Here is a 52,804-nt window from a genome sequence, read left to right as displayed (position 1 = left end):
GCTGCTGACGGGGATGGTGATCCTCAAACTGTCCTGATAGCCGGCAATAAAAAACCGCAGGCGTTGCCGTCTGCGGTTTTTTTTCGTCTGCGCTCAGGCTTACAGCGCGGCGATGATTTTGATTTCCACCTTGTACTTCGGATTCATCAGCTGCGCCTGCACCGTGCAGCGCACCGGCGCGCTGCCGGCGACCACCCAGGCGTCCCAGGCGGCGTTCATCGCGGCGAAGTCGGCGGTGTTGGCCAGGAAGATGGTGGCATCCAGAATACGGCTTTTATCCGAACCGACGCGCGCCAGCAGCACGTCGATGGCGGCGAGGGCGTTGGCGGTCTGCGCGGTCGCGTCGTCGTCCAGGTTTTCCGGCACGCTGGTGTAGTAAACGGTCTCGTTGTGCACTACGGCCTCGGACCAGCGCTGATCGGGATCAATTCTTTCGATATTCATTTGCTTATCTCCATATCATAGTCGTGCTAAGGGTAGCACAGCCGGTCATGAAAATGCGCGGCGATAAAGTGGGTGGTAGCCGGGCGGCAGGCTTGGCATAATCACCGCTGAATGACACCGGCAGAGAGACAGCGTGACAGACGATTTTGCAACAGACGGCGCCTTGGCGCAGGCTATCAAGGGATTCAAACCGCGTGAGCCGCAGCGGCAGATGGCGCAAGCCGTTACCGAGGCGATCAATTTCAAGCAGGAGCTGGTGGTGGAAGCCGGCACCGGTACCGGCAAGACCTTCGCTTATTTGGCGCCGGCGCTGCGCGCCGATCGTAAAGTGATCATCTCGACCGGTTCGAAAGCGTTGCAGGATCAGCTGTATGCGCGCGATCTGCCTACCGTCGCCAAGGCGTTGAAGTACAAAGGCAAGCTGGCGCTGCTGAAGGGGCGCTCCAACTACCTGTGTTTGGAACGGCTGGAGCAGCAGTCGATGGCCGGCGGCGAACTGGCGGGGCAGACGCTGATCGATCTGGTGCAGCTGCGCAAGTGGTCGTCGCAGACCAAAGAGGGCGACATCAGCACCTGCAGCGAAGTGGCGGAAGACAGCTTCGTCTGGCCATTGGTGACCAGCACCAATGACAACTGCCTGGGCAGCGACTGCCCGCTGTATCAGGATTGCTTCGTGGTCAAGGCGCGTCGCCGCGCGATGGATGCGGATGTGGTGGTGGTGAACCATCACCTGTTCCTGGCGGATATGGTGGTGAAAGAGGGCGGTTTCGCCGAGCTGATCCCGGAAGCCGAGGTGATGATTTTCGACGAGGCGCACCAAATCCCCGACATCGCCAGCCAGTATTTCGGCCAGCAGCTCACCAGCCGCCAACTGTTGGATCTGGCGAAGGACATCACCATCGCCTACCGCACCGAGGTACGCGACGCCGCTCAACTGCAAAAAAGCGCCGACCGTCTCAGCCTGAGCACGCAAGATTTTCGTCTGAATCTGGGCGAGCCGGGTTTTCGCGGCAATCTGCGCGACGTGCTCGGCGAACCCAACGTGCAGCGCGCCCTGTTGCTGCTCGATGATGCGCTGGAGCTGTGTTATGACGTGATGAAGCTATCGCTGGGGCGTTCGGCGCTGCTGGACGCCGCCTTTGAACGCGCCACGCTGTACCGCGCGCGGCTCAAGCGGCTGAAGGCGGTGACGGAACCGGGCTACAGCTATTGGTATGAATGCAACTCGCGCCACTTCGTGCTGGCGCTGACGCCGCTGACGGTGGCCGATCGGTTCCGCGAAATGCTGGACGACAAGCCGGGCAGTTGGATCTTTACCTCGGCCACGCTGTCGGTCAATGACCAGCTGGGTCATTTCACCGAACGGCTGGGGCTGACCAAGGCCAAAACGCTGCTGTTGCCGAGCCCGTTCGACTATGCCAAACAGGCGTTGCTGTGCGTGCCGCGCTTTTTGCCTTCGCCGAATCAGCCCGGCGGGGCCCGCCAGCTGGCGCGCATGCTGCGGCCATTAATCGAAGCCAACAACGGCCGCTGCTTCTTCTTATGCACCTCGCACCAGATGATGCGCGAGTTGGCGGAAGAGTTCCGCGCCACCATGACGCTGCCGGTGCTGTTGCAAGGGGAAACCAGCAAAGGGCAGCTGCTGGCGCAGTTCGTCGCCGCCGGTAACGCGCTGTTGGTGGCGACCAGCAGCTTCTGGGAAGGGGTGGACGTGCGCGGCGATGCGCTGTCCTGCGTCATCATCGATAAACTGCCGTTTACGTCACCGGACGATCCGCTGCTGAAGGCGCGCATTGAAGATTGCCGCCTGCGCGGCGGTGACCCGTTCAATGACGTGCAGTTGCCGGATGCGGTCATCACCCTGAAACAGGGCGTCGGCCGCTTGATCCGCGACACCGACGACCGCGGCGTGCTGGTGATTTGCGATAACCGTTTAGTGATGAGACCTTATGGCGAGGTGTTTCTCAACAGCCTGCCGCCCACGCCGCGCACCCGCGATCTGAAGCAGGCTATCGCCTTCCTGCAGGCCGCCGATGCGTCGGCCACGTGAAAGATGAAGGGCTTACGGGGCTGTGCTACAATGCGCGCCCTGTATGAAAAACCCAGTTTTATTCCCGCCAGAGGTTGGCATGTCCACGCGAATTTTAGCGATCGATACCGCGACGGAAGCCTGTTCCGTCGCCGTCTGGAATCAAGGCGAAATCCACGCCCTGTTTGAGCTGTGCCCACGCGAGCATACGCAACGAATTTTACCTATGGTGCAACAGGTGCTGGCGGAATCCGGTCTGGCGCTCAACCAGCTCGATGCGCTGGCCTTCGGTCGCGGCCCCGGCAGCTTTACCGGGGTGCGCATCGGCATCGGCATCGCTCAGGGCCTGGCGCTGGGTGCCGATCTGCCGATGATTGGCGTTTCTACGCTGCAAACCATGGCGCAGGGCGCCTGGCGCGTCAGCGGCGCGGAGCGCGTGCTGGCGGCGATCGATGCGCGTATGGGTGAAGTCTACTGGGGGCAGTTCGAACGCCAGGTGGACGGCAGCTGGTTGGAAAGCGAAGGCGAGGCCGTGCTGTCGCCGGCGCAGGCGCTGGAGCGTGCGCAGCGCCTGCAGGGCGAATGGGCCCACGTCGGCACCGGCTGGCAAACCTATCCCGACCTGGCCAACGGTTCAACCCTGAGCGTACGCGACGGCCAAATGCTGTTGCCGCAGGCGCAAGACATGCTGCCGCTGGCGCTATACGCCTGGCAACAGGGGTTGGCGGTGGCGGTGGAAAACGCCGAGCCCACCTATCTGCGCAATGAAGTGACCTGGAAAAAACTGCCGGGCCGCGAGTAATCGCGGCGTATTGTGCTGTTGTTGATGCCGGGCGACGAAAGCCTGCAACTTGAACGATGAAACGCGGTCAAAGTTACAGGCATTTCAGGAGATTGCGACCATGTTAATCCGCACTGCAAGTAAAAAGCTGTCGCTGCTGGCCGTCGCCTGCGGCGCGCTGGTTCTGACCGGGTGCGTCACCGTACCGGATGCGATCAAAGGCTCCAGCCCTTCGCCGGTGACTCAGCTTTCCTCGGTACAAAATGCACCGAACCTGTTTACCGGCGCGGAAGCCCGCTTCGGCGGCACCGTGGTCAACGTCGCCAACGAGCAAGGGCGCACGGTGCTGGAGATTGCGGCGGTGCCGCTCGACAGCGGTGCGCGGCCGATACTGGGCGAACCGTCGCGCGGCCGCTTGCTGGCCACGGTAAACGGCTTCCTCGAACCGGTTGATTTCAAAGGCCAGTTGGTGACCGTCGTCGGCCCTATTACCGGGCTGAAAGAGGGGCGGATCGGCATGACGCCGTATCGCTTCGTGACGATGAACGTGACCGGTTTCAAACGCTGGCATCTGGTGCAGCAGGTGGTGATGCCGCCGGCGCCGATGGGCCCCTGGGGCTGGCGTGGTGGCCCGTGGGGACCCGGTTGGGGGGCAGGCTATGGCTGGTATAACCCTGGCCCGGCACAGGTGCAAACCATCGTAACCGAGTAGCATACGCTTGATGTGAACAAATTTGACAGGGCGGCTCAGGCCGCCTTTTTGTTTTTTGGGATAAGGAATATCCGACAATTAGTGACGTACATCGCAACCTGAATAATGTTTAAAACCCGAACTGGTCTGCTGAGTTAAAATATTGTTATGGTTAGGCTGCGAGTTTGAGGGCTGCGATGATAATTAGTAATGATTTCAGGAGTAATACCTTGGATAAGGTCTGGTTAAAACGGTATCCGGCAGATGTGCCCGCAGAGATTGATGCCGATCGCTATTCGTCGTTGATCGAAATGTTTGAGCATGCCGTGCAGCGCTATGCCGATCAGCCCGCCTTTATCAACATGGGCGAGGTGATGACCTTCCGCAAACTGGAAGAACGCAGCCGGGCTTTCGCGGCTTACCTGCAAAATGAACTGGGCCTGAAGAAGGGCGACCGCGTCGCGCTGATGATGCCAAACCTGTTGCAATACCCCATCGCGCTGTTCGGCATTCTGCGCGCCGGCATGGTGGTGGTCAACGTCAACCCGCTGTATACCCCGCGCGAGCTGGAGCACCAGTTGAACGACAGCGGTGCCAGCGCCATCGTCATCGTCTCCAACTTTGCCCATACGCTGGAAAAAGTGGTGTTCAACACCCAGGTCAAACACGTGATCCTGACGCGCATGGGCGATCAGCTTTCGGCCGCCAAAGGCACGCTGGTCAACTTCGTGGTCAAGTACGTTAAGCGCCTGGTACCGAAATACAACCTGCCGGACGCCATTTCATTCCGCAGCGCGCTGCAGCGCGGCCGGCGTCTGCAATATGTGAAACCGGACATCATTAATGCCGATCTGGCCTTCCTGCAATACACCGGCGGCACCACCGGGGTGGCAAAGGGCGCGATGCTGACGCACCGCAACATGCAGGCCAACCTCGAGCAGGCCAAAGCCGCCTATTCGCCGCTGTTCCGTGAAGGGCAGGAACTGGTGGTGACGGCGTTGCCGCTCTATCATATTTTCGCGCTGACGGTGAACTGCCTGCTGTTTATCGACCTGGGCGGGCGCAATTTGCTGATCACCAACCCGCGCGATATTCCGGGGCTGGTGAAAGAACTCGGCAAATATCCGTTCACCGCCATGAGCGGGGTCAATACCTTGTTCAACGCGTTGCTGAACAACGAAGATTTCCACAAGCTCGATTTCTCTACGCTGCGTTTCTCGGTCGGCGGCGGCATGTCGGTCCAAAAAGCGGTGGCCGAGAAGTGGGAGAAAACCACCGGCAAACACCTGCTGGAAGGCTATGGCCTGACGGAGTGCGCGCCGCTGGTGGCCGGTAACCCTTACGATCTGAAACACTACAGCGGCAGTATCGGTTTGCCGGTGCCGTCGACGGATATTCGGCTGGTGGACGACAACGGTCACGATGTGCCGCCGGGCGAACCCGGCGAACTGTGGGTCAAAGGGCCGCAAGTTATGTTAGGCTATTGGCAGCGCCCGGAAGCCACCGACGAAGTGCTGAAAGACGGCTGGCTGGCGACCGGTGATGTGGTGACCGTAGACGAACAAGGATTTGTGCGCATCGTCGATCGTAAGAAAGACATGATCCTGGTCTCCGGTTTCAACGTTTACCCGAATGAAATCGAGGACGTGGTCAGCCAGCATCCGAAGGTGCTGGAATGTGCGGCGATTGGCGTGCCCAGCGAAGTCTCCGGCGAAACGGTGAAGATCTGCGTGGTGAAGAAAGACGCTTCGCTGACCAAGGAAGAGCTGTTGACCCATTGCCGTCGCCACCTGACCGGGTATAAAGTGCCTAAAATTGTTGAGTTCCGCGATGAACTGCCGAAGTCGAACGTCGGCAAGATTTTGCGGCGAGAACTGCGCGATGAGCAAAAAACACCGAAGCCGGCCGATGCCGCCTAGGTGTCGCTCTCGCGTCTGACTATCAACAACGCCGGTGAATGCCGGCGTTGTTGTGTTTGAATCCTACAAGAGAATGATGTTTTGAATTATCAGTTGATCACTACCGATGCCGGATTGCAGCAGGTCTGCGAGCAGGCGAGAAAGCATGCCCAGATTGCGCTGGACACCGAGTTTGTCAGAACGCGCACCTACTATCCGCAGCTGGGCCTGATCCAGCTCTACGACGGTGAACAACTCTCCCTCATCGATCCTCTGCCGATCAAGCAATGGCAGCCGTTTGTCGACCTGCTGGCCGACACCGCCGTGGTGAAGTTCCTGCATGCCGGCAGTGAAGATCTCGAAGTGTTTCTCAACGCCTTTAAAACGCTGCCGACGTCGATGGTCGATACCCAGATCCTGGCGGCCTTTACCGGCCGGCCGCTCTCCTGTGGCTTCGCGACGCTGGTGGCGGAGTACATGAAGGTTGAGCTGGACAAGAGCGAGTCGCGCACCGACTGGCTGGCGCGTCCGCTGACTGAAAGGCAGTGCGTGTACGCGGCTGCCGACGTGTTCTATCTGCTGCCGATGGCCAAACAGCTGGTGCAGGAGACGGAAGAGGCCGGTTGGACCGCGGCGGCCAATAACGAGTGTCTGCTGCTGTGCCAGCGCCGTAGCGAGACGCTGGCGCCGGCATTGGCCTACCGCGAAATCAGCAACGCCTGGCAGCTGCGCCCGCGTCAGCTCGGTTGTCTGCAGAAGTTGGCGGAATGGCGGCTGCGCCAGGCACGCGAGCGCGATCTGGCAGTGAACTTCGTGGTGCGTGAGGAAAACCTGTGGCAGGTGGCGCGCTATATGCCGTCTTCGCTGGGAGAACTGGATTCGCTGGGCCTGAGCGGGCCGGAGATCCGTTATCACGGTAAAACGCTGCTGGCGCTGGTGGCGGAAGCCGAAGCGCTGGAAGAATCCGAGTTGCCGGCGCCGTTGGCTAACCTTATCGATCAGCCGGGCTACAAGAAGGTGTTCAAAGACATCAAGGCGGCGATCGCTGCCGTCAGCGAGCAAAGCGGGTTGAGCAGCGAACTGCTGGCATCCCGTCGCCAAATTAACCAATTGCTGAACTGGCATTGGAAACTGAAGGACGTCGAAAGTCGCCCTGAATTAATCAGCGGCTGGCGCGGCGATCTATTAATGGCACCGCTGCAGGACATCCTGAAAGATTATTAATCGCTGATTATCACCAGGGCAGGGTAGGGAAACTCTGCTCGGGTGAATATAGGCAGGAAATAATGCGTTGAAGGTAAATCTCGCCAGAATTTACTTTAAACGAGGCGGCGGCAAAGTTAATTGGGAATTGTCCCAAAGGAAAAAATCACTTTTTTGATGCCGATAAAGCTTAATGACTGGATGCACATACAGTTACCCCCTGCATAAAATATACAGGGGGTAATTAATGCGTCGCAATCATTTAGCTGCTTCTTCCGATTCCGGTAATGTCACGTTAAGTTCAAGTACCGAAATGTCGTCCCCTTTCTGCTCGAATTGCACGTGCAGCATTTCAGGATCGATCTGAATGTATTTGCAAATAACCGCCAGAATATCGCGTTTCAGATCAGGCAGATACGGGGGCTCACTGTCCCCGCGACGACGCTCTGCGACGATAATCTGCAGCCGTTCCTTGGCTATATTGGCTGTCTGTTTTTTGCGGGACAGAAAGAAGTCTAATAAGGCCATGGTTTATCCCCCAAAAAGGCGTTTCAGGAAACCCTTCTTCTCTTCTTCAATGAAGCGGAATGGGCGTTCTTCCCCCAACAAGCGGCAAACGGTATCGTCGTACGCCTTACCGGCGTCTGACTCGGCATCCAGAATGACAGGCTCACCCTGGTTGGAAGCGCGCAGCACGGACTGGTCTTCCGGAATCACACCCACCAGTGGAATGCGCAGGATTTCCAGCACGTCTTCCATGCTCAGCATGTCGCCACGGCTGACGCGGCCCGGGTTGTAACGGGTCAGCAGCAGGTGTTCCTTGATTGGCGATTCGCCTTTCTCGGCGCGGCGTGACTTGGAAGAGAGGATGCCCAGGATACGGTCGGAGTCGCGTACCGAAGACACTTCCGGGTTGGTGGTGATGATAGCTTCGTCGGCGAAGTACAGCGCCATCAGCGCACCGGTTTCGATACCGGCCGGTGAATCGCACACCACGAAGTCAAAATCCATCTCGCCGAGATCGTTGAGAATTTTTTCAACGCCTTCGCGGGTCAACGCGTCTTTGTCGCGCGTCTGCGAAGCAGGCAGGATATAGAGGTTTTCAGTGCGTTTGTCTTTGATCAACGCCTGATTCAGCGTGGCATCGCCCTGAATCACGTTCACGAAATCATACACTACCCGACGTTCGCAGCCCATGATCAGGTCAAGATTACGCAGGCCGATATCGAAATCGATCACGACGGTTTTCTTGCCTTTCTGGGCCAGGCCGGTAGCGATGGCCGCGCTCGAAGTGGTCTTGCCAACGCCCCCTTTACCCGATGTAACAACAATAATGCGTGCCATGAAATGGATTCCTTGTCAAAAGGGCTTAGTTTAAAGGTTGTATGGTTAAAGCGTTATCCAACAGGCTGAGTCGTACGGCCTGCCCGACGTAATCGGACGGGATTTGGTCGCTCAACCAGTACTGCCCTGCGATAGAGACTAGCTCAGCCGCCAGGTGGGTGCAAAAAATCTGACATTGCGTGTCGCCTGACGCGCCTGCCAGTGCGCGACCGCGCATCATGCCGTAGACATGAATGTTGCCGTCGGCAATCAATTCGGCGCCGGCGCTGACGCTGTTGGTCACGATAAGATCGCAGTTGCGGGCGTAAATCTGTTGGCCGGAACGGACTGGCGTGCTGATGATACGCGTTTTAGCGGGGGCGTTATCCGCCGCTACGGGCGCAGGCGCAGGCTCCGGCGCCGCCATCTTCTGGCCTTTGCCTTCGCTCAGCAGCGGCAGCCCGGCACGGGCTATCGCGCGCTTTTGACGCTCATCTCTGCAACCGCTGATACCCACAACGCGCAGACCTGCTGCCGCGACAGCCTGTTGAAGTTCTTTCCAGTTCGCATCGCCATCCAGCGTTGCGACGTTGATAACAACAGGGGCGTTTTTCAGAAAAGCGGGCGCTTGCTCAACTTTTTCCTGTAACGCCTGACGTATTACCTCAGGCTGCGAATTATGCAAATGAACAACCGATAGGGTAAAACTGCTGCCTTTTAGCTCAATTGGCGATTGTGACATCTATCCTGACTCAGTCTCAGCAACTTTAAATCCCCGGAATACCACTCGGGGTGCGATATTCCGATGTACTATAAGCATGTTATAGTCAGAGTTATATCCAGGCAAGACGCTCCCTCAATTAAATAGAGTTAAAAAAATGCTTTGTGTGATCTATAGAAGCCCGAAACGCGATCAAACTTATCTTTATGTCGAAAAAAAAGACGATTTCTCTCGTGTGCCGGAAGAGCTGATGAAAAGTTTCGGCGTGCCGCAATTCGCCATGATGCTTTCGCTTGATGAGCGCAAGAAATTGGCCTCGGCGGATATCGAAAAGGTGAAGCAGGCGTTGAAAGACGAAGGCTATTACCTGCAGTTCCCGCCGCCGGTAGAAAACCTGCTCAATCAGCATCTGGCGGGCGACAAGGCCTGAGACGGCGGCCACGGCCAGGGGAGGCGCGATGACACGTTCGGCGAGAAGAACCGTATTGGCCGCCTGGCTGGCGCTGGGCGGTGTGATGATACCGGGCGCACCGCAGGCGGCACAGGAGGCGACGCTGGCGGCGAGCGGCCGGGATCCGGCGCAGTTTCCGGCGTATGTCGAGCAACTCAAGCGCCAGGCGCGGGAGCAGGGCATCAGCGAGAGCACCCTTGACCGTGCTTTTGCGCAAATACATTTCGTCGATCGGGTGATCAAGGCCGATCGCAATCAGCCGGAGCAGAAGGTCACCCTGGATGACTACCTGCGGCGTGTAATGTCGCCCGCCAAGGTGCGCCAGGGGCGCGAACTGTACCGGCAGCGCCAGGCGCAATGGACGCGCGCCAGCGAGCGCTATCGGGTGCCGGGGCGCTATATCATCGCGCTGTGGGGCATGGAAAGCGCCTACGGTAAGATTCAGGGGCGGGAAGACGTGGTGTCTGCGCTGGCGACGCTGGCGTTTGAAGGGCGCCGCGAGGCCTTTTTCAGCCAGGAGCTGATGGCGGCGTTGCAGATAGTCGAGCAGGAGCACGTCGGCGATACGCCCCTGAAAGGCTCCTGGGCCGGCGCAATGGGGCAATGCCAGTTTATGCCGAGCTCTTTCTTGCGCTACGCGGCGGACGGCGACGGTGACGGGCGCATCGATATCTGGAACAACATTGATGATGTCTTCGCGTCTACGGCCAGTTATTTGTCCAAAGAAGGCTGGCAGGCCGGCATCGGCTGGGGGCGCGAGGTCAAATTGCCCGCCGGTTTCAATCGGGCCGAGCTGGGGTTGAAAGACGCGCAGGCGCGCAGCGTCAACGCCTGGCAACAACGCGGGGTGCGTCGTGCGGATGGCAGTGCCTTGCCGCACGCTGTTCAGCGCGGTTGGATCATCGCGCCGGATGATCTGCAGGGGCGGACGTTCCTGGTCTATGATAATTTTCGCACCCTCATGCACTGGAATCGCTCTTACTATTTCGCCCTCGCCGTGGGTATGATGGCGGACGCGATCGGGCATTGATCCGGCACACCAATAATCGGCTTGGCGCGCCAAGCCTCTACAGTTTGGGAGAAGCGGTATGTATCAACATAGAGACTGGCAGGGTTCGCTGCTCGATTTCCCGGTGAACAAGGTGGTCTGCGTCGGCAGTAACTACGCCGATCACATCAAGGAAATGGGCAGCGCGGTTTCCGTCGAGCCGGTGGTGTTCATCAAACCGGAAACGGCGCTGTGCGACATTCGCCAGCCGGTGGCCATCCCCAAAGAGTTCGGTGCGGTGCATCATGAGGTGGAGCTGGCGGTACTGATCGGCACGCCGTTGAAACAGGCCAACGAAGACCGCGTTGCGCGGGCGATCGCCGGCTACGGTGTGGCGCTCGATCTGACGCTGCGCGATCTGCAGGCGGGCTTTAAAAAAGCCGGTCAGCCTTGGGAAAAGGCCAAGGCCTTCGACGGTTCTTGCCCGATGTCGGGGTTTATCCCGGTGGCGGAATTCGGCGATCCGCAAAATGCCGAGCTGTCGCTGACCGTTAACGATCAACTGCGCCAGCAGGGTAATACGCGTGACATGATCACGCCGATCCTGCCGCTTATCAGCTACATGAGCCGTTTCTTCACGCTGCGCGCCGGCGACATCATTCTGACCGGCACGCCGCAGGGCGTGGGCCCGATGGCCTCCGGCGACATGCTGAAAATCAGCCTGAACGGCAAAACGCTCAGCACCCGCGTGATCTGATCTCTCTTGCCGCCGGCGCCGTCGGCGGCAAAGCTTGCATCTTGTGGCTAAAATGTCTATATAGTCCCCCCTCGAACCTGTGCGCAGGTGACTTATCCATTTACCGAAACCGGACGCTAACATGTCACAACTCGCTTTTTGGCAACAGAAAACGCTGGCGGAAATGTCAGAACAAGAGTGGGAATCGCTGTGCGACGGGTGCGGGCAATGCTGTTTGAATAAGCTGATCGACGAAGATACCGACGAGATTTATTTTACCAACGTAGCCTGCAACCAGCTCAACATCAAATCCTGCCAATGCCGTAACTATGAGCGGCGCTTCGAGCTGGAAGAGGACTGCATCAAACTGACGCGCGAGAACCTTACGACCTTCGATTGGTTGCCGCCGACCTGCGCCTATCGCCTGATCGGTGAAGGCAAACCGCTGTTCCCTTGGCACCCGCTGCTGAGTGGCTCCAAGGCGGCGATGCACGGCGAGCGCATCACGGTGCGGCATATCGCGGTGCGCGAGAGCGAAGTCGTGGACTGGCAGGATCATATCCTCAACAAGCCGGACTGGGCCAGGTAGGTGTTTGAATTAGAAGGGTAATTATGTCACTTAAAAGATGCTTGGGGCATCTGTGGGGCATTGCTCTTAAAGTTTGCGTTTAAAATGCTCAACTGATCCTGGTTGTTATCGCTCATCCACTTGCCATACACCGTGTAAAGCATCTGTGCTGACGAGTGTCCCATTTGCGACGCGATGAAGTTTGGATTCACCCCGGCGCTCAATGCCCAGCATGCGTATGTGTGTCTCGACTCATACGCTTTGCGATGCCTTATCCCTGCTCGTTTTAAAATGAAGTTCCAGGTAGAACCAAAAGAGCCTGGCCCATACCAATCTCCTCCTTTACCATTCCTCGCCGTCAGTCTTGGCACAAACACAAAAGTGCATTCATCAACACGGGTTCTGCCAAACTCGCGTAGATGGACACTAACCTTGTGCTGCTTTCCAAGCCTGGTGTATTCCATTTGGCTTTTGAGTGCTTGTATCGCTGCATCAGTAAGGTTTATTGTCCTGATACTGCTGTCGGTTTTTGGCGGAGTGAAATGGCCTTTCATCGCGATGTTGCGGCTTATAGTGATTGTCCAGTTTTTTGTGTCGATATCCTCCCATGCAAGCGCGCTAATCTCACCATGCCTCATCCCTGTATTAACGGCGAGCACCCACAAATTTCTTATCTGCTCTGATGGAACAGCCTCGAGCAGCCTACGGTACTCATCGCGTGTAAGCGGATCTGGCTCAGACTTGCTTTTGCGCAGCGGTTCTACCCCAGCAAATGGCGACTTTTCAACATAACCGTTTCTGGCTGCAAACTCGAAGAGACCGGAAAGACATGCCATATAAACGTTTACCGTCCTAACCGTCCGTCCCTTCTTCACACATCGTGTTTTCTGGTATTTTCCGCAGAGTTGATAGCCAGTGAGCAACTCCTTCCTTGTCGTTAAAATGTCCTCGTGTGTTATTGCCGAAATAAGCCGATCTGACCCTAATATCTCAGTGGCAACCTTAATATTTGAGGTATAGCGATTGATAGCATTTAAGCTGATCTCCATGCGCTTCAGCTCCAGCCACCGCTTAGCAACCTCGCCAAGAGTTATGCCAGTAGTGACAAAACCAAATTTAGCGAGGTTGTTTGACTGCGGGAATTGTGCGGCATAGTTAAAGGTGCCAGTCTTTATTGCATAGCAGACTGAGGAGCGAAGCTCACCGGCTAGCTTTCTGTTCTTTGCTGTGTCAGGGACGCCGAGGTTTTCTCTTACCCGCCTCCCTCGATAGATGAACCACAAACGCAGAGAGCCTCCGTGGCTCTCTACTCCAGTTGGATAGGTTGACATAGCGACTCCTTGTTAGTTGATAGGGATGGGCATTTAAGCAGAAATTCTTCGTCGTTTCGCGGGGCTCTGTCTTTCTACCCAATTATCAACCTCGATTCGGTTGTACATGATTGTGCTGTTCGGTGCCGGATTCATGTCTGCTGATACATGCCTATATTCGCGGCCCTCCATCCAAGATGTACGCCTGGCATGTTGGATCATGTGCGTTGTCATGCCGGTAAGCGTTATCAATATATCTTCAGAAACCCACTTGTTGGGCGTAAGGTTGATCACTTCGCTCATAGTCATCTCTCTGTAAAACGCCCATTCAGCATGCCGATCGTGTAGTTGAACCTCGGCAAAGAAATGCCGAGCAGTTCAACCTGCGCGAAATGCTTCATGATGATAGGGCGGGATAGGGTATCGAAAGGGGTTTTAGGGTGTTGCTTTATCGCGGCGTGGAGTTCGTCGTTACAGCGTTTTGCTACTGACCGGAGAGCGTTTTGCTGAACACTGCCGGCTGAAGGTGCAGGCTGTTTACTGGGCATTGATTCCCCCAATGATCCCAGCCTGGCGCATCGCCACGGCTGAATAGTTCGATTCGTGACACGTCGCCGTATAGCTGTTCCAATCGGTGACGAACCTCCCATGGCTTCTGGCTATGCTCTCCCAAGCAGCTGTAGACCACCTGTTTGATATTCTTCTTCACGCGTTCGAGCCCTGCACCTCGCACAGCGAAAAGTACGTCCTCAGTATTAGCCCGAGTGTAGTTTCCGCCATTCATGCGGCTTTGCTGGTTCAGAATCTCAATCAGGTCATAGAAGTCGGTAATATCGCCTTCGCAAAGCGCCTTGTTGAAATGTTTTTCACTTAGTTCGTTGAACTTCACCCAAGTAAAACCCTTGATGGTGCGAACACTAAACCCCCAGGCTTTTGCTAGTGCTAAGGCTTCCTTGAAGTGTGTCCCGGTATACCACATGGCAAGTACGGCATCATCGGCAGCTAATTCCCATACTGGCAGGCGCATGATGTCTTCGATTTTCATAGTTGGGTAATGATTAGTGGCAGCACCGTTACTCGCCTTGTTTTTATAGTCCCACGGCGGATCTGCATAGATGAGTTGATATGTCATTGAGCATTACCCCAGCAGCGTGCGGCCGCGTTGACGCAAAACTCTATGCGGACGTTAACCCAGACAACATCCACCGCCCGCGCTGCATTGATCGCTTGGCGCCACAGCTCTGCAGCATCTGCAAAATGCGCGCGACGCTCTGCCTCGGCCGCCTGATGGGCCAAAGATTTGTATTTGAATGACATGGTTATCTCCGGGTTCAGTAGGCGCGCTGGTGGGTAACAGGGGTGATCAGTTGGTTGGATTGCTGGACAAGAAGAATCATTCTCACTACTTCCGGCGGTTCACTGCGGATGTAGCTATCGGTGATTTTCCCTGGCGTGGTCGGCGGTCTTGCCCTGGCGTAAGTGATGTAACTTGGATCGATGGAGATAACCTTAAAAGCCTTTTTCCCTTCTGCAAATTTGCTTTTGGAAACGACCAGAGGGGAGCGCTGGATAGCACTACGCAATGACTTTATGTGATTCTCGGTAATTTCTGGGAACTGGGATTTCAGCAAATCGAAATGGCCTACTGCTGTGTAATAACCCCCGTCATCAATGAGGAATTGCAGCATCTCATAATTGGTCATGTCAGATCCTTATCTGGTTGTTGTAGCGCTCATGGCTCATAACTTCCCATGAGTTTCCGTTGTCTTTAGACAGCAATCGCCAGCAGCGGGCTACTGGCAGCGTTAAATGCTTGTGTTGGTATGTTCGGTTGGGTTTCTTTTTGCCCTCCCTGTAGGCGCATAGAACCCCCTCAGCTTTGGCGCTGATTCGTTGCGGAATTCGTGGTTTCATTTTTACCGGTGGGTTATTTGGTGATTGGCGCCCAGCATATGGATCGGATGCCAGGGCGGCGGACTTTCTCAACGGCGTTTTCTTTTTCCAGCTTGACCAAGCGCTGGCGGATAGCTTTACCGGTCATGCCGTTGTAGCCAGCACAGCGGAGGAGGCTTGCGACAGAATCCGGCGTGGATCCGGCAATGCTGAGCCGCGAGATGATTTCGTTATCGTCGGGTATCGTGATCATTCCCACCCTCCGGCGCTGCTGCCAGCGCAGCTTCGTAGATGCATAGAGCAATACCGCCGCAGCAACGCGCTTCCATAGCGATGGCTTCGCCGATTTCGTCGGTCATTTCCAGCGGCATGAGTTTGAAGCCATCCGGCACTGCTGGCGCTGGCGGTGCATCGTACAACACACGAAACTCGTAATCGTTGTCCGTCGCGTGCTGTACGCTCATCTCTGCGTGCTGTTCTGCGGTGATGCGCTCCCATTCGTGCCACATGTTGTAGCCGCTGTTCCAGTAGCGCATTTCCCATGCCACCGGGCGAGTGCTGGCTGGCGCTGGCGGGGCGGTGTAGAGCTTAACGTTCGCATAGCCCTGACTTATTGCGTGACTGTTATCAGACTCTGGAGTTGACTTTAACCAATTTCCGAATTCCCCAGATTTGGTATGATATAGACCCCAGCCAGCAAACTTACCCATTGCCACAGGCTGCGCCTCCCGGTTAGCCGCCAACTCATCAAAAGCGTCGGCGTTCTGCAGCATGTCCTGCGCGATGCTCACCGATTCCCATTTCGCTTCTACCGCTTTTTCGCGCCAAAATTTAGCGCGCGCTCTCAACTGCTCAGTCGTTAGTGTCATGCACCCCCCTTAACCTGCTGTAGAGTGAACGGCGGCCGGGAATGTTAGCTCCCCGAAACCAGCATCAAGATCGTTAACTACCAGGCCGAAATCCCTACAGCCCCTATCCTGTATTTCATCTATCTGCTTATCCAGGCGCTTGTCATACACAAAAACATCCTTATCGCCGATGGTGTAAAAACCCAGGCGATCGGACGGGCAGCGGTTCAGCACTTCTTGCAGCTCTTCCAGCCATGCTTGCTCTTTTTTGTTAAGCTTTGCCATCCTACTCATCCCCCTCTACAGTGACTGAAAACCCGCTGGCACGGATTACATCGGCTGTCGTTCCTTCCAGCAGCCAGCGATTGCCTGCTTTGTCCACCCACGGCGACTGCAACCGCACCGGCGTAGCCAGCTTGGCTTCCAGCTCGGCGATGCGCTTCTCTGCGTCCTCGGCGCGCTTCTTCCATCCGGCAGACTCTCCAATCCAATATTGAGCCACCTTATCCAGGGCGGAGACGTACTCTTGCGAGTAGAGGGGAGCACCGTTTTGCTTACTGCATTCGCACCATTCTTTTTCGCCAGTCTCTTCATCTTGCCACTCGATGAAATATCCAATCGGCTTGCTCAGTTCGCTCAGCTTATTGTCCATCACTCGCCATCCTCATCATCGCGTTTAACGATATAGAACTCTTTGCAGCCACAGCGTGGACAGGTTGAATCCTTAACGGGTACGCCGCCGATCGGCTTACCTTCAACCATGACGCGCTCGGAGTGCAGGTGAACCAGCTTGCATTTCTTTCTGCAGCATTCGTATGTGTCGTTTGCCATGCTCATTGTGCTTTCTCCTGGGCTACATGCATTCCGAATAGATAACTCCGCAGAACCCTTCTGCGCGCTTTCGTTCTGTGCGCCGCTGGTGGCGCGATGATTTCGTTTTTACTGGCGAATACCCAAAACTAAACAGTGCCGCAGCCCTTCGATTGCTTAGCCGGCAATCCATTTCCAGTGCTATCCGCGCAGCTCTGTTGCTCTTACGCTTAGCCATGCTGAATCCCTCGAACCTGCCCCATATAGCGAATCATCTCCGCTCCAACCCACATGCCCACCTGAACGCTTACCCCGTTACCGATCTGCTTGTAAGCGGCGGTATCAGATACAGGGAAGTTGAACCAATCAGGAACGCCCTGCAGGCGCGCATACTCTCGTTTCGAGTATGGGCGCACACCCAAAGGGAAGCGCTTATCGACTACGAGGCGGGTGCTCTTGTCTTTCGCGTAGTGGGCGACGCATGTCGGTGCCAGATCACCCGCTGCAGGGTCACTGATAATTGGCAGGTCACGGTAGGCGCCGTTCATGCGCTTGGCGATAGCCGATGGCAACGTGACTTGCGGGTCATCTTCCAGAATCGCTGACAGCGAGATGCGCGCTGAATTCTCCGGCGGGCGCACGGCGAATGTGCGGCGGGTGCCGATGATGATCAGGCGGCTTCGCTTCTGTGGTAACCACGTCTCCGACTTGATCGGGCAGAACACCTGAATGAAGTAGTCAGGCATACGGGTCATGGCTTCCATCACGACAGGAAACGCGCGCATTCCTGGTACGTTCTCGATCACGTAAAACTCAGGCTTTGCCAATGCGAAATGACGAAGAGCATGCAGGAACAAATCATCGCCGGTGCGCACGCCGTGGATATCGCCGATCGTCGAGTATTTCGTGCATGGGTACGTGAAAACCATTCCGTCGCAGGTATCCTGTTCGAATACCAATTCCTGGCTGATATCGCACTGCTTAACGTGGTCGCCGAGGTTGTGCCGGTAGGTTTTGCAGGCGTCGGCGTCCAGTTCAAACGCCTGGTTAACCTTGATACCGGCATCCATTAGGCCGATATCCATCAGGCCGGCGCCGCAGAAGTATGAATTGACGGTTACGTTCATTGCTCCACCTCCCTAGCGCTGCCAATAGGCCATGTAGCGAACTCGCCCTGCGGCAGTTCATCGGTTACATCCCGCTCAGCCCACGCCAGAAACTTCTCGCGACTTACTGACGGAAAATGTCGCCCGAACGAAACGGATGGGCTGTCGTATTGCACGGTGGTAGCGCCGATATGCAGGATCGTTCTGTCGTTAACCAAACCCATCGCGTTGCGTGGGCGCTTTCCGCGATAGGTTCTTCCGCTTTGGAGCTTCAGTTAATTTGCTGGCATCACTGGGCGCTCTTTCATTTGGCCTCCCGCAGCTGCTTGGCATGGGATTTCAGTGCGTTGCAAAGTTCCATCGCCCCGCTTGATCGTAATTCTGCATCGGCATAACTGATCCCAATCCTGTCCATTACACAGTCTGTATCGAGATACTCAGAGCATGAATCCAACGCCGCTGTAATTGACCGCGCTTCGATAGCTGCAAGTGCTGCGTCAGTGGCTGGGGGTTCGATTTTCGGCAGCAGCGCATAGTCACAAACCGTCTCAATGGCCGGGTCGCAACCATCATCCTCGGTACGCGGCCGCTCGTTAACCCTGGTTGATTCCTGAATGATGATCCCCCAGGACACCTGAGCAACCTCGTCAGGCCAGCCATCGCATGCCTCACCGCGGTAGTAGTCAATGTAGGATTCAGCTGCTGCAATGGCTTCATCCTTGGTTTTGAACTCCTCAAAGCCATTGTCTGGGTCGTATGCGAAAAATCCGCACCCACTCTTCAGCGCCGCATTCTCCACAGCCAGAGCATCGGCTCGTTTCTGCTGAGCATCGCGCTCAGCCTTCAACGCGCTCACTACCTGCTGGTGGGCATCGAACCGAACTAATTCACCGTGCTCAGCTTCACGTGCGAAAGCCTCAAAACGAACTGCGTGCATTTTGTAGTCAGGGGTAAAGCGCTTGATGGTTGTCATGCTTCGTCTCCCAGCACCCAGCGGAGCGCCTGAGCATAATCACCGCTCGCACCCTCCAGGGCTTTCGTTATTTCTTTTCGGGACTTCATGCGGGGTTTGGCATCGCCAATCACCTGGCGCTGGCGCCGTGCCTTTTCGTGGCCTTTGGTGCCGGCGGTAGCCGCTTCAACCTCTTTCACTTTTTCGCGTTGTTCGTCGGGTGAGAGGTTCGCCAACTGGCGCGCCTGGGTAACGGTAACTGCGCCTGCTTCAACCGCATCTTTAACGGCCTGAGTGGCATCGAGCAGGGCGAGTGTGGCGCGGATCGTCTGCACGCCAACGCCAAACATCAGTGACAAATCGTCTTCATCGTGGCCCCGCGTAAGCGCATCAGCCATTTTCTTGGCTCGGCCCAGCGGCGTGTCTGCCTGAAAGATTTCATTGGCACTAATCATCACCTCAGCAACGCTAAACGGCGATCCGCGTCTGACGACTGCCGGCACAAGAAGAGGCTTTTTACCTTCTTCCCGCAGGCGTTTATTTGCTTCAAGAGTGTTTTTAACCCGCTGACGACCTTCAACTACGCAGGATCTGCCTGTCTCTGGGTCTTTCCAGATAACGATCGGCTCAATCACCCCCAACTTCATGATGCTAAGCACCGTTGGTTCATGGAGAGGCAGATGGATTCGTTCGTCGTAAAGCGGGTGCGTTTTATCGGATACCAGGTGCAGATTTTCCGGCTCGAACATCAGCACGTTGGTTTTACCGCTGGCGCCGTAGGCTTCCTTTGAGTTTTTAGCCATGCATCAACTCCAGACCGCGCCAGCAGTGAGCAGGCACAGGGTAAAAATGAGAAGGTAGAAGAGGTGTTTGCCGTGGTGGCGCTTAGGGGCGAAATCGCCCCCGGTCAGGTCATACTTGTGCTGTATGCGGGCGTTGAGGCTTACCATGTTGGCCTCCGCTGCTGAGTGTGCAGGCGGCGCTGCAGTGTTCTGATGTTCTGGCGGACGACGTACACCGGCGCGCAGGTATCGGCGCAGACGAGCATTCTCACGGCCTTATATCTGCCGTCTTCATAGCGCTGAATGCTCACGGCCTGTTTTGCTACGTCGCGCGTCTGGCCGCAGTGTTCACAGCGTTGGGTGGTGGTTTGCATAACATGTCCTCTCAATGAAATTCACATGGGCAAAGGCGCTGCCTGAGTTGATGCACGCGCTCGGTTTCCCTACGGTTCCAGCACACTGGAGCAGGGCAGCGCCTTTGCTGATGTGAAAAAAAGAGCCCCGGCGAGCGGGGCAAAGGATGTGACAAGGGAAGTGGTACTGAGCAGGCTTGTGATTTCTCACGCACCTGGTGGCGCATCGAACCGGGGCTTTATACTGTGTAGGTTAAAAGGTGAGCCGGAACGATACGCCACCAGATAGGTGAGGTATTGGGCTGACCACTCATGAGGTAGGATCCTTCACCGATTCCAGAATTTAAGGAATCGGGCGAGTGGTTAGCCTAATACGCCGGAATTAACCGGCGATGATAAAACCGATTGCTGACCAGCAGGCGGCGCATAAGACAAACACGCCAAGCCAAACTTTTTGATTGAACGTCATGGATGCCTCCATTTTCTTTGGTGTAAATACATATAGATATGTAAACTAAGGCGATAAACCTCAGGGGGACGCATGGGTATCATTGGAAAAATTCAGTCATTAATCGGATCAGATAGCGAAGCTCAGAAAGTGGCAAAAAAACTTCCCGCTGCTTACATCGCATCTATCGGTCAAAAATTCATGGATATCGAAGATCCAGATAGCGATGGTGATTGGCTGGGGCTTGGTGATCCATTGCCTACGGCTGAAGTAACTGAGTTCAATTCAGAAACAGGAAGCTTCGCTTTTCGTCACATCGTCTTAAAAGAAGGCGATGAGATTGAGCGATACTCGACAAGCATGAATATTGATGCGGTATCCGGCGGCTATGTATTCCGAGCCGGTAACGAATCCGTTACTGTGCCTGTAAATCCTGATGAAGCCTCACTGTTACCTGTTATAAAGATGGCTGTGAGCCAAGCTGTTAGGGTTTCATAATTTGCATACCACGGCGCCCCGTATGGCGCGGTGGGGGTTATTTGGTTGCGGCCAATTTTCTGGCATAACCCAGGAATCGCCGTGATTGTTCAGGCGTTATACCTTTCTCCGGCCATGCTGCTGCCTTAGCGTTGTTGCGCAGTGACCGACGTATCCTGCGGTAGTCAAATTTGCCAGATGGGCGACGCAGGCCGGAAAGGCGTTTTTCTGATTGCTGTAATTTCATCGTGTAACCCTCTGCTGTAGTGGTCTTGCCGAAGCCCTCGCTCACAAGGGCAGCGGTAAAATCACTTAGCTGCTCAGCCACTCGTCGTAGGTTTTCAGCGGCTTCCCGGTCATGAATTCATTACCTTTACCGTCGTCAGCGCAGGCAAGGTAAATTTGATATTCGCTGTCGTTGTCGCCGCGTGCTTTTGTCTGCCAATTCGCGTTTTGTTCGAGTTGCATCGTTAACCCTCTGCTGTTAGTCGGCCATCTGACGAGCAAACCAGCGTTGCGCGCCTGCTGCGGTTTTAAAACCCCGGCTCTTGGTGAATGTCATCGCCGTAAACGTGCCATCGCCATTTGGAAAAACGCCGGTCTTTACTGTTTCGTTGTTGCCCATATCGTGAGTAGTGTTCATCGCTAATCCTCGGATTTACCCCGGCGAACCGGGGTAGCTGTTAGATACTGATCACGCCAGCATCAAATAGGCGCTTTAGCGAGTTGCTGATATCAGCTTTAAAACATTCAATTGCTTTCTGGCGCTCTTCGTTTCTGGAAGGACGAGAACGAGGGTTTGCTATTTTTTCCTCAAGCTGTGCGATTTCATCCTTGCGGTGAGCAATGGTGTTTTTTGCGAATAAAATCTGTTGTTCGTTCATCGATCTAATCCTCAGTGGTTTTATGCCTGTCCGCCGGATGCTCTCGACGGCAGGGTAAATCCACTCTTTCCCTAAAGAACGTATCCGGTCGATCCCTCTCGGGGCCGGGGAGTGATTGCATCGCTCACCCCTGGGCGTCTTACCTGTGTGGCTTCCTGCCGGTGACGTTGTTGCTGTCGATGGATTAAAATGTACAGGCAAAACTGTATTTAGTAAACAGGAAAAACTGTATATATTACAGGTCATGATGTAATCCAATGATTTGGAAAAGATTAAAGTTTGAAATTTAGGCGAAAAAAAACCTCGCCGGAGCGAGGTCTTGAAGTTGAGAGGGATTAACTTATTGTGACGCCATACCAGAACACCGCACCAACTACCCTGATTTTGTTGCTATCGTCACCCATATATATTTCATCGGGGTACTCATCAGTGTTGAATGATCGTAGACGCACTCCGCCAGGTAGGCGATACAAAATCTTCACCCGAGCCATACCGTCATGATCCAATGCATAGATCTTTCCGTCTTTTATCTCCCTGTTACCAGTATTGATGGCGACTGTAGCTCCATCAGGAAGAACGGGCTCCATGCTATTACCCCAGACCGACATACAAGCCGCTTCTTCGGGCTTTACTCCTAGTTTTTTTAAGCTACGGAGTGAGAACTTTAGCTTTCTTCCCTCGCAGTCAAGCTCTACCACTCTACCATTCCCCGCAGCTAACTGAGCCTCTTTGAAGAAAGGCAGGTAGACATCATCTTCATCTTCTTCTTCATCGTCTGTCCAGAGTGAAATACCGTCCAAAGGCGTCGCATTCGACTCCTGGACACCGGTTTTTAGCCACTGCATTGAGCACTTAAGAGCTTGAGACAGTTCAAATATTTTTCTCGGGTTTTTTGTCTCACCATTTTCAATGCTTGCAATTGACTGTTGCCGAATACCAACCAGATCAGCAAGTTCTGTTTGAGTAATACCAAGCGCCTCGCGCCTAGTTCGTACCCTTTCTGCAAGGCTCATAACCCCTCTCCGCCATTAATGAACAGCGCAAATCTTCACAGTAAATACTGTATTTGACAAACAGGCTTGCCTGTAGAACAATACAGATAAAACTGTAGGAGAGCGCAATGAATACAGGTAACACACTTTCGCATCGGGCAAAGGCTCGACGGATCGAGCTTGGTCTTACACAAGCCGAAGTTGCAGAGCTAGCTGGGATTACTCAGCAGTCATACCAGCAACTCGAGGCTGGGGAAACGAAGAGGCCCAGAAACTTACTGGAGATCTCTTCAGCCCTTAAATGCACAGCCCATTGGCTGATGTATGGAAAACGCAAACTTTCTTCGTGAAAGCAACCTTTCAACATAACGGAAATTGTAAATGGAATCAGTCGCAACAACACGCAACGAAGCTCAGGCGATCCAGAGCGACATCATGAGCCGCATTGCAGCTATCGGGGTGACAAGCCTGGCCGGCGCGATCGGCGTTGATAAATCGCAGGTGAGCCGCTGGCAGAGCAAAGGGGGGCTGGTGGAGAAAGCGAGCTTGCTTCTCGCCGCTACCGGCTTCAAGCGTTCGGAAACCATGTTGACGTTCAGGGGCGAGGAAACCGCCGAACTGGCGCGCGGGTTAATGGCAATGCTGGAGCACATCCGGGAACCAAAGACGGAATAGGGGGCTTTATGGCCTGGGACACGTTTGTTTACGACAACATCAAGAAGCAGCTGGTGAAAGAGGGATTCAGCGAAGCGCTGGCTCAGGGGGGGGCATCACACGGAGCCGACCTTTACCGGCGGAAGTCGCAGGCGAGCAGGAAGGGGATGATTTATGACGACTGTCTCACGCTTGCGCGCCAGTACGTACTTGCGAGCTGCACCAAGGAAGAGAAGCCGGAATCAGGGAAGAAGAAAAGCCGAACAGCTGCAACTGCTCGGCCATCACTTTTCTAGAACCTAACCTGAGAGGTCGATTCATTATGGCAAACGTAGCGATCAGTGGCAACAGCCCGAAAATGACGAGCCGTGAAATTGCCGAGCTGACTGGCAAGCAACACGGCCACGTCATGCGCGACATAGAAATCATGCTGGAACAGCTGGGCGAAGGCCTGGATGGGTATATCCAGATTTGGAGACACCCCCAGAACGACCAGCAATACCGGGAATACGCGCTCGACAGAGAACATACCGAATGTTTGGTGACCGGATACAGCGCCAGCCTGCGCATGAGGGTGATCAAGCGCCTGCACGAACTGGAGGAGCAAAACTCCCCAGTACCGCAGACGTTGCCTGAAGCGCTGCGCCTGGCTGCTGATATGGCTGAACAGAAGGCAATGCTGGAGCAGAAGGTTCAGGCCGACGCACCGAAGGTGGCATTTGTCGATCACTACGTAGACGCATCAGGTTCAAAAAGCCTGCGCGCCACTGCCAAGGTTTTGAACATGCCGGAGAAAGCGATGATTGACGCGCTGATCCGCGACAAGGTTCTGTTCCGCCAGTCCGGGAATCTGCTTCCCCATGCTCTGCGCCAGCGCGACGGGCTATTCACCGTCAAAACTGGCACGTCTGATTTTGGTCACGCCTTCACGCAAACCAGGGTAACGCCGCGTGGCATCCATTGGATTGCTGAACGTTACGCCTCAGAGCTGATGGCGAGCTAACTATGAGGCAATCAACCCCACTGGATAGGAAATATGTCGATGACCACGGTAATCCCGTGAAGGTCATCCGGTGGGAGCGTGTAGAGCGTCAGGTGATTTTTATGAGAGAGGGCTACCCGCATGAATGCATGCAACCTCTTGAAAGATTTAAAGAGAAATTTAAGCGAGTGGACATATGAGCGCCTTAATGCAGCTTCTTGATCGGCCCATAGCTTACCAGCCGTCTTTCGTCGGCCTGGGAGTTGGGGTGACCGGCGCCGTTCTGCTGTCGCAGCTGGTTTACTGGCATAACCGAATGGATGCCGGCTGGTTCTACAAAACCCAGAAAGAGATCCGTGATGAAACAGGCCTAACGCGCGAGGAACAGGAAACGGCACGCCGTCGCCTTATCTCCGCCGGGGTACTTGAAGAGGATCGCCGTGGTGTACCAGCAAAGCTCTATTTTCGGGTTAAAGCCGATGCTCTTGAGTTGCTTCTTCTGAAGAAAATCAAAGAGAAAACCCAGAATGCGGGAAACCCTCATTCCAGTATGCGGGAATCCCGCATTCAAGAGTGCGGCAATGCCGCAGACAAGAATGCGGAAAACCCTCAGACAAGTTTGCGGGAAAGCAGCGCGCCAGATTGCGGGAATCCCGCAGACATTCATACAGGAGATTACACAGAGATTACTTCAGAGACTACAGCAGATAAAAAACCTGTACGTCCGCCGGCTGCGCCGACAGACCAGCCGCAAGAGGATTCTTTGAAAATCGATTACGACGAAGTGCTACGGATCTTCCGCACCACGCTGCCAGAACTGCCAGACGTCCTGAAGATGACCGACGGGCGCCGCAAGGCACTGCGCAAACTCTGGAAGGACTACGAGATGGACATGGAGCGCTGGGGCGCTTACCTGCGGTACATCTCGAAAAAATGCCGCTGGATGCTTGAAGACCGCCCAGACACGAACAGCGGCAAGACCTGGCGAAAAAAGGACTTCGACTACCTGATCACCGAAAAATGCTACCTGAAGGTCAAGGAAGAACGGGCTGATGATCACCCGAAAGTACAGCGCCAGGACAGCGCCGCCCGCGAAGAAGCCTATGTCCGCCTGGTATCCCAGCGCCAGCAACCACGGAACGAGGTGGAGAAGCTTGCGAAGGAGATGGCTGGATCCCTTGGTCGCATGACCGATTACGACGCCCGCCGAGCCTGGACGGGGATTTGGGCTCAGGCAGTAGCCAAGGCCAGCGAGAACGATTTAGCGAGGATTGCCTGATGAGAGCGATAGTCAAAGCAGCGGTACAGCGCGATCTGGGTATTGCCCTGATCCCGGTTGACGAAAAGCTGGCGTTTCACATGACGGGCCGCGTGATGGTTTCCACGCTGCCGAAAGAATTCAAAGACGCGCCAGAAGGCATCCTGCCAGCGGTAGAGCATGAGATCGCCAACGACCCACGGTTACAGGATTTCTTCACCCATGAGCGCGTCACAAACGCCTGTGGCGGGGTTAACGCTATTGAAGCCTGGGCGACGCAGTTCACGAAATGCCAGTACAGCAAGCACGACCTGCCGGAGACAATTCTGGACACAGAGCGCGTAGGAAATTCAGCCGTTCGCATCTGTCCCGGCTGCTACAAAAAAAGCCTGGGCGTGTCGCCTAAGCTGGAAAAAATCGCTGCTCGCAACACTGCGCGCTGGGTCGTGGCGACGGCAAAACACCGCCTGAAGTCCGAGGGGCAGCTAACAATCCCTGAGCTGATGCTGTGGGCTATGTTGTCCGGGGTATTCGACCTGATCCCCGAAGAAGTGGCGCGCACTGTCACCAACTTGCCAGAACCAAAGGTTGTCACCGGCATCCGTAAGGAGTCCGACATGGACTGTCAGCCGGCGGTTAATGAGCTCATCGCTAAGCAGGCCCAGAAGTGCTTCAAGGTAGATACTGAAGTCCCTGGCGCCTTTGTGTTGCGTCCGAAGAAAACTCGCGCCGAAGACAGCAAGTATACCCGCTGGGTTAAGACTCGCCCCTGCTGCGGTTGTGGGGCTCGGTCTGACGACCCTCACCACATTATCGGCCACGGGCAGGGTGGAATGGGAACCAAGGCCCACGACTTCTTCACTATCCCACTGTGCCGTAAATGCCACGACGCCTTGCACGAGGATGTAGCGGCCTGGGAGGCGGAACATGGTAGTCAGGTAAAGCTGCTGTTTGAGTTCCTGGATTTTTCCTTTGGCATCGGGGCGATCGCATGAAAGAGGTAACCATAACACGTCAGCAGTACCGGAACGTCTGCGATGCGCTGCTCAACACCACAAATCTGAACGAGCAGCTTTTGCTGCTCTCAACCTCGGACAAGCGTTCGGAAAAGATTCACCGCCAAGCCAGCAAGCTATTGCAAAAAATTCGCCAGCAACTTCAGGAAGCCGTGGGAGAAAAAGCATGAGAGACATCCAGCTAGTTTTAGAGCGTTGGGGCCAGTGGGCGAAAGACAACAGCGGCGTGGACTATTCTCCGATCGCAGCTGGGTTTAAGGGGCTTCTGCCGAACACAAGCAAGAGCAAGCCTTCATGCTGCGATAATGACGGCCTGATTGTTGACGGCGCCGTGGGTAGATTGAAGAAGGTGCGCGACGAAAGAGAGCTTGGTGTAATCATGCTGCACTACAGATACGGGGTATCAAAATCGGAGATAGCCCGTAGATGGAAGGTTTCAGAAGGGAACATAAGGCAAAAGCTGATGATGGCAGAAAGCTTTATAGAGGGCTGTTTAGCTATGACCGGGGCGACGCTTGAGATGGACGCCTGGACGAGCAGAACAGAAATTTCGGCTGTCGCGTAAATTTCCGCTTTTCGTTACGAATTTTACTGGCTATTGTGATAAGAGTGGTTACGCAGTTACGTAGCTTATCAACTTTCAAAACCTCGCAGCTGCGGGGTTTTTTGCTATTCAGCAGTGGACTAGGAATCGGCAATGTTGTCCTAAGACTGTCACAACCCCAACGATTACCCAGAGTTTGAGTCTCAATGTAAAGTCTAGATATCGCCAAATTGATGGTGATTTAAAATACTTTTCAAGGAGATATACTCATGCAAGCTGCTGAAACTCATTATCTGGACAACGGTTACACCTTCCATATTCCAGCCGTATCATACCGTCGCCGCGTCTGCGTGCCGCTTCTGATGGCTATCGCGCCAGGTGGTAAATCAAAAGCGAAGCATATGTTGGTATTCAATGGTTCTTGGGTAACCGAAGCGAAAGCAGAAGGCGCGATTTTCCTCGACGGTGGCTCAATGCCAGCAACTGCTTGTAACTCGTGGAACACATACATCGAACCTAATCAGTCCGTCTCAATTCAGGCGGTTAGTGAAGGTTCTAATGGTGGCTATGCACTGCCAAGCATTACGGTTTTAATCGGACAAGATTGACCTAGCTTTTCCAAAGCAAAGTAATTTACACAGGCCCCTCTAATACGGGGCTTTTTGCATTTCAGCCCCAGCCAACGGACGACACACACGGCACCCTCTTACCGGCAGCGTTTACGGCTGGTGGCTGATCCCCACATCTTGGAGTTAACGATGAAATTTTCTGAGCTTCCTGAATCATCTAAAGACCGTGCACGTGAGGCGCTTTGCGCGGTTATCCGTAATGGCGTAAATTCAGCGTCGGCAAAACTGGCTGGTGAAACTGTGGCTGCTGCGTTTATTGCAATGGAGCACCATGATAGTGCTCCTGATGTATGTGAAGACGGTGTTTAGTTAGACTGTTTTCAACCCACGGATTGCTCGTCCAGCTGATTTCGTTACCATAACTCCTGACTTCGACTTCACCGAATTTGCGATTGCTTGCACTTCATCGGCAATTGCCGATTCATCCTTAGATGAATGTGAGTAGGTATATTCGGCATCAGGTAGTTGATATTCAACACCGGATGAACCAGTCACCTTTCTTGAATAACCTTTAGCCTCCATTTTTTCATGCAATGCTTCGTAATCATCTGAATCTGCCTTGTGAAGCTCAACTCGAACAGTAAACGTTGCCATATGTATTCCTTTTTGGCTGTGTGAGAACTGCCAAGATACCACTGCCGCCTGAGGTGAAAAAATAACAGGCAAATAATTCAAAAGCTGAGCTAATACTCGGCTTTTCTCGTTTTACTACAGCACAGCCCGATAACCGGGAGGTGGAGTCATGAAGATGCACCCAGACAATCCAAACCTACCGTATTGGTGGTCAAGCCTTCTCGGCCTTTTTTCGCTGCTGTCGCTGCAGGATTACGTCTTTATCGTAGGGGCGTTGATATCCGCCTTCTTTACGATCAAGACGTACTACGCCAAACGGAAGGAAGAGCGCGAACGCCTGGTAGAGGAACGCCGGCGCACGAAGATCATGGAGGACTATCTGCACGGTGTATCTGCCAGGCCAGAAAGCGAGCGCCCAGCGGCGGTTGAGGTTGTAGCCGAAGCGATGCGCAGAGCAGAGGGCTGATATGGCGATCACTCCGATAATGAAAAAGAGGCTGCTTGGTGCGGTTGCTGGTGGTGCCATCGCAATTGCGGCCGTACTGATTCCTTCCCTTGAGGGCGTCGAATACAAACCTTACCGCGATGTTGTTGGCGTGCTGACGGTCTGTTATGGCCACACCGGGCCAGACATTATTCCCGATAAGACGTACACCGAAGCGGAATGCAAAGCGATGCTGGATAAAGATCTGGTGCCTTTCGCCCGTTCGGTAGAGCGCTCGGTGAAGGTGCCAGCCAGCGAATACCAGAAAGCGGCGCTGATCAGCTTCAGCTACAACGTTGGCGTTAAGGCTTTCGAGTCATCCACGCTGCTGAAAAAGCTTAATGCTGGCGACAGCCGTGGCGCCTGTGACGAAATGAGGCGTTGGAATAAAGCTGGTGGCAAGGTCTGGAAGGGGTTGATTAACCGTCGCGAAGTAGAGCGCGAAATCTGCAACTGGGGCCAGTCATGAATCGATTGGTGGCGGTATTAGGTGCTGCTCTGCTGATCATCGTCATTGCGCTGGCGTGGCTGGCGCTTTACTTCCACAGCAACGCGGTAAAGGCCAGCGAGCAGGTTAGGCAGCAGGAAAAGACGCTGGCGCAGCAGTCAGGACTGATCTCAACCCTGCAAGCACAAGACCGGAAGAACAGAGCCTTGGCCGCAGAGCAACAACAAAGAGAGCAGCTACTACGCCAGCGCGAGGAAACCTACCAGAGGAAAATGCGAGATGCACTTAAAGGCAGTAAATGTGGGAATAGTCCTATGCCTGCCGCTGTTGTTGAGCTCCTGCAGCAAAATGCCGCCAGCGCCACAGCAAGTCGTTCTGTTACCCCCTGAGTCTGTGTTTGCCCCATGCGAGCAGCCAAGCCTACAAGGAGAAACGTGGGGTGACGCAGTGAGCTACGCACTGGCATTGCAAACGGCGCTTCATATCTGCGCTGGACAGGTAGAAACACTTCAGAAGTGGATGTCAGTTATCCACAATGGAGAACGCTTGAAGTAAAACGTATTTTGGATATTATCTAACTGTTAGCCCACGGAAAGTTCATGGAGGTCTGTTTGACCCAGTTTTTGGACTTCCCCTTAAGCAACCGCTGATCGTGACATCAGGGTTCCTGAGCCAGGGGTAACAGAATAGAGGGGATAGTGAGCAGGGAGATCGGCCAAGGTGGGTAACCATCTTGAGAGCATTACCACCCGCGTCTGGGACGTTGGAGTCTTCCGCCTTGTTGGTCACGCGATGAGGTTAATACATGAAAAGCCAAGGGGCTCAGGTGACGCTGCCATTCTCGAACCCCACGCTGGCCACGGTGTCAGTAGGGATACTTGGAAATGATGGTAATCCGCAATTAGCTTGGCCTGCCTTTCACCTACACCAACCGCCTCCGGGCGGTTTTTTATTTTCCATCACAGAGCAGCTTTCTGAGGCTGCTACGTGATGAAGAATTCCCCCGACAAGGAATGAGACAGTGAAGCCCTGCAGGAGGTGATCACGTCTTGGCAGCCGGAAAGACGGAAGTGGCGATGCAACGCCGAGAGGTGTGGCTGATGCTGCGGTTATTTATGGAGAGGGAATTTGCGTTGGACGAGATGAAGTGCGATGTAAGCGAGAGGTCTGAGCAGCTTGAATAAAGCTGCTGCAGCCAGATAAAACTCTGGTGAATAGTTCATAAAACCTCCTAGTAACGTTATATGGTCTTATAGGGAACCCAATCACAGCGGAATTGCTGTGTTCTATTGTGTCGGCTATTGCCTATAGTCAGGGTTTATCCGCTGTTCGCTGCTCCCCAATAGTGAGTCGTATTTACTTACATACAGCTGGAGGCTGGCGTATCATCCTCTGAACCAGGAGGATTTCATGTCATACAATCTCGGCAATCTGCCAAAAGAAGAAATGGACAAGGTTAACGTAGACCTTGCGGCGTCCGGTGTTGCGTACAAAGAGCGCATGAACATGCCGATCGTACCGGCGCAGGTGGAGGCGGAGCAGCCTGAGCATCTGCGCGAGCTTTTCCGCGAACGCCTGCAGCATTACCGTAGCCAGAGCCACAAATTCCCAGGGCCAAGCGACCCGCGATACCAGCAAATGGCTGAGGCCAACGGCAAGAAATGACTTAACCCGCTTCGGCGGGTTTTTTATTGGGAGAGAATCATGGCTAAAACAGCACAGGATGAGAGCCATGAGAGGCGACCCTACCCACCGTTACGGTTTATCGAAGACCATCAGCTAACGCCATATATCGGCCTGGTTCCCGCGAACGAGGTACAGGAGTGGATGCAGCGTCAAATCATCGAAGATGCCGGCAGCCTATTTAACCCAGACCACGGACACCTTGCAGACGCCGATTTGCGCTTTATGTGGGCATCGTCCGCGTTTGAGAAGAAAGGGCGCCATGTGCTCGGCCAGGCTGAAGAGGTAGCGATGCGCGCCGGAGGCTGGCAGAAGGCCCGGATGGAACAGCAGATGCATGAGTGGTTCGGAGTGGTGCCGAAATTCATCATCACGTTAGCTGCCGACTACTGCTCCCAGTGTTCTGATGCCGAGTTCTGCGCCCTGGTCGAGCATGAGCTCTACCACATCGCACAGGCAACCGACGATTTCGGAGCCCCAAAATTCAACAAGGAAGGCCAGCCGGTGCTGAAACTGCGCGGCCACGACGTTGAAGAGTTTGTTGGCGTGGTTCGCCGGTATGGCGCCAGCGTGGAAGTTCAGGAACTAGTTGATGCGGCTAACAGGCCTGCGGAGGTGGCACAACTAAACATTGCCAGGGCGTGCGGTAATTGCATGTTGAGGCTGGCGTAAATATTGGACTGTATTGGACGGATGGTGATTTATGGCTGCATTAAAACCAGATGTAAAAGCCTTCATCATTCAGTCGCTTGCGTGCTTTGATACCCCTACACTGGTAGTGGAGTCCGTCCAAAAAGAGTTTGGGCTAAAAATTACGCGTCAGCAGGTTGAATCTCACGACCCGACAAAGGTTAGCGGCAAGTCACTGGCTAAGAAGTGGGTAGACCTGTTCCACACGACGCGAGAACGATTCAAGACGGAAATTTCAGACATTCCGATCGCCAACAAGGCCTACCGGCTGCGCGTGCTTGATCGCATGGCGACGCGAACCGAAACCATGAAAAACTTCGCATTGGCCGCTCAGATCGTCGAGCAGGCCGCGAAAGAGTGCGGCGATGCGTATACGAATAGACAGAAGGTAGAGCACACAGGTAAAGACGGCGGCCCCATCGAGTCGGCCACGTTGACGAAAGACGAATACAAGCAGGCTCGGCGGGAGATGTTGGAGGATGACGACTGTTGAGCAGCGGAATTATGCCCGCAAGATAGAGTGTGAAGAGGATGGGATGTATTTCTCCCGCTACTTCTTCAAGCAGAGAACCGGCGGCAAGATGATCGTCGCACCACATCACAAGGTAATCCAGGAGACACTGGATCGTGTGATCGCTGGCGAGATTCAGCGTCTGATTATTAACGTCCCTCCCGGCTATACAAAAACAGAACTGGCGACCATCAATATGATGGGGAGAGGACTGGCGCTAAATAGGCGTGCTAGGTTCATGCACCTGTCGTATTCACACAACCTTGCTCTTCTTAACTCATCTACAGCGCGAGGAATAATAAAGTCTCGTACGTATCAAGCCATGTGGCCGATGGAGCTTCGCGATGATGCAGATAGCAAGGCGATGTGGTGGAATGAGTTTGGCGGCGGCGTATATGCGTCATCTGCAGCAGGTCAGGTAACCGGCTTTCGAGCCGGACACATGGAACCAGGCTGGCAAGGTGCCCTGGTTATCGATGACCCAGTAAAACCTGACGACGCTTACTCTGAGATCGTCCGCGATGGCGTAAATAACCGCTTTAACGAGACAATCAAATCACGACTGGCGATCGAGACGACGCCGATGATTGTCATTATGCAGCGCATCCACTACCACGATCTGAGCGGTTATCTTCTGCGCGGGGGCAGTGGTGAGAAATGGCATCATCTGAACTTGCCGGTGATTATCGACAACAGTCAGTCATACGCTGCGCAGTATCCAGAAAACACCCACGCTTTACCGATTGACCACGGATTGCCTGATGGTTGGCTGTGGCCATTCAAACACAACGAATCGCATCGAACATCACTGTTTTCTCATCGCCGCACTGCCGAAGCTCAGTACATGCAGAAGCCTCGCCGCTTCAATGCTGAGGGGGCGCTGTGGAATGAGCAGATGATAAGCGCTGCTCATGAGCTACAAATCAAGCATGACAAGGTTCGCACAGTCGTGGCTATTGACCCACAGGCAACCAACAGCGATGAGAGTGATGAAACAGGGGTAGTTGCTGCGAGTTCCTATGGCGCTGGAGACAAAAAGCAATTCTCGGTTGATGGGGATTACAGCGGTAAATATTCTCCAGCAGGATGGGCTAAAAAAGCGATATGGGCGTATGAACATCATCAGGCAGATGCGATCGTCATAGAGACAAACCAGGGTGGTGATATGGCGGAGGAGACACTACGCAATGCAGGCTTTAAAGGGCGGATTATTCGAGTTCACGCCAGTAAGGGGAAGTATGCCCGAGCGGAACCAATATCAGCCCTGTACGAACAAGGCAGGGTGTTGAATCAGGGAAATCTCTACGTGCTGGAAAATCAGCTGATGGAGTACATACCGACGACTGCCAAAAAGTCACCAGACCGCCTTGATGCCATGGTTTATGCGCTGACTGAACTTAACGGCTCTCAACCGAGAGGGATGATGCTCCCTAAGCGGCTACAGTAAACCACTCCAAACGGAAACCACATGAACAAAAATCTCCAACTGGCCGTCAACCACGCGTTGAACGACGCCAGGATTGAGCGTGCTCGCATGGCGATGCTTGGGCCATCTATGGGCCTGGATAATAAACGCGGCTCCGCATGGTGCGAATACGGCTTTCCTGAGCAGATCACTTACGACAATCTTTATTCATTGTTTCGCCGCGGTGGTATTGCACATGGCGCTGTGGAAAAGCTGGTGAGCAAATGCTGGCAGACCAACCCGGAGATCATCGAGGGTGATAAGTCCGACGAGAAGCGCGCGGAAACTGCCTGGGAGAAAAAACTCAAACCGGTATTCACGAACCGGTTATGGCGCGCTTTTGCAGAAGCTGACCGCCGACGGCTCGTCGGGCGTTACTCTGGCATTTTGCTGCACATCCGCGACGACAAACCATGGAATACCGAAGCAGCCAGAGGCCGAGGCCTCGAAAAAGTCACGGTAGCCTGGGCTGGTTCACTAAACGTGAGCGAGTGGGACACAGGGCTTAACTCGAAAACATACGGCCAGCCGAAGATGTGGCAATACACAGAGCGGCTTTCAAATGGAGCCACACGACGTGTCGAAATCCATCCAGACCGGATCTTCATCCTCGGGGATTACACCGACGATGCTATCGGGTTCCTTGAGCCAGCATATAACGCATTTGTCAGCCTGGAGAAAGTAGAGGGCGGTTCCGGTGAGTCATTCCTGAAGAACGCAGCGCGGCAGTTGGCGCTTAGCTTCGACAAAGAGATCGACTTTGGCAGTCTGGCGTCAATGTATGGCGTAAGCGTTGACGAATTGCAGGACAAGTTCAACGAAGCCGCGCGCGAGATGAACCGCGGCAACGATGTGCTGATGAGCCTACAGGGCGCCGCTGTTACCTCCCTTGTTTCCCCGGTGTCTGATCCTGGCCCAACCTATAACGTGAACCTGCAAACGGCTTCTGCCGGCGTTGATATCCCTTCGCGGATACTGGTAGGCAACCAACAGGCTGAACGCTCAAGCACCGAAGACCAGAAGTACATGAATGGGCGCTGTCAGAGTCGCCGCGGTGATCTGTCGTTCGAAATTGAGGATTTCTGCGACAAGCTGATCGACCTGAGAATTATCGATTCTGTCGGCCAGAAAACAGTTATCTGGGACGATCTCAATCAACAGACTCGCGCTGAGCGCCTGGCGGACTCCAAGGCCATGGCAGAGGTGAACAAGGCCATGGTCGAAAGTGGTGACACGGCGCCGTTCAGCGGTGAGGAAATTCGCACTGCAGCAGGATTCGAAACTGAAGGCGGCGACCCGCTTGGAGAGACAGGGGATGACGACGAAACCTAAGCCTCCAATTCTGCCGAGCAACATCAAAGATCCCACAGGAGTTGATAAGTTAGAGCGTGGCGCCATGCGTGAGTTTGCAAAGCGCATGAAGCTGATAACGAAAGGCTATATCGACATTCTCAACCGCATCCCCTCCGAACCCGTCGTAAACGAGCGCTACACCTTCCGTCTTGATCAGGGGCTTCTGTCAATGCTGCTACAGAACGGCGAAGCGCTGGTGGACGAAATTCTGCTGGAGGGTGGGGAATTCAATCTGTGGTTCTTTGGGCGCTATGTGTCCGTGGCTTACCAGCGCGGAACGGCGCAGGAGTATTACAACCTTTCTCAGCAGTCATCTGCTTACGCTGCCGGCCAGCAGGATGTTCCCAACATCTTGTTGAGTGAGCCCTATCAACTGCGTTTGATTCTGGTCAGAGCGCGCGAGTTCGAAGAGATGAAAGGGCTTAGCGCTCAGGTTAAGAGCGATATGGCGAGAATTCTGACTGATGGTATTGCCAGGGGGCTCAACCCGCGTGACGTAGCGAAAAACCTCAACGAGCAAACTGGCATTGAAACCCGGCGCGCTAATCGTATTGCCAGGACGGAAATCACTACCGCACTGAGGCGCGCACGATGGGATGAAGCTCAGGATGCGCAAGACCGCTACGGCATCAAAACAAAGCTGCTTCACATCTCTGCGTTAAGCCCTACCACCCGAGCAACGCACGCCGCCAGGCATGCTCACCTGTACACGCAGGATGAAGTTAGGGGGTGGTACACGAAGAATGGCAACGCCATCAACTGCAAATGCTCGCAGCTTTCCGTGCTGGTGGATGACAAGGGGAACCCTCTCACTCCTTCGGTCATCGACAAAGCCAAGCAGACGTTCAACGACATGAAGGAGAGAGGCTACAAATGGGCAGAGGGTTAATCCATGAAAGTTCAAGTTAACGTCACTACTAAGGTCAACAGCCAGGCAATTCGTCGCGAGTCATACAACTGCCGCGAGCATCTTGTTTTACCGAGCTACACACTGCCGGCAAACGTGGTCATGAATGATGGGCTGTATACGGCCAGCGAAATCGATGCTCACTATCAAGGGCTGGAAGGCACGCTGGCGCCGCTGGGGCATCCTCAGCTAAATGGCGCATTCATTTCTGCCTTTTCGCCTGAGGGCATCAACCAGGGCCATATCGGTGCCTGGAATCGCAATGTGAAGAAATCGGGCAACCGGATCTACCTGGAGAAGTGGGTTGATACCCAGATCGCCAACCAGAGCGAGGGAGGCAGGGAGCTTATCTCCCGCGTAGAGGCCATTGAGCGCGGCGAAGATGTTCCACCTATTCACACCAGCGTTGCGGTGTTTCTCGACCAGCTTGAGCCCAATGAGCAACAGAAGGCCACAGGTGCCAAGTGGGTGGCGAAGATTCACGGCATGGATCATGACGCAATTCTGTTGCATGAGGTAGGCGCAGCGACGCCTGAGCAGGGCGTTGGTCTGATGGTTAACGCTGACCTTGCCACGCCGTTAAAGGCCAACTCTGGCGCGCTGATTGGCGAGTCATACCGGGATCGTGAGCAACGTCTCGACCGCGCAGCAAAAGAAAGATTTGCTCCCGGCGAAAATGAATATGCCTGGGTGGCTGATTTCACCGACTCACAGGTTGTAATCATTCGCAATGGCGGCGCAGCCCAGGTTTATGGCTACACATCGGAGGGCGGAAAAATCACCTTTGATGAAACCGGCACACCGGTTGCGCGACAGGAATCCTGGGTGACGGTCGTCGCCAACAAAGTTAAATCCCTTTTCAATCCGCAGGGGCAACCTGCAACCAACCACCAAACGGAGGGCGACATGCCTTTAACCACTGAAGAGAAACAAGAGCTGATCACCGAAATCGGCAAAGGCCTGGCCGCCAACTTCGCCGAGGCGCTCAAGCCGATCACCGATAAAGTTGATGCGCTCCAGTCCAACCATAACCAACTGGCCGAAACCCTGACTGCAAACTCTCGCGCAGAAGAGAAAACCAAGCGTGAAGCCGTTGCGGCCGTTCTTGGTGAACTGGCTGCTAATGCCCTGACAGGCGAAGCGTTGGATGACGCTTTTAAGCGCCTGGGAAGCTCGGCTCAGTTGGGCGGTAACTCCGGTCAGCATCAGCAAGAAAATGGCGCACCTGCCGCCGAAGAACACTTCAAATAAGGGGGCTATCCAATGCCACGTTATCGTCGCGTAAACATCGACGGAAAGTCGTTGTATAAGACCGAAACCCACACCACTGCCGCGGCACTTTTGCCAGGCACTGCTGCAGTCATCAACGCCAGCGATGAATTCGCTCAGGCTACCGCGCTAAAGGGCCGAATCTACATCATCGATGTTGCCTACCATCAGGGGTTGAAAATCACCGAGGCGGTTCCTGCTGGCGACTCTGCTGTAGGCAACTACGTGGAGGAAGGCCGTGAATTGGCGCTGCTCTGCGTACCTGGCGCGTATAAGAAAGATAGCCCGATCAAGCTTGGCGCTAACGGCCAATTCACCCTGGCAACTGCTGACACTGATTCAGTGATCGGTTACAGCCAGGACGAAGCCACCATCGCTGCCGGCGCTACCGATTTCATCCGCGTGCGTATGCGCGTTGGCACTGTCGCCGCTGGCGCTTAAAAGAAGGATAAACGCACATGTATTTCTCCAAAGAGACATTGGCTGCTAATAGCCGCCTCGGTGGCCACTGGAATGAACTGTGGGCTAACCGAAACATTTGGAACGCCCAGCACAATGCAATGCTCGCCGCAAACCGTGCGCATATGACGCCTGAAATGCTGGCGTGTAATGCTGTAGGTGGTTTCGCTCGCGAATTCTGGGCTGAAATCGATAACCAGATCCTCCAACTGCGCGACCAGGAAGACGGTATGGAAATCATCAATGATTTGATGGGTGTCCAGACTATTCTTTCTGTTGGTAAAACTGCAAAACTCTATAATGTTGTTGGTGATATTGCTGATGATGTCTCAGTAAGCATTGACGGCCAGGCGCCGTTCTCATTCGATCACACTGAATATGATAGCGACGGTGACCCGATCCCTGTCTTCACTGCAGGTTATGGGGTTAACTGGCGGCACGCTGCTGGCCTTAATTCCGTGGGTGTTGATCTGGTTCTGGATTCTCAGTCTGCTAAGTTGCGTAAAGTCAATAAGCGCCGGGTGGCCTATTACCTTGGCGGCGATGAAAAAATTCAGGTTCAGGGCTACCCAGCTCAAGGCCTGAAGAACCACCGCAACAGCAAAAAGCTCAACCTGGGCGCCGGTGCCGGCGGCGCTAATATCGATCTGACCACCGCGACGATGACTCAGTTGTTCGAGTTCTTCGGTAAGGGGGCTTTCGGTACGTTGGCACGCGTTAACAAAGTTTCTCAGTACGACGTGATGTGGGTATCCCCGGAAATCTGGGCTAACCTGGCGCAGCCATACGTGGTAAACGGTGTTGTGAGCGGCAATGTATTGCAAGCGGTAATGCCATTTGCACCGGTGAAAGAGATTCGCCAGACGTTCGCGCTGAAAGGCAACGAGTTTATCGCATACGTTCGCCGCAAAGATGTGATTTCCCCGCTGGTTGGCATGGCTCAGGGCGTTATTCCTTTGCCACGTCCACTTCCGAACGTTAACTACAACTTCCAGATCATGTCTGCTGAAGGTCTGCAAATCACTGCAGACGATCAGGGGCTTTCCGGTGTTGTCTACGGCGCCAATCTGGCATAAGGGGAAAACATGGCTAAATACGAAGTTATTCGCCCCTGGAATGGCGTAGAGATCGGGGATGTGTTGGAACTGGAAAAGCTTCACCCAGCGCTGAAATCTAACGTTCGGTTGATGCGTGGCGCGGCCGGCGGTGAACTGACCCCGGCCACACCGGATGCCGGCAACGAAACAAAGTCGCGCAAGGATGCTATCAAGGCGCGGCTCACTGATCTGGGGATTGAGTTCAAAGGCAACCTCGGCGAAGAAAAGCTCGCTGAACTGTTGCCGGAAGGCGAGCTCGAAAATCTGTTCCCCGCTGAATAACAGCCGCCGCTAAGGCGGTTTTTTTATGCCCCGTTTCGGCGGGGCTTCTTCGTACAGGAATCAGCCATGGTGACTAAAGAAAAGGCCAAGGAATATCTGGAGTCACAGGGTATCACCTTGCCTGATTTCGTCCTGGATGCGCTGGTGGAGCAGGTGAACAGCATTCAGGAATGTCTGGATGCGAATTACCCAGCATCCACAGCGTTACTCATCCAACTCTATCTTCTCGGGCTAATGGGATTAGGGCAGGGCGATAAATACATCAGCTCTCAAACGGCGCCAAGCGGGGCATCGCGTTCGTTCCGCTATCAGTCATTTAGTGATCGCTGGAAAGGGGCGCTGAACCTGCTGCGTGGGCTGGATAAAAAAGGGTGCGCTACAGGTCTGATTCCACCTGACCCAACAAACAAGGCTTTTGCCGGTGTCTGGATCGGCAAGGGCGGCTGCATGTGCGGTGGTGGTTGATGGCATGGATACCTGTCGCCGAACGGTTACCAAAGCCTTTTGAACGCGTCTGGGTGAAGACTGACACGGACAGGCAAACCACGGGATTCGTTAACGACCGCGGTGAGTGGAAATTTAATTGCCCGAAAATCGCGGCAGAACGGCCTGCGGTGATTAGCTGGAGAGAGTGACATGTCATCATTAGCCATTTGGTCATATACGGCTGAGGCCACGATATGGCGCAATCTAGGCAGTAGTGAAGCGGGCGATCCTCTAGGTTGGACTCCGCCTGAAATTATCATGTGCGATTACCAGGGCGGACTCTCGGCGAAGCTGAATAATATCGGTTCGGAAATCACTGTAAAAAACACTGTGTGGACTGAATTCACCGAAGCTAAGAAAGGCGACTATCTGCTTATCGGCGTGTCTACCATGGTAGACCCGATCGCCGCGGGTGCCGATGAGGTGGTGCAGGTGATCCGCTATGCCGACACGTTTGAACGCCTGGCGGAGGATATAGCCATTCTGACGGGAGTGTAGCGATGGGCGTAAAGATAAAGGGTATCAAAGAGGCCCAGCAGCGCCTTGATGCCGTGGTTGAGGATGTCAGGACGAGAAAGGCGGTCAGGGCTATCAAAACAGCGCTGTTTATCATCGGCAATGAGGCTGCCCTGATGACCCCAATAGGTAAAACCTCGGTACTGCTTAACTCGCAATACCAGGACACCCCCGTAGTGAATGGAACACGCATCACTGGGCGTATCGGGTATTCGGCTAACTATGCGGTCTATGTTCATAACGCCAGTGGCATCCTAAAAGGGCTGCCGCGTCCTAAGTCGCAAGGAGGCGGTAATTATTGGGATCCATCTGGTGAACCTAAATTCCTCACCAAGGCCGCAGAGAAAACTCGCGGGCAGGTGGACGAGATAATCAGGAAGGAGATGATGCTGTGACACCTCCAATGTATCTCCGCCTACGAAATCTTTTCGAGAGTGCGGGCCTATCCGCGGGGCTCACCATCCAAACGCTGATGTGGAACGACACGGGCAAGCTATCAGACACCTTCATCGTGTTCCGGCCTGGTGGTGGTTCAGATATTCAATACGACCGCGGCGGAGATTTCTTCGTAATGGTCGATATTGTCGGGGCCAAAGGGAAGAACGCAGAAGCAGATGCCGCGGCGAACAAAATCGCCGATTACATCAGCAGCCAACAGGGCGCTGATAGCTGTGTTGGCGCCATGCGTCTGCTCGGAGGCTCTCCAACGCCAATCCCATCAGCAGAGGGGCGATTAATCTACCGACTTTTAGTCTGCTGCACCTACGGCGAATAACGCACATATCTATCCATCAGGCTGCCTATGGGCGGCCTTTTTTATTTGAAGAGGTAACACATGCAAGGTTGTGCAAATGATACCGGCAAGCTGATCGGTAAAGTCGCGGTGCTGCGTATGGCTTTCGGCTGTGCTGACACGCTGCCGGCACTGAGTGACTGGAAGCGCCTCGGCGCGCTGACCACCAAGGGCTTCGACTTTTCGCCAAACTCCGTGACGTCTGAAGCGGACGACGCGAAAGGGCTGGTGGAGAACCTGGTAACCAACATGGATTTCACCATTTCCGGTGAAGGTGAATTCCGCCGTAAAGACAAAACCACTGAGATCGGCGCGCTCAACATCTCCAAGTACATTTTCGATGAAGTCCAGGCTGGCCGGCAGCCGTCGATCTGGGTGCGCTTCGATTTCGTCGGCGAAGACTCCGGCACCTACATCATGGGCTACTTCAACACTACGTCGTGGTCTGGTGATTTTGGTACGAGCGACATTTCCACTTTCTCCGGCGAGTGGAAAGTTGCTGATGCCGATACTGTCGTGTTTGAAGTCGCCGCGGATGTACCGGTTACCGGGGTGACAGTGGCGCCAGCAACAGCAAGCATTGCTGTAGGGGCGACTCAACAGCTTACCGCTACCGTGGCGCCGGCAGATGCCAGCGATAAAACCGGCACCTGGTCATCCTCGGCAACCGGTAAGGCCACCGTCAATCAGTCAGGTCTCGTTACTGGCGTTTCTGCTGGCGCGGCCACAATCACGTTTACCACCAATGATGGCGCTAAAACATCAACCAGCGCGATCACCGTTACCGCGTGACTATCACAAAGGGCGTACTGCGCCCTTGATGATAATTATTCGAGGCATCTCATGATACCAATCACTGAATTAGGCGAGATGGTCATCACCGATGCCGATCGCGATTACTTCCTTCGACCTTCGTTCGCAAACATAACCCGCATAGGTTCGCCAGTGGAGATTGTAGAGCGATTTGCTGAACTCCATACCAGTGAGGCGCCAAGGTTACTTGAAGCCGCTGTTGAGGCATACGGTGAGGTTCCTGGGTGGTTGCTGGCATACATCAACGCGCCGTCATTCAGTAGCTCAGCAATATACGCCGGGATGATCGTCATGCAGGCATGCTGTGATGATGACCTTAGCGCGCTGGTGGGGGAGTTGCGGCCAAGTAAGCGAGGTAAGAGGGCTTTCGTGTTCCGCCGCGGCAAGATGCCGGCGAGCGATATCATCGTAATCGGCCAGTCGCTGATCACTCACGGCATCATCGGCAAGGCAAAGATACGCAAGCTGCAGCGACACGAGTCGAACAGCTACGTGAGCGAGTTCAACGCCTTCGAGTACATCAGTGCAGCGCGCAATCATTTCAATATGCCTCGCGCCGAAGCAGAGCGCCTTTCGATGACTGAGTTTCAGTTGCTGCTGGCGGCAAAATACCCAGAGCAGAAAGGCTTCACGCGCGAAGAGTACGATCAGGTGATGGGCGAAGATGAGAAGCGCTGGCAGGCGATGATGGCAAAGCGGTGTGGAACAGATTCTGTAAGTAACTTTTAGGTTACATGACCTGCTACGGCGGGTTTTTTTATGCCCGGAGAACACCAAATGGCAGAACAAGACGGCGGCAGCCTTGTCTATCAGGTCGATATCGACACTGCAAAAATGATTACCGGGAGCCGCAGGGCATCTGTGGTCCTCGGGGAGATGGAGAAGCAATCAGGAAAAGCGGACGCCAGCCTATCGAAACTTGAACGTCAGGCAGGAACAGCAGGGGCAACCTTGGGAACGCTGTCTCGTGTAGCCGCTGCTGTTACAGCCGCTCTATCATTTCGTGAGGTATTGTCATATGCCGACGCATGGACGACGCTCAACAACAAACTGGCAAACGCAGTAAGAGCCAACGAGACTCTTGCTGACGTAACTGAGCGAGTCTTTCAGATCACTCAAGATACACGCTCAAGCTTGAACGGTACTGCGACACTTTATTCTCGCCTTGAGCGCGCCACACGAAGCTATAACACCTCAGCTGACGATCTCGCTAAGTTAACGACTATTATCAACCAGGGATTTGTCGTATCTGGCGCTACAGCTCAAGAGGCTGAAGGGGCCATAGTTCAATTATCTCAGGGCTTGGCTTCTGGCGTGCTGAGAGGGCAGGAATATAACTCTGTAGCCGAACAAGGTAGCCGTCTGTCCATTGCTCTGGCCGACTCTCTTGGCGTTAGCATCGGTCAGCTTCGTGTGATGGCCGCGCAAGGTAAATTGACTACGGATGTAGTTGTAAAAGGGCTTTTGTCACAAGGTGATGCGATTGGGAGAGAGTTCGCCAAGACCACAATGACTATAAGCCAGGCAAGCCAAATTGCCGGCAACAACATCACCAAATTTATCGGTAGTTCAACAACGGTAAAAACCGGCGTGATGGTCTTCAACGATGCTGTTATCACCCTGAGCGAGAATCTTACAGCTGTATCCAACGTGATATTGGCAATCACTGCCGTGATTGGTTCTCGATATGTTTCCGCATTAACTGCCGCTACAGCAGCAACGATAGCCAATACGGCCGCAGCGGTTAGGGCAGCTATAGCACAAGGATCACTTAGAGCGGCATTGGTCGCAGCCCTAACCCCTCTGGGTGGACTAGTCGGAGCTGCAACCCTTGCGTCTGCGGCTATCTTCTATTTCTACCAGAGGGCGCAGCAAGCCAAGCAAGAGGCAATAGATTTTGCCGATAAACTCGATGGTGTTATCGCAAAAATGCGCACCATGAGTAGCGTTCAGTTGGCCGCTGAAATAGACAAGGCCAGCCAGTCAATCAGGCTTCAATCTGAAGAATTGAAAGGCAGCGAGGCGCGACTCACTGATCTGACATCCAGATTAGAGAGCGCAAAGGCTGCCGTTGCAGGTTTAGGTCAAAATAACCTGTTCTATTCTGATGCGGTGTCGAAAGTTAACCAGTTAGAAAGTGAGCATATCCAGTTAACTGCTCAGGTAGATTCAGAGCAAACAAAGTTAAGTCAAACAATCAGTAAAACCGGAATATTGCGCGCCCAGATGAACGGGACATTCCAACAGGGTATAGACTTGCTGAAGCGTGATGGGCATGAGGCGAGTGTTACTGCGGGCTTGTTTGGCCAGCTCGGAGACGCTATTAACTTTGCTGGCAGGGCTAAAGAAAAGTTTAACTCGCAAAGCCTCATCGTTGAACGGCCTAAAAACGTTCAGGACTACCTGGATAAGCTGAATGATCAGGTTGAAATTCAGGGCGAACTAAACGATAGGAAGCGCGCCCAGCTCAAGGCAGAGAAGGACATCAGAGCGCTCGGCGGTAGTGAGCAAGACGTAATGCTGGCACGCGAAAGGGCAGGAGCTGAGTTCGATGCAACGAAGGCAATTCAAGAGCAGAAGAAGGCGACTAAGGAAGGAATAGCGGAGGGCAAGAAGTCAGCCAACCAGGCAGAAAGCGTTGCTCAGAAGCTGGCAAACCTTAAGCAGCAGTCAGAGCTTGCGGCGGGATCAACAAGTGAGCTTAGCCGAGAGCAGGCGATCCTGACCGCACAGCAATCACTGGGAAAAGGAGCTACACAGGCCCAGATCGCTGAGGCTGGTGCTTACGCTGCCAAAAAGTGGGACACAGCCAACGCTATCAAGGCGCAGGCTGCAGCAGAGAAGCTACTCCCGGAAGCCAAAGAGTACGCCAGCTACGCGCAGGACGTGAAGGATTTAAACACGGCGTTGGCTGCTAAGAAAATCAGCCTGGAGCAGTACAACACCACGGCTGAGCAACTGGAGCAACAGCATCAGGTTAACTTGGCAAAAATCCGGGCTGAAGCTGTGGTAACTCCTCAACAGCAAGCCGCCGGAATGGTTGACCCAGTGCAACAGCTTGCCAATGAAAACGCGCAGAAGTTGGCGTTGATTCAGCAGTTTGAAAATGATGGGACGTTAGCGCATGACCAGGCCTTAGCGTTGCGAACTGCTGCAGATCGCCAGTATGAGCAGCAGAGGACAGAGGCACAATGGCAGCTATTGAGCCAGCAAAGCCTTGGTTACAACATGCTGACGAGCGCTGTTGATGCCTTCTCGGGTAATGCATCAAACGCAATTACTGGCCTGCTTACCGGCACGATGTCGGCACAAGAGGCTATGCGGTCGCTTGGTAACACCATCCTGAACAGCGTGATAAACAGCATCGTTCAGGTGGGTGTGGAGGCGTTGAAAAACTACATCCTCGGCCAGACGCTTGGCGCCGCATCCGTGGCCTCATCTGTAGGTATGGCTGCAACAACGGCTTCAGCCTGGGCGCCGGCGGCCGCAATGGCATCACTGGCAACTCTTGGCGCTAACGCAGCTCCAGCGGCTGCTGGGATAACCTCAACCGTTGGGTTGGCTGGTGGTCTGGCTTTGGCTGGCGCGCGTTATAACGGCGGCCCTGTGAGCGCAGGCGCGATGTACCAGGTAGGTGAGCGAGGAAAGCCAGAGATTTACCAGGCGAGCACTGGTAAGCAGTACATGATCCCCGGTGACAACGGCAAGGTGATTAGCAACAAGCAGATGACCGGCGGCGGCAGTGCGGCGCCAACCATCATTATCGAAAACTACTCATCCGGTGCTGGTGTAATGGATACCCAGGCCAGCAAAGGTGCTGATGGTGGCGATGTGGTGCGCATTGTGCTGGCAGATCTGCAGCAGGGTGGGCAAATCAGCCAGGGTATATCCCAGTATCACCAGGCGCCTCGCAAAGCCACTGAATAGCAGCACTCAAACCTCCATAACCCGCTTATGCGGGTTTTTTATTACCGGGAGAAAACCGTGGCAATATCTTATCCCGACTGGCTATCACTTCCCCAGAAGGCCAACAAGAGTCGCACGATTGATGCCGGGTTCCGCACCGATCAGCCAGCAGTGGGCGCGCCGATATTCCAGCGTCTGACAGATGACCTCAAAACCACCTGGTCGCTGACGTGGATTTTCACGCTGCAAGAGGATCGGGCATTCGAGCAGTGGTATCGCAGTCCTCGTTACCTGGATAACGGTAATCAGTGGTTCACGATGCTGTGCAATCTGGGGGGCTCTGGCCTGCAACTGCAGGAACTGCATTTTGTGGCACCGCCGGTGCAAACGAGCATCAACGGCAACACGACTACATGGACCGCGAGCGTAATCACCCGGAAGGTCTACAACCCGGATGATGAGTTCTCAGACGTCATTGTTGAGCTGCCGCCGTATCAGTGGGGAATCATTGATGAAGTGGTTAACCGCGACATGCCGGAGTATTGAATGCCTACCTTACGAGAATTTCAGTCACAGCGGCCCAACCGGATCATCTACGACACGATGACGTTTAACCATCCGGCATTTGGTGTTCTCCGACTAGTGGCAAACCAGATATACCCAAAGACGTTCGCCGGCCAGGTGTTTTCACCGTGTCGAATGGAGGTCGCAGAGAGTCAGCAGAGCAGCACTCCGGTGATCAACTCAACAGTGAAATTCGGGCGCTTGGCACAGGACTTTAAGCAGCAGCTGAAGCTGTGGCGCGCGCACTCACGCATAACGCCTATCTCTGCCACGTATCAGCGTTTCGATGCGGCGGACATGAACACGCCGCTGAAGTCTTGGACGCTGTATGTGAAAGATGCCTCTCTCGATGAGGCTGACGTAACGTGCTCGCTCACGCTGCAGAACCCGCTAAACAACAACATCGGCTTCCTCTACAACACCACTGAATTCCCAGGACTCGCCAATGCATAAATCTGACTTCATTCACACCATGGGGGGTAAGCCGTGGCGCGATCGGGCGTGCTCGTTCGATGCGGCTGATTGCTGGGGACTGGTGGTGCTGTATTACCGGCATGTGCTCGGCATAGAGATACACCAAACTCCGGGCTACGAAGCCGGTAGCGACTTCCTGACGTGTTTTTCCGGTGATGTTGTGTTCTGGCATCAGGCCAAGAAAGCAGCCGACGGTAGCATTTTTATTGCGTATTACGGCGGTCAGCCAGCTCACGTCGGTTTGGTCATTGATGGGCAAGCATTCCATAGCCGCGGCGAAGCGGGGCATGTGCGCTTTGACAAGCTGCGGACGCTGGAGCGAGTTTTCACCAAATTGGAGTTTTACGACTATGCCGTTGATCGAAGTTCAGCGCGTGCCGGGGTTGCCAAAAGAACGTCACAACCTTCCCGCCGGCAGTATGTTCTATCCCTGGCTGAAATCCGCCAACCTTCATTGCGATGTTGAAATTCTGCGTAACGGCGTAAAGCTGCAGCCCGATGAAGAGTTGAATTTCCCGCTCAACGATGGCGACGTGATCAGCGTGTTCGACCAGCCGAAAAGCGGCACCATTGGTAAAGTGCTAAGCCCGATTTTTGCCCCAATCAAGTTCGTTCAAAAAATCCTGACGTCATTGCTCGGCCAGCCAAGCGCGGGCGTGGCGACAAGCAGCAACGCAAAGACATCACCTAATAATAGCCTGAAAGGGCAAACCAACATTGCGCGAAACGGTGAGGCAAAGCCTGACAACTATGGCCAGGTGCGTGCGTACCCTGACCTGATTCAGGAGTCGCTGTTCGAGTACGACAACAACATCAAGAAAGTCACCGAGTGGATGAACTTCGGTCTGGGACGATATGACTGGACGTCAGTAAGGTACTCAGAATCGAACCTCGGAGCGTTGGCTGGCGCCTCATACCGCATCTTCCAGCCAGGCGAGAATATCCCGCTGATCAATGAGGGGTTCGCTTTCGACGACATTGACGGCCAGGAGCTTCCTGGGCCGAACGAGAGCGGTGATTTTCCTGCAGAAACGGCGACGACAACCACCGATATGGTTTCTGGCGAGATCATCACCGGACAGGCAAAGGTGAAAATCAAGCAGAACAGCGACTTTGATTACTTCTATGACCTGCCTAAGCCTCATTCTGTATCGTTCGTCGTCAATGTCACCTACAACACGGTGTCGGGGCCGGTAACTCGCGATATCACGGTATTTGCCGATCTCTTCAGTGCGACGACAACAGACGATGGCGCCCCAGTGAACCCACAGTATTTCTACGAGTTCACGTTTGTAAATCTGGGCGGCAACGATATCAGCCAGATCCCCGACGACGCGGTAATCAACACGTCGATATTCACGCTTAACGACAATGAACCGCTGGTAATTGGCCCATCATTCTCTCCGGTTGATGGGACTCAGCTTTGGGTACATCTGCAGGCGCAATTGGGACATGGAGACTACGCCAGAACCAGCGTCACCTTCTGGAAGGTTGATGATGATAACAACCAGATACCCGGCACGCTGGAAAGCTACAACGTCGGGCTGAATAACGATGACGAGAACGCGGATACAAAGTATAGGACGTTCAAATTCACGCCAGTGTCTGGCAATGGCCGCTATGCGGTAACGTTCATCCGCACCAATAACAGTAACGATCACTCAATCCTGAAGGTCGAAGCTGTTCACATCGTCAGGACGCGCACCAACGTTGTTTACCCGAATGACACGCTCGTAACCGTCACTGTCACTGCGACAGAACGAGCTACCAGTGCAAGGGAGCGAAAATATAACGCTCTAATCACCCGGCACGTCATCAGTTACAACCTGGCCACACAGACAGTCGATTACACAGAAAGGCCGTCACGCTCGTTTGCAGACGCTGTATTACACACCTGGCTAAAAATGGGCGGTCAGCCAGAGTCGAGCATCGACATCTACGAACTTTACTCTATCGCGGCATCGTTGCCGGATCGGCGCCTGGGCTATTTCGATTACACCTTCGATGACGAAGATATCTCGCTGGGCTCTCGGATTCAGACGATCTGTGATGCGGCCACTGTGACGGCGTTCTGGGATGGCGGGGTATTGTCCTTCACACGCGATGAGCGGAAGCCAAACGCAACGACGATATTCAACCGCGCCAACATGAAAGCGGAGGATTACAGCCTTTCCTACGACATGACTCTCCCCGGTGGTTTTGATGGGGTAGAGGTCAAGTATCGAAACCCGGTCACGAATAAACAGGCATTCATACGCTACCGGATCGTCGGCAACTCGATTGAAGAGGGGGAACCGGTAAAGGCGAAGAAATTCGACATGCTGTTTATCCGCAATTCGTTCCAAGCACGGGATCGGGGATTGAAAGAAGTTCGCCGGCTTCTGTATTCACGCCAAACGATGGCTATCCGAGCGCTTGCCGATGGGGAATGGGTGAATGTCGGCCAGATGGTGCAGGTAGCCGATATCTACGACGCTAACCAGCAGGATGGCTATATCGTCGCGCGTAACGGTAACAACTTCGATACTAGTGAACGGATCGAGTGGTCCGGGGATATGTTTGTCGTCATCACTGATGCAAATGGCACCCCATCGGCGCGTGTTCAGGCATACCCCCGTAGCGATACGACATTCGGTTTTACCGCTCCAGTACCAGCAATAAATCTCAATATATTTGACGGATATAACGTCCAGTCTCCGTCTCGCTACGTTATTGCCACGCAAATGGAGATGGACGCAACTAAGTGGACGATCACAGAAAAGAAACCGAATGGCGACGGGACTACCTCGTTAACCATGTCTGAATACAACGATGAAATGTATAATTACGAGGTAACTGAATAAATGGCTACCACACCGACAAATAAGCCAATCCCTAGCGAGGATGTGAGGGATTTAAAATTCAACTCAGGAAAAATTGATGAGATAGTTAGTTCAAGCAACAGAACATATATCGATAGGTTTGGTGTTGAACGATATACATGGAAAGGGGCTCTTGATAATATAGCGCCATTAGGTAAACCTTGGACATTACAAGAGGCTCAAGCCGCTATATCTGCGGGAGAGATCGCAGATGGCGCTTATTTTTTTGTATGGTCTGATGACACGAACTCAGTAGCAGACGTTTATCAAAACGTTGGTGGTGTAGCCACTAAAACAGGGAAAAGTTATCCTAGCAGTGAGTTCATATCAGAACTCGATGCTAGGACAAAGAATCAAACGCTTTCAGGCGGCTTCTTTAACGGAATGTCAATTACGTCCGCTGCAGCAGACATTGATGGAGTGTGTATTTATCTTACTGTTGAAAATGGCGATGTTTATGTTGCCACAAAAACAGGAATGGTTTCATCTTCGGCAAATGCTGTAGTAGCAAATAAATCTCTATCGTATGGGTTTTATAATGGTATTCCAGCAATACAGTTAACAACTGACGCTGAAGGGAAAATAATTTCATTGTTCACCGCAAAAGGTGAGTCTGTTAGCAATGGAGATATTCTCATTGACATTGAATATGATTTTGGTGGTCAGTCCAATGCGCTTTGCTATGGTTTTGTTGATGGAAGGCCTGCTGCAAAGGTTGTTGTTGATATAAAAACAGGAACCGTTTCTGAGATTGTTTCTTCCAGCGGTGATATTTATAGCTACAACAATAATCTACTAATCAAGCTAACTGATATTGGAAGTGATACAGGTGGTGTTGATAGGGATTTCATTTACTCAGGAAAACAAAAAAGCTACTTGGGTCAGGCGTCATCTTACAGCGAGCCTAACAGCAATATCGTTTATATATTTATTGACGAAGGACAATCAAACTCATGGGGGCAGGGATCAGGTGGTGTTCCGACGATAGCTGGGAACCCTATTTACCCTGGCAATGCATTAATGCTGAACACCGGAGTAAGGGCTGTTAGCACGAAGGCAACCAGCTTAGTGCCCCTGATTGAAACTCAGAGTGGTCAGTTGAGTGAAACATCATGCTCATCGTGGGTTAATCACACGATACGTGACGTTGAAGCGTTGACTGGAGTCATGCCTACGATTGTCGCAATAAATGCAAGCCTTGGAGGTCAGCAATACTATCAACTGACACGGGGCCAGGATACGTACAAGCGATTCCAGATAGCTCTACAGTCAGCAACCGATTTGATAATTAACCTTGGGAAAAGGCCTGTTGTTGCTGCATTCCGCTGGATGCAAGGAGAGAATGAAGTTGATATTCAGGCTAGGACAAAGCAAGAGTATGAGTCTCAACTTCGTCAGCTTCAACGGTTTAAAACTGATGATGTTAAGATGATAACCGGACAGCATGAAGATCCCGTTTTCTTCATAAATCAAATATCGTGGCCGAGCACATATCCCGAGGGGTTGTGGAGGCAGCCAATTAAAGAGGCTCAGTTACTGAGATCAGAGAGGATCTTACCAGTGGGGCCAATTTATCAGTATCCAATGTCTGACCATATTCATATGAATTCATGGGGTAGAAACTATCTTGGTCAATGTTTGGCTATCGCAACAGTAAATGAGGTTTTTGGTGCTTCAAGCACGCCCATGGCACCTTGTGACTATTATTTTGTTGGTGATAATGTGCTGAGGGTTAAAGTTTCTACGCAATATCCTCCACTTGTTTTTGATACATCAGGTATAATCTCAATGGATGGGCTTGATAATTATGGTTTTGATTTCGATGATTACACTGAATCGCCACCAGAAATAACTGATGTTTCCTTGGTTTCTGCTGATGTGATTGAAGTTACGTTAAACAAAAAGCCAGCACGATCTTGGCGACTCGCATATGCTATGAAAAAATCAGATATTGACCGTGCAGGCCCTATTACAGGAGCGAGAGGTTGTCTCAGAGATAGCTCTGGTCATAAAAACATTTACGACAATGCAGTTACAACTTTCAACTTCTGTCCTTCATTCATTATCAACTCAAAATAAGGTGATATCATGCTGCTTGTTAGAACTAACTCCAAATCTGCATTTTCTGGGAACAATATACCAGTGTTCAAAGTAACTAAGGCAGAGGAGGAGCTTTTTAACCTCGGTGTTTCGTCATGGATTGAGACCGGGGAACGTTTCATCAGGACAAATGGCGCAGGGGTTGTAACCGGAGTTCTTGATCGTGCAAATAGCGATGTTCTTGTACCTGTATCATCAGCTCCAACAAAAATTAACGCTGGAATTCCAGCTTTGCATTTCAATAACACGCCTGTGCGAGGCGGTGTTGATGTTTTTGCAGATACGAATATTCAGACGATTGTTACTGTGATGCGTGCGAGCCTGGGTACTGTTGACACGATTATCGGAAGCCAGGCTGCTGACAATAAGCCATTAATGCTGTTTGTCGATCGTCCTGATGATTCAAAAATGCGCTACTTGCAGCATTTTCCTGATAACCAGATCAACTCTACAAAGCCGGTAAAAGGCATCGGCTGGTTCTCATGCGTTATTACCTACAACCTGCCAAACCCACAGGCTGTGTTTTATGTTAACGGCGAACAGGTAACGGCGCCTGGACCGGTTACTGGTGCTCTATCAACTGCTGCCGGCGCACGTAAAATCGTAGTGGGCGGAGCTGGCCCGCTGGGCGCACAGTCGCCGGGTACATTTGATTTTGCGTTATCAATCGTCATTCCAAATGTCGACGCGTATCGCGATCAAACTGCACTTGCGAAAATCAATGCGTATCTTGCCGAATTTATGCCGCGATTAACCGCATAAGAGGCTATCGATACAGAGTAGCGAAATCGAATGCGATGGATGCATCTACGGCCGCTCCCTGGGTTTCAAACGGCACTTCTGAGACAAGCGGCCAGCGCCCTTTATGCCAAACATAAAGCCAGTGCTGGCCTTCTTCGTCCTCACGGATCGCGAACATCGGAGGGCTATTCTGTTGTGGCTCTGGGTATCTGTCGTTTTCGTTGAGAATGAAGATCTGCCGGCCGGCGAGGGTGATGCTGCCCATTGCTCTGCTCCGCTGGTGGGGGTGCAATAATGGTAGCCTATGGAAGAGGAGTGTTGGATTTATGGGGCATGTATGGGGCAAAAAATTACCGCAAAACGATACAACTACCTGCTAAGTAGTGGCTCGACTTGCGGTAATGCTTTGTCAATAACCGTGATTCCTTACTACTTCCAATCAATTTCCGCTTTTACGGCTGCCTATCCTCAACAAGCCGGACTGGGCCAGGTAGGTGTTTGAATTAGAAGGGTAATTATGTCACTTAAAAGATGCTTGGGGCATCTGTGGGGCATTGC

General features: G+C 53.6%; 75 protein-coding genes and 1 pseudogene (1 of these 76 only partly in view). 49 read left to right on the top strand and 27 right to left on the bottom strand.

Annotated features, from left to right (window positions below; translation table 11 throughout):
* On the top strand, positions 1–37 hold the final stretch of the coding sequence (gene mdtI / locus QOL81_RS02575) for a multidrug/spermidine efflux SMR transporter subunit MdtI (protein ID WP_016927446.1). The gene continues 293 nt to the left of window position 1, outside the view; 37 of the gene's 330 nt are visible here — the last part of the coding sequence; its start codon lies off the left edge, out of view; its stop codon occupies positions 35–37.
* A gap of 62 nt (positions 38–99) precedes the next feature.
* On the opposite strand, the gene QOL81_RS02570 is transcribed toward mdtI, so the two are convergent.
* Entirely contained in the window at positions 100–444 is a 345-nt protein-coding gene (locus QOL81_RS02570; RefSeq protein ID WP_015378124.1) for a RidA family protein, read from the bottom strand.
* A 133-nt stretch (positions 445–577) separates the two neighbouring features.
* Here QOL81_RS02570 and yoaA point away from each other — a divergent pair, with 133 nt between their 5' ends.
* The 5 genes from yoaA to rnd all read left to right on the top strand — a co-directional run bounded on the left by yoaA (position 578) and on the right by rnd (position 7,067).
* The gene (yoaA, locus tag QOL81_RS02565; RefSeq protein ID WP_038877150.1) at positions 578–2,494 is read left to right on the top strand and encodes a DNA repair helicase YoaA; all 1,917 of its coding nucleotides are present in this window, start codon (positions 578–580) and stop codon (positions 2,492–2,494) included.
* Between the two features lie 79 nt (positions 2,495–2,573).
* Positions 2,574–3,275 (top strand): tRNA (adenosine(37)-N6)-threonylcarbamoyltransferase complex dimerization subunit type 1 TsaB, encoded by a 702-nt coding sequence (gene tsaB / locus QOL81_RS02560; protein WP_197657920.1) that lies wholly within the window; start codon positions 2,574–2,576, stop codon positions 3,273–3,275.
* 100 nt (positions 3,276–3,375) lie between these two features.
* Positions 3,376–3,966, top strand: a complete 591-nt coding sequence (locus QOL81_RS02555; protein WP_049271641.1) for a Slp family lipoprotein — start codon at positions 3,376–3,378, stop codon at positions 3,964–3,966.
* Between the two features lie 209 nt (positions 3,967–4,175).
* On the top strand, positions 4,176–5,864 hold the full coding sequence (gene fadD / locus QOL81_RS02550; protein ID WP_060439783.1) for a long-chain-fatty-acid--CoA ligase FadD: 1,689 nt from the start codon (positions 4,176–4,178) through the stop codon (positions 5,862–5,864).
* An 81-nt stretch (positions 5,865–5,945) separates the two neighbouring features.
* Positions 5,946–7,067, top strand: coding sequence for a ribonuclease D (rnd, locus tag QOL81_RS02545; RefSeq protein WP_283439643.1), 1,122 nt, complete (start codon positions 5,946–5,948; stop codon positions 7,065–7,067).
* A 237-nt stretch (positions 7,068–7,304) separates the two neighbouring features.
* On the opposite strand, the gene minE is transcribed toward rnd, so the two are convergent.
* Genes minE through minC form a run of 3 tightly spaced genes read right to left on the bottom strand, consistent with a single transcriptional unit; the run spans position 7,305 to position 9,111 of the window.
* Positions 7,305–7,574 carry a cell division topological specificity factor MinE gene (gene minE, locus QOL81_RS02540; protein WP_004932303.1) on the bottom strand — a complete coding sequence of 90 codons (270 nt, stop codon included), beginning with the start codon at positions 7,572–7,574 and terminating at the stop codon, positions 7,305–7,307.
* Positions 7,575–7,577: 3 nt separating this feature from the next.
* Positions 7,578–8,390: a septum site-determining protein MinD gene (gene minD, locus QOL81_RS02535; RefSeq protein ID WP_016927452.1), complete on the bottom strand. Its 813-nt coding sequence runs from the start codon at positions 8,388–8,390 to the stop codon at positions 7,578–7,580.
* Positions 8,391–8,415: 25 nt separating this feature from the next.
* Positions 8,416–9,111 (bottom strand): septum site-determining protein MinC, encoded by a 696-nt coding sequence (gene minC, locus QOL81_RS02530; protein WP_060423893.1) that lies wholly within the window; start codon positions 9,109–9,111, stop codon positions 8,416–8,418.
* Between the two features lie 136 nt (positions 9,112–9,247).
* Here minC and QOL81_RS02525 point away from each other — a divergent pair, with 136 nt between their 5' ends.
* The 4 genes from QOL81_RS02525 (at position 9,248) to ycgN (ending at position 11,854) form a co-directional block, all read left to right on the top strand.
* A complete protein-coding gene (locus QOL81_RS02525) occupies positions 9,248–9,520 on the top strand; it encodes a YcgL domain-containing protein (protein WP_004932294.1) in 273 nt (90 codons plus the stop codon).
* Between the two features lie 28 nt (positions 9,521–9,548).
* Positions 9,549–10,571, top strand: a complete 1,023-nt coding sequence (locus tag QOL81_RS02520) for a lytic murein transglycosylase (protein WP_502950662.1) — start codon at positions 9,549–9,551, stop codon at positions 10,569–10,571.
* Positions 10,572–10,629: 58 nt separating this feature from the next.
* On the top strand, positions 10,630–11,286 hold the full coding sequence (locus QOL81_RS02515) for a fumarylacetoacetate hydrolase family protein (RefSeq protein ID WP_004932286.1): 657 nt from the start codon (positions 10,630–10,632) through the stop codon (positions 11,284–11,286).
* 121 nt (positions 11,287–11,407) lie between these two features.
* Positions 11,408–11,854 carry a cysteine cluster protein YcgN gene (ycgN, locus tag QOL81_RS02510; protein WP_025159803.1) on the top strand — a complete coding sequence of 149 codons (447 nt, stop codon included), beginning with the start codon at positions 11,408–11,410 and terminating at the stop codon, positions 11,852–11,854.
* 26 nt (positions 11,855–11,880) lie between these two features.
* Here ycgN and QOL81_RS02505 read toward each other — a convergent pair whose 3' ends face one another.
* The 16 genes from QOL81_RS02505 to QOL81_RS02435 form a co-directional block, all read right to left on the bottom strand.
* The gene (locus QOL81_RS02505) at positions 11,881–13,164 is read right to left on the bottom strand and encodes a site-specific integrase (protein WP_283439642.1); all 1,284 of its coding nucleotides are present in this window, start codon (positions 13,162–13,164) and stop codon (positions 11,881–11,883) included.
* A 33-nt stretch (positions 13,165–13,197) separates the two neighbouring features.
* Positions 13,198–13,446, bottom strand: a complete 249-nt coding sequence (locus QOL81_RS02500) for an excisionase family protein (protein ID WP_072271545.1) — start codon at positions 13,444–13,446, stop codon at positions 13,198–13,200.
* Between the two features lie 181 nt (positions 13,447–13,627).
* A complete protein-coding gene (locus tag QOL81_RS02495) occupies positions 13,628–14,275 on the bottom strand; it encodes an MT-A70 family methyltransferase (protein WP_283439641.1) in 648 nt (215 codons plus the stop codon).
* A complete protein-coding gene (locus QOL81_RS02490; RefSeq protein WP_086556890.1) occupies positions 14,272–14,460 on the bottom strand; it encodes an ANR family transcriptional regulator in 189 nt (62 codons plus the stop codon). The genes QOL81_RS02495 and QOL81_RS02490 overlap by 4 nt, the downstream gene beginning before the upstream one ends.
* Before the next feature lie 14 nt (positions 14,461–14,474).
* Positions 14,475–14,846, bottom strand: a complete 372-nt coding sequence (locus tag QOL81_RS02485) for a hypothetical protein (RefSeq protein ID WP_283439640.1) — start codon at positions 14,844–14,846, stop codon at positions 14,475–14,477.
* A 1-nt stretch (position 14,847) separates the two neighbouring features.
* On the bottom strand, positions 14,848–15,057 hold the full coding sequence (locus QOL81_RS25780; RefSeq protein WP_071883802.1) for a ParE family toxin-like protein: 210 nt from the start codon (positions 15,055–15,057) through the stop codon (positions 14,848–14,850).
* A 13-nt stretch (positions 15,058–15,070) separates the two neighbouring features.
* Positions 15,071–15,289 carry a hypothetical protein gene (locus tag QOL81_RS02480; protein ID WP_060432194.1) on the bottom strand — a complete coding sequence of 73 codons (219 nt, stop codon included), beginning with the start codon at positions 15,287–15,289 and terminating at the stop codon, positions 15,071–15,073.
* A complete protein-coding gene (locus tag QOL81_RS02475) occupies positions 15,267–15,905 on the bottom strand; it encodes a hypothetical protein (protein ID WP_283439639.1) in 639 nt (212 codons plus the stop codon). The genes QOL81_RS02480 and QOL81_RS02475 overlap by 23 nt, the downstream gene beginning before the upstream one ends.
* Before the next feature lie 9 nt (positions 15,906–15,914).
* Positions 15,915–16,169: a hypothetical protein gene (locus QOL81_RS02470; RefSeq protein WP_201967113.1), complete on the bottom strand. Its 255-nt coding sequence runs from the start codon at positions 16,167–16,169 to the stop codon at positions 15,915–15,917.
* Between the two features lies 1 nt (position 16,170).
* Positions 16,171–16,536 (bottom strand): hypothetical protein, encoded by a 366-nt coding sequence (locus QOL81_RS02465; protein ID WP_283439638.1) that lies wholly within the window; start codon positions 16,534–16,536, stop codon positions 16,171–16,173.
* Positions 16,536–16,721, bottom strand: a complete 186-nt coding sequence (locus tag QOL81_RS02460; protein WP_283439637.1) for a hypothetical protein — start codon at positions 16,719–16,721, stop codon at positions 16,536–16,538. The genes QOL81_RS02465 and QOL81_RS02460 overlap by 1 nt, the downstream gene beginning before the upstream one ends.
* A 203-nt stretch (positions 16,722–16,924) precedes the next feature.
* The gene (locus QOL81_RS02455) at positions 16,925–17,821 is read right to left on the bottom strand and encodes a DNA cytosine methyltransferase (RefSeq protein ID WP_283439636.1); all 897 of its coding nucleotides are present in this window, start codon (positions 17,819–17,821) and stop codon (positions 16,925–16,927) included.
* Positions 17,822–18,104: 283 nt separating this feature from the next.
* Entirely contained in the window at positions 18,105–18,773 is a 669-nt protein-coding gene (locus QOL81_RS02450; RefSeq protein ID WP_283439635.1) for a hypothetical protein, read from the bottom strand.
* On the bottom strand, positions 18,770–19,555 hold the full coding sequence (locus QOL81_RS02445) for a ParB/RepB/Spo0J family partition protein (protein WP_283439634.1): 786 nt from the start codon (positions 19,553–19,555) through the stop codon (positions 18,770–18,772). Before QOL81_RS02445 ends, QOL81_RS02450 begins: the two co-directional genes overlap by 4 nt.
* Before the next feature lie 3 nt (positions 19,556–19,558).
* Positions 19,559–19,702 (bottom strand): hypothetical protein, encoded by a 144-nt coding sequence (locus QOL81_RS02440; protein ID WP_154582428.1) that lies wholly within the window; start codon positions 19,700–19,702, stop codon positions 19,559–19,561.
* Positions 19,696–19,908, bottom strand: coding sequence for a hypothetical protein (locus QOL81_RS02435; RefSeq protein ID WP_060432185.1), 213 nt, complete (start codon positions 19,906–19,908; stop codon positions 19,696–19,698). Before QOL81_RS02435 ends, QOL81_RS02440 begins: the two co-directional genes overlap by 7 nt.
* 520 nt (positions 19,909–20,428) lie before the next feature.
* Between QOL81_RS02435 and QOL81_RS02430 the strand changes: the two genes are divergently transcribed.
* Positions 20,429–20,833: a hypothetical protein gene (locus QOL81_RS02430; protein ID WP_283439633.1), complete on the top strand. Its 405-nt coding sequence runs from the start codon at positions 20,429–20,431 to the stop codon at positions 20,831–20,833.
* Positions 20,834–20,870: 37 nt separating this feature from the next.
* Here QOL81_RS02430 and QOL81_RS02425 read toward each other — a convergent pair whose 3' ends face one another.
* The 5 genes from QOL81_RS02425 to QOL81_RS02405 form a co-directional block, all read right to left on the bottom strand.
* Positions 20,871–21,059, bottom strand: a complete 189-nt coding sequence (locus tag QOL81_RS02425; RefSeq protein ID WP_154635461.1) for a hypothetical protein — start codon at positions 21,057–21,059, stop codon at positions 20,871–20,873.
* A 65-nt stretch (positions 21,060–21,124) separates the two neighbouring features.
* Complete coding sequence (locus QOL81_RS02420; RefSeq protein WP_283439632.1) at positions 21,125–21,280, bottom strand: hypothetical protein; 156 nt, start codon at positions 21,278–21,280, stop codon at positions 21,125–21,127.
* Between the two features lie 16 nt (positions 21,281–21,296).
* Positions 21,297–21,455, bottom strand: coding sequence for a DUF1391 family protein (locus QOL81_RS02415; RefSeq protein WP_283439631.1), 159 nt, complete (start codon positions 21,453–21,455; stop codon positions 21,297–21,299).
* Positions 21,456–21,495: 40 nt separating this feature from the next.
* A complete protein-coding gene (locus tag QOL81_RS02410; protein ID WP_283439630.1) occupies positions 21,496–21,696 on the bottom strand; it encodes a hypothetical protein in 201 nt (66 codons plus the stop codon).
* A 335-nt stretch (positions 21,697–22,031) separates the two neighbouring features.
* Positions 22,032–22,709: an XRE family transcriptional regulator gene (locus tag QOL81_RS02405; protein ID WP_060446915.1), complete on the bottom strand. Its 678-nt coding sequence runs from the start codon at positions 22,707–22,709 to the stop codon at positions 22,032–22,034.
* Between the two features lie 107 nt (positions 22,710–22,816).
* Here QOL81_RS02405 and QOL81_RS02400 point away from each other — a divergent pair, with 107 nt between their 5' ends.
* The 11 genes from QOL81_RS02400 (at position 22,817) to QOL81_RS02350 (ending at position 28,080) form a co-directional block, all read left to right on the top strand.
* On the top strand, positions 22,817–23,038 hold the full coding sequence (locus QOL81_RS02400; RefSeq protein ID WP_072271169.1) for a helix-turn-helix domain-containing protein: 222 nt from the start codon (positions 22,817–22,819) through the stop codon (positions 23,036–23,038).
* A 31-nt stretch (positions 23,039–23,069) separates the two neighbouring features.
* Positions 23,070–23,363 (top strand): CII family transcriptional regulator, encoded by a 294-nt coding sequence (locus QOL81_RS02395; protein ID WP_060441680.1) that lies wholly within the window; start codon positions 23,070–23,072, stop codon positions 23,361–23,363.
* Positions 23,364–23,371: 8 nt separating this feature from the next.
* Positions 23,372–23,638, top strand: coding sequence for a hypothetical protein (locus QOL81_RS02390; RefSeq protein ID WP_043147341.1), 267 nt, complete (start codon positions 23,372–23,374; stop codon positions 23,636–23,638).
* A 26-nt stretch (positions 23,639–23,664) separates the two neighbouring features.
* Entirely contained in the window at positions 23,665–24,345 is a 681-nt protein-coding gene (locus QOL81_RS02385) for a phage antirepressor KilAC domain-containing protein (protein WP_283439629.1), read from the top strand.
* A 2-nt stretch (positions 24,346–24,347) separates the two neighbouring features.
* Entirely contained in the window at positions 24,348–24,524 is a 177-nt protein-coding gene (locus QOL81_RS02380; protein ID WP_283439628.1) for a DUF4222 domain-containing protein, read from the top strand.
* Between the two features lie 8 nt (positions 24,525–24,532).
* Entirely contained in the window at positions 24,533–25,603 is a 1,071-nt protein-coding gene (locus tag QOL81_RS02375) for a hypothetical protein (protein ID WP_283439627.1), read from the top strand.
* A complete protein-coding gene (locus QOL81_RS02370) occupies positions 25,603–26,577 on the top strand; it encodes a DUF968 domain-containing protein (RefSeq protein ID WP_283439626.1) in 975 nt (324 codons plus the stop codon). The genes QOL81_RS02375 and QOL81_RS02370 overlap by 1 nt, the downstream gene beginning before the upstream one ends.
* The gene (locus QOL81_RS02365) at positions 26,574–26,768 is read left to right on the top strand and encodes a hypothetical protein (RefSeq protein ID WP_283439625.1); all 195 of its coding nucleotides are present in this window, start codon (positions 26,574–26,576) and stop codon (positions 26,766–26,768) included. The genes QOL81_RS02370 and QOL81_RS02365 overlap by 4 nt, the downstream gene beginning before the upstream one ends.
* A complete protein-coding gene (locus tag QOL81_RS02360; RefSeq protein WP_283439624.1) occupies positions 26,765–27,163 on the top strand; it encodes an antiterminator Q family protein in 399 nt (132 codons plus the stop codon). Before QOL81_RS02365 ends, QOL81_RS02360 begins: the two co-directional genes overlap by 4 nt.
* Before the next feature lie 248 nt (positions 27,164–27,411).
* Positions 27,412–27,750 (top strand): hypothetical protein, encoded by a 339-nt coding sequence (locus tag QOL81_RS02355; protein WP_152665255.1) that lies wholly within the window; start codon positions 27,412–27,414, stop codon positions 27,748–27,750.
* Between the two features lie 150 nt (positions 27,751–27,900).
* Complete coding sequence (locus QOL81_RS02350; protein WP_283439623.1) at positions 27,901–28,080, top strand: hypothetical protein; 180 nt, start codon at positions 27,901–27,903, stop codon at positions 28,078–28,080.
* Here QOL81_RS02350 and QOL81_RS02345 read toward each other — a convergent pair whose 3' ends face one another.
* On the bottom strand, positions 28,081–28,365 hold the full coding sequence (locus QOL81_RS02345) for a DUF2622 domain-containing protein (RefSeq protein ID WP_283439622.1): 285 nt from the start codon (positions 28,363–28,365) through the stop codon (positions 28,081–28,083).
* 148 nt (positions 28,366–28,513) lie between these two features.
* Between QOL81_RS02345 and QOL81_RS02340 the strand changes: the two genes are divergently transcribed.
* The 27 genes and pseudogenes from QOL81_RS02340 (at position 28,514) to QOL81_RS02210 (ending at position 52,267) form a co-directional block, all read left to right on the top strand.
* Positions 28,514–28,810 (top strand): hypothetical protein, encoded by a 297-nt coding sequence (locus tag QOL81_RS02340; protein WP_043147346.1) that lies wholly within the window; start codon positions 28,514–28,516, stop codon positions 28,808–28,810.
* Positions 28,811–28,817: 7 nt separating this feature from the next.
* Entirely contained in the window at positions 28,818–29,297 is a 480-nt protein-coding gene (locus QOL81_RS02335) for a lysozyme (protein ID WP_283439739.1), read from the top strand.
* Positions 29,294–29,665, top strand: a complete 372-nt coding sequence (locus QOL81_RS02330) for a DUF2570 family protein (RefSeq protein WP_283439621.1) — start codon at positions 29,294–29,296, stop codon at positions 29,663–29,665. The genes QOL81_RS02335 and QOL81_RS02330 overlap by 4 nt, the downstream gene beginning before the upstream one ends.
* Positions 29,556–29,831, top strand: coding sequence for an Rz1-like lysis system protein LysC (gene lysC, locus QOL81_RS02325; RefSeq protein WP_349361511.1), 276 nt, complete (start codon positions 29,556–29,558; stop codon positions 29,829–29,831). Before QOL81_RS02330 ends, lysC begins: the two co-directional genes overlap by 110 nt.
* Positions 29,832–30,686: 855 nt before the next feature.
* Entirely contained in the window at positions 30,687–30,941 is a 255-nt protein-coding gene (locus tag QOL81_RS02320; protein ID WP_283439619.1) for a DNA polymerase III subunit theta, read from the top strand.
* 39 nt (positions 30,942–30,980) lie between these two features.
* Positions 30,981–31,631 carry a putative metallopeptidase gene (locus QOL81_RS02315; protein ID WP_283439618.1) on the top strand — a complete coding sequence of 217 codons (651 nt, stop codon included), beginning with the start codon at positions 30,981–30,983 and terminating at the stop codon, positions 31,629–31,631.
* Between the two features lie 31 nt (positions 31,632–31,662).
* Positions 31,663–32,142 (top strand): DUF2280 domain-containing protein, encoded by a 480-nt coding sequence (locus tag QOL81_RS02310; protein WP_283439617.1) that lies wholly within the window; start codon positions 31,663–31,665, stop codon positions 32,140–32,142.
* Positions 32,129–33,607, top strand: a complete 1,479-nt coding sequence (locus tag QOL81_RS02305) for a phage terminase large subunit family protein (protein ID WP_283439616.1) — start codon at positions 32,129–32,131, stop codon at positions 33,605–33,607. The genes QOL81_RS02310 and QOL81_RS02305 overlap by 14 nt, the downstream gene beginning before the upstream one ends.
* Before the next feature lie 21 nt (positions 33,608–33,628).
* Positions 33,629–34,957 (top strand): anti-CBASS protein Acb1 family protein, encoded by a 1,329-nt coding sequence (locus tag QOL81_RS02300; protein ID WP_283439615.1) that lies wholly within the window; start codon positions 33,629–33,631, stop codon positions 34,955–34,957.
* Complete coding sequence (locus QOL81_RS02295; RefSeq protein WP_283439614.1) at positions 34,941–35,867, top strand: phage minor head protein; 927 nt, start codon at positions 34,941–34,943, stop codon at positions 35,865–35,867. Before QOL81_RS02300 ends, QOL81_RS02295 begins: the two co-directional genes overlap by 17 nt.
* 3 nt (positions 35,868–35,870) lie before the next feature.
* On the top strand, positions 35,871–37,136 hold the full coding sequence (locus QOL81_RS02290; protein ID WP_283439613.1) for a hypothetical protein: 1,266 nt from the start codon (positions 35,871–35,873) through the stop codon (positions 37,134–37,136).
* A 12-nt stretch (positions 37,137–37,148) separates the two neighbouring features.
* Positions 37,149–37,595: a gp53 minor capsid family protein gene (locus QOL81_RS02285; RefSeq protein ID WP_283439612.1), complete on the top strand. Its 447-nt coding sequence runs from the start codon at positions 37,149–37,151 to the stop codon at positions 37,593–37,595.
* A gap of 17 nt (positions 37,596–37,612) precedes the next feature.
* Positions 37,613–38,689, top strand: a complete 1,077-nt coding sequence (locus tag QOL81_RS02280; protein WP_197791633.1) for a major capsid protein — start codon at positions 37,613–37,615, stop codon at positions 38,687–38,689.
* 9 nt (positions 38,690–38,698) lie between these two features.
* Entirely contained in the window at positions 38,699–38,992 is a 294-nt protein-coding gene (locus tag QOL81_RS02275) for a hypothetical protein (protein ID WP_060429454.1), read from the top strand.
* Between the two features lie 66 nt (positions 38,993–39,058).
* Positions 39,059–39,457, top strand: a complete 399-nt coding sequence (locus tag QOL81_RS02270) for a DUF7370 family protein (protein ID WP_197803591.1) — start codon at positions 39,059–39,061, stop codon at positions 39,455–39,457.
* Between the two features lie 171 nt (positions 39,458–39,628).
* Complete coding sequence (locus tag QOL81_RS02265) at positions 39,629–39,976, top strand: hypothetical protein (protein ID WP_283439611.1); 348 nt, start codon at positions 39,629–39,631, stop codon at positions 39,974–39,976.
* Positions 39,977–39,978: 2 nt separating this feature from the next.
* Positions 39,979–40,389 carry an HK97 gp10 family phage protein gene (locus QOL81_RS02260; RefSeq protein ID WP_283439610.1) on the top strand — a complete coding sequence of 137 codons (411 nt, stop codon included), beginning with the start codon at positions 39,979–39,981 and terminating at the stop codon, positions 40,387–40,389.
* Complete coding sequence (locus QOL81_RS02255; RefSeq protein ID WP_283439609.1) at positions 40,386–40,769, top strand: phage tail termination protein; 384 nt, start codon at positions 40,386–40,388, stop codon at positions 40,767–40,769. Before QOL81_RS02260 ends, QOL81_RS02255 begins: the two co-directional genes overlap by 4 nt.
* A 60-nt stretch (positions 40,770–40,829) precedes the next feature.
* The gene (locus QOL81_RS02250) at positions 40,830–41,579 is read left to right on the top strand and encodes an Ig-like domain-containing protein (RefSeq protein ID WP_041033806.1); all 750 of its coding nucleotides are present in this window, start codon (positions 40,830–40,832) and stop codon (positions 41,577–41,579) included.
* 51 nt (positions 41,580–41,630) lie between these two features.
* Positions 41,631–42,329, top strand: coding sequence for a DUF6246 family protein (locus tag QOL81_RS02245; RefSeq protein WP_283439608.1), 699 nt, complete (start codon positions 41,631–41,633; stop codon positions 42,327–42,329).
* A 48-nt stretch (positions 42,330–42,377) separates the two neighbouring features.
* Positions 42,378–45,527, top strand: a complete 3,150-nt coding sequence (locus QOL81_RS02240; protein WP_283439607.1) for a tape measure protein — start codon at positions 42,378–42,380, stop codon at positions 45,525–45,527.
* A gap of 27 nt (positions 45,528–45,554) precedes the next feature.
* Entirely contained in the window at positions 45,555–46,052 is a 498-nt protein-coding gene (locus tag QOL81_RS02235; RefSeq protein WP_502950661.1) for a hypothetical protein, read from the top strand.
* Entirely contained in the window at positions 46,053–46,523 is a 471-nt protein-coding gene (locus QOL81_RS02230) for a DUF1833 family protein (RefSeq protein ID WP_283439605.1), read from the top strand.
* Between the two features lie 19 nt (positions 46,524–46,542).
* Positions 46,543–46,896, top strand: a pseudogene (locus tag QOL81_RS02225) (NlpC/P60 family protein); the annotation flags it as partial.
* A complete protein-coding gene (locus tag QOL81_RS02220) occupies positions 46,895–49,387 on the top strand; it encodes a host specificity factor TipJ family phage tail protein (protein ID WP_283439604.1) in 2,493 nt (830 codons plus the stop codon). The pseudogene QOL81_RS02225 and the gene QOL81_RS02220, both read left to right, overlap by 2 nt.
* On the top strand, positions 49,388–51,484 hold the full coding sequence (locus QOL81_RS02215) for a periplasmic substrate-binding domain-containing protein (protein ID WP_283439603.1): 2,097 nt from the start codon (positions 49,388–49,390) through the stop codon (positions 51,482–51,484).
* Positions 51,485–51,493: 9 nt separating this feature from the next.
* Positions 51,494–52,267 carry a LamG domain-containing protein gene (locus QOL81_RS02210; RefSeq protein ID WP_283439602.1) on the top strand — a complete coding sequence of 258 codons (774 nt, stop codon included), beginning with the start codon at positions 51,494–51,496 and terminating at the stop codon, positions 52,265–52,267.
* Positions 52,268–52,271: 4 nt separating this feature from the next.
* On the opposite strand, the gene QOL81_RS02205 is transcribed toward QOL81_RS02210, so the two are convergent.
* Positions 52,272–52,511 carry a hypothetical protein gene (locus tag QOL81_RS02205; RefSeq protein WP_283439601.1) on the bottom strand — a complete coding sequence of 80 codons (240 nt, stop codon included), beginning with the start codon at positions 52,509–52,511 and terminating at the stop codon, positions 52,272–52,274.
* Between the last annotated feature and the right edge of the window lie 293 nt (positions 52,512–52,804).

The organism is Serratia sp. CC22-02 (assembly GCF_900182895.1).
Lineage (GTDB): Bacteria > Pseudomonadota > Gammaproteobacteria > Enterobacterales > Enterobacteriaceae > Serratia > Serratia nevei.
This window is presented reverse-complemented; position numbering and strand designations above follow the sequence as displayed.

Bases quoted from the DNA above. Each gene is read 5' to 3' on its own strand.
- QOL81_RS02205 (WP_283439601.1), bottom strand. From the start codon at position 52,511: ATGGGCAGCATCACCCTCGCCGGCCGGCAGATCTTCATTCTCAACGAA.
- QOL81_RS02570 (WP_015378124.1), bottom strand. From the start codon at position 444: ATGAATATCGAAAGAATTGATCCCGATCAGCGCTGGTCCGAGGCCGTA.
- QOL81_RS02295 (WP_283439614.1), top strand. From the start codon at position 34,941: ATGACGACGAAACCTAAGCCTCCAATTCTGCCGAGCAACATCAAAGAT.
- QOL81_RS02290 (WP_283439613.1), top strand. From the start codon at position 35,871: ATGAAAGTTCAAGTTAACGTCACTACTAAGGTCAACAGCCAGGCAATT.
- minC (WP_060423893.1), bottom strand. From the start codon at position 9,111: ATGTCACAATCGCCAATTGAGCTAAAAGGCAGCAGTTTTACCCTATCG.
- QOL81_RS02350 (WP_283439623.1), top strand. From the start codon at position 27,901: ATGAAATTTTCTGAGCTTCCTGAATCATCTAAAGACCGTGCACGTGAG.
- QOL81_RS02490 (WP_086556890.1), bottom strand. From the start codon at position 14,460: ATGTCATTCAAATACAAATCTTTGGCCCATCAGGCGGCCGAGGCAGAG.
- QOL81_RS02270 (WP_197803591.1), top strand. From the start codon at position 39,059: ATGGTGACTAAAGAAAAGGCCAAGGAATATCTGGAGTCACAGGGTATC.
- QOL81_RS02515 (WP_004932286.1), top strand. From the start codon at position 10,630: ATGTATCAACATAGAGACTGGCAGGGTTCGCTGCTCGATTTCCCGGTG.
- QOL81_RS02285 (WP_283439612.1), top strand. From the start codon at position 37,149: ATGCCACGTTATCGTCGCGTAAACATCGACGGAAAGTCGTTGTATAAG.
- QOL81_RS02330 (WP_283439621.1), top strand. From the start codon at position 29,294: ATGAATCGATTGGTGGCGGTATTAGGTGCTGCTCTGCTGATCATCGTC.
- QOL81_RS02235 (WP_502950661.1), top strand. From the start codon at position 45,555: ATGCGGGTTTTTTATTACCGGGAGAAAACCGTGGCAATATCTTATCCC.
- QOL81_RS02315 (WP_283439618.1), top strand. From the start codon at position 30,981: ATGGCTAAAACAGCACAGGATGAGAGCCATGAGAGGCGACCCTACCCA.
- QOL81_RS02265 (WP_283439611.1), top strand. From the start codon at position 39,629: ATGTCATCATTAGCCATTTGGTCATATACGGCTGAGGCCACGATATGG.
- QOL81_RS02410 (WP_283439630.1), bottom strand. From the start codon at position 21,696: ATGAACGAACAACAGATTTTATTCGCAAAAAACACCATTGCTCACCGC.
- QOL81_RS02230 (WP_283439605.1), top strand. From the start codon at position 46,053: ATGCCTACCTTACGAGAATTTCAGTCACAGCGGCCCAACCGGATCATC.
- QOL81_RS02355 (WP_152665255.1), top strand. From the start codon at position 27,412: ATGCAAGCTGCTGAAACTCATTATCTGGACAACGGTTACACCTTCCAT.
- QOL81_RS02360 (WP_283439624.1), top strand. From the start codon at position 26,765: ATGAGAGACATCCAGCTAGTTTTAGAGCGTTGGGGCCAGTGGGCGAAA.
- QOL81_RS02520 (WP_502950662.1), top strand. From the start codon at position 9,549: ATGACACGTTCGGCGAGAAGAACCGTATTGGCCGCCTGGCTGGCGCTG.
- QOL81_RS02485 (WP_283439640.1), bottom strand. From the start codon at position 14,846: ATGACCAATTATGAGATGCTGCAATTCCTCATTGATGACGGGGGTTAT.
- QOL81_RS02420 (WP_283439632.1), bottom strand. From the start codon at position 21,280: ATGCAACTCGAACAAAACGCGAATTGGCAGACAAAAGCACGCGGCGAC.
- QOL81_RS02415 (WP_283439631.1), bottom strand. From the start codon at position 21,455: ATGAACACTACTCACGATATGGGCAACAACGAAACAGTAAAGACCGGC.
- QOL81_RS02275 (WP_060429454.1), top strand. From the start codon at position 38,699: ATGGCTAAATACGAAGTTATTCGCCCCTGGAATGGCGTAGAGATCGGG.
- QOL81_RS02555 (WP_049271641.1), top strand. From the start codon at position 3,376: ATGTTAATCCGCACTGCAAGTAAAAAGCTGTCGCTGCTGGCCGTCGCC.
- QOL81_RS02405 (WP_060446915.1), bottom strand. From the start codon at position 22,709: ATGAGCCTTGCAGAAAGGGTACGAACTAGGCGCGAGGCGCTTGGTATT.
- QOL81_RS02460 (WP_283439637.1), bottom strand. From the start codon at position 16,721: ATGAGCATGGCAAACGACACATACGAATGCTGCAGAAAGAAATGCAAG.
- QOL81_RS02365 (WP_283439625.1), top strand. From the start codon at position 26,574: ATGAAAGAGGTAACCATAACACGTCAGCAGTACCGGAACGTCTGCGAT.
- QOL81_RS02210 (WP_283439602.1), top strand. From the start codon at position 51,494: ATGCTGCTTGTTAGAACTAACTCCAAATCTGCATTTTCTGGGAACAAT.
- QOL81_RS02345 (WP_283439622.1), bottom strand. From the start codon at position 28,365: ATGGCAACGTTTACTGTTCGAGTTGAGCTTCACAAGGCAGATTCAGAT.
- QOL81_RS02260 (WP_283439610.1), top strand. From the start codon at position 39,979: ATGGGCGTAAAGATAAAGGGTATCAAAGAGGCCCAGCAGCGCCTTGAT.
- QOL81_RS02245 (WP_283439608.1), top strand. From the start codon at position 41,631: ATGATACCAATCACTGAATTAGGCGAGATGGTCATCACCGATGCCGAT.
- QOL81_RS02390 (WP_043147341.1), top strand. From the start codon at position 23,372: ATGGCCTGGGACACGTTTGTTTACGACAACATCAAGAAGCAGCTGGTG.
- QOL81_RS02440 (WP_154582428.1), bottom strand. From the start codon at position 19,702: ATGGTAAGCCTCAACGCCCGCATACAGCACAAGTATGACCTGACCGGG.
- QOL81_RS02450 (WP_283439635.1), bottom strand. From the start codon at position 18,773: ATGACAACCATCAAGCGCTTTACCCCTGACTACAAAATGCACGCAGTT.
- QOL81_RS02395 (WP_060441680.1), top strand. From the start codon at position 23,070: ATGGAATCAGTCGCAACAACACGCAACGAAGCTCAGGCGATCCAGAGC.
- QOL81_RS02300 (WP_283439615.1), top strand. From the start codon at position 33,629: ATGAACAAAAATCTCCAACTGGCCGTCAACCACGCGTTGAACGACGCC.
- minE (WP_004932303.1), bottom strand. From the start codon at position 7,574: ATGGCCTTATTAGACTTCTTTCTGTCCCGCAAAAAACAGACAGCCAAT.
- QOL81_RS02375 (WP_283439627.1), top strand. From the start codon at position 24,533: ATGCAGCTTCTTGATCGGCCCATAGCTTACCAGCCGTCTTTCGTCGGC.
- QOL81_RS02250 (WP_041033806.1), top strand. From the start codon at position 40,830: ATGCAAGGTTGTGCAAATGATACCGGCAAGCTGATCGGTAAAGTCGCG.
- QOL81_RS02465 (WP_283439638.1), bottom strand. From the start codon at position 16,536: ATGGACAATAAGCTGAGCGAACTGAGCAAGCCGATTGGATATTTCATC.
- lysC (WP_349361511.1), top strand. From the start codon at position 29,556: ATGCACTTAAAGGCAGTAAATGTGGGAATAGTCCTATGCCTGCCGCTG.
- QOL81_RS02445 (WP_283439634.1), bottom strand. From the start codon at position 19,555: ATGGCTAAAAACTCAAAGGAAGCCTACGGCGCCAGCGGTAAAACCAAC.
- QOL81_RS02280 (WP_197791633.1), top strand. From the start codon at position 37,613: ATGTATTTCTCCAAAGAGACATTGGCTGCTAATAGCCGCCTCGGTGGC.
- QOL81_RS02220 (WP_283439604.1), top strand. From the start codon at position 46,895: ATGCCGTTGATCGAAGTTCAGCGCGTGCCGGGGTTGCCAAAAGAACGT.
- QOL81_RS02310 (WP_283439617.1), top strand. From the start codon at position 31,663: ATGGCTGCATTAAAACCAGATGTAAAAGCCTTCATCATTCAGTCGCTT.
- QOL81_RS02425 (WP_154635461.1), bottom strand. From the start codon at position 21,059: ATGAAATTACAGCAATCAGAAAAACGCCTTTCCGGCCTGCGTCGCCCA.
- QOL81_RS02525 (WP_004932294.1), top strand. From the start codon at position 9,248: ATGCTTTGTGTGATCTATAGAAGCCCGAAACGCGATCAAACTTATCTT.
- QOL81_RS02455 (WP_283439636.1), bottom strand. From the start codon at position 17,821: ATGAACGTAACCGTCAATTCATACTTCTGCGGCGCCGGCCTGATGGAT.
- ycgN (WP_025159803.1), top strand. From the start codon at position 11,408: ATGTCACAACTCGCTTTTTGGCAACAGAAAACGCTGGCGGAAATGTCA.
- QOL81_RS02505 (WP_283439642.1), bottom strand. From the start codon at position 13,164: ATGTCAACCTATCCAACTGGAGTAGAGAGCCACGGAGGCTCTCTGCGT.
- QOL81_RS02305 (WP_283439616.1), top strand. From the start codon at position 32,129: ATGACGACTGTTGAGCAGCGGAATTATGCCCGCAAGATAGAGTGTGAA.
- QOL81_RS02475 (WP_283439639.1), bottom strand. From the start codon at position 15,905: ATGACACTAACGACTGAGCAGTTGAGAGCGCGCGCTAAATTTTGGCGC.
- QOL81_RS02495 (WP_283439641.1), bottom strand. From the start codon at position 14,275: ATGACATATCAACTCATCTATGCAGATCCGCCGTGGGACTATAAAAAC.
- QOL81_RS02380 (WP_283439628.1), top strand. From the start codon at position 24,348: ATGAGGCAATCAACCCCACTGGATAGGAAATATGTCGATGACCACGGT.
- QOL81_RS02480 (WP_060432194.1), bottom strand. From the start codon at position 15,289: ATGATCACGATACCCGACGATAACGAAATCATCTCGCGGCTCAGCATT.
- QOL81_RS02340 (WP_043147346.1), top strand. From the start codon at position 28,514: ATGAAGATGCACCCAGACAATCCAAACCTACCGTATTGGTGGTCAAGC.
- QOL81_RS02400 (WP_072271169.1), top strand. From the start codon at position 22,817: ATGAATACAGGTAACACACTTTCGCATCGGGCAAAGGCTCGACGGATC.
- tsaB (WP_197657920.1), top strand. From the start codon at position 2,574: ATGTCCACGCGAATTTTAGCGATCGATACCGCGACGGAAGCCTGTTCC.
- QOL81_RS02215 (WP_283439603.1), top strand. From the start codon at position 49,388: ATGGCTACCACACCGACAAATAAGCCAATCCCTAGCGAGGATGTGAGG.
- QOL81_RS02430 (WP_283439633.1), top strand. From the start codon at position 20,429: ATGGGTATCATTGGAAAAATTCAGTCATTAATCGGATCAGATAGCGAA.
- QOL81_RS02320 (WP_283439619.1), top strand. From the start codon at position 30,687: ATGTCATACAATCTCGGCAATCTGCCAAAAGAAGAAATGGACAAGGTT.
- QOL81_RS02370 (WP_283439626.1), top strand. From the start codon at position 25,603: ATGAGAGCGATAGTCAAAGCAGCGGTACAGCGCGATCTGGGTATTGCC.
- minD (WP_016927452.1), bottom strand. From the start codon at position 8,390: ATGGCACGCATTATTGTTGTTACATCGGGTAAAGGGGGCGTTGGCAAG.
- QOL81_RS02470 (WP_201967113.1), bottom strand. From the start codon at position 16,169: ATGGCAAAGCTTAACAAAAAAGAGCAAGCATGGCTGGAAGAGCTGCAA.
- QOL81_RS02240 (WP_283439607.1), top strand. From the start codon at position 42,378: ATGGCAGAACAAGACGGCGGCAGCCTTGTCTATCAGGTCGATATCGAC.
- QOL81_RS02500 (WP_072271545.1), bottom strand. From the start codon at position 13,446: ATGAGCGAAGTGATCAACCTTACGCCCAACAAGTGGGTTTCTGAAGAT.
- QOL81_RS25780 (WP_071883802.1), bottom strand. From the start codon at position 15,057: ATGAAACCACGAATTCCGCAACGAATCAGCGCCAAAGCTGAGGGGGTT.
- QOL81_RS02435 (WP_060432185.1), bottom strand. From the start codon at position 19,908: ATGCAAACCACCACCCAACGCTGTGAACACTGCGGCCAGACGCGCGAC.
- QOL81_RS02385 (WP_283439629.1), top strand. From the start codon at position 23,665: ATGGCAAACGTAGCGATCAGTGGCAACAGCCCGAAAATGACGAGCCGT.